This window comes from Ruegeria sp. CDSC042 (assembly GCF_059610745.1).
Genome location: NZ_JBXWOF010000005.1, coordinates 172,737 through 230,407, shown reverse-complemented (window position 1 = coordinate 230,407; position 57,671 = coordinate 172,737). Strand labels below are relative to the sequence as shown.

Below are 57,671 nucleotides of genomic sequence, written 5' to 3'. Positions count from 1 at the left end.
GGCCGAGCAGATCGAAGAGGCCGGAGGGATCGACAAGGTGAATGGTGTCGTTCTGGACCTGCGCAACAATCCCGGTGGTCTGCTGACACAGGCAATCAAGGTTTCGGACGCATTCCTAAACGAGGGTGAGATCGTATCAACCCGTGGCCGCGATCCAAGCGATGGTGAGCGTTTCAACGCAACTGTGGGTGATCTGGCAGAAGGAAAGCCGATTGTGGTGCTGATCAATGGCGGGTCCGCCTCAGCATCCGAGATTGTAGCCGGCGCGCTGCAGGATCATCGCCGCGCAATCGTTGTGGGAACCAAAAGTTTCGGCAAAGGCTCGGTCCAGACTGTCATGCCACTGCGGAGCGATGGCGCGATGCGTTTGACCACGTCGCGCTACTACACGCCGTCGGGCCGGTCTATTCAGGCGCTTGGTGTCAGCCCCGACATCATCGTTGAACAGCCCCGCCCAGCCCCGGAGACCGAGGAAGAAGAGGCCAATGGGAACACCCGTTCCGAGGCTGATCTGCGTGGCAGTCTGAACAATGACAGCCTGAGCGAGGATGAAATCCGCCAGATCGAAGAAGATAGGGCCAAGGCCGAAGCCACCGCCGAATTGCGGGAAGAGGATTACCAGCTGGCCTATGCCATCGACATCCTCAAGGGGCTGTCAGCCTTCAACCCGGACGGGCCATCGCAATAAAGAAACCGGGCCGCCTGACAGGCGGCCCTTTTCCTGATGGGGCCGCTGCCGATCGAGGTAGGGTGGCTGATTAGAGCCCGATGCCACCTATGTTGTCTCCCAACCAACGTCCGCTCTGTGAAAAGCTAGTCAGAAAAACACATCTTGTTTCCATCCAGGTCTCGAACGTATGCAGAGAACTTTGGCCCGCGTTGGTTGGGGGCCCCCTCACAATCACCCCCGAGATCTGTAGCTAAAGCGTGCAGCCTTCTGACTTCTGCGTGGCCACCAACGCAAAATCCAACCATCGTTCCATTACCGTTGGTGGCCGGCAACGTGTCGAAGGGTTTGGCCACGGCGAAGGCAAAATCCTTTCCAAGCCAGTAAGTCATTCTTTCTGAAGGCGACATGCTTTGGAGACCCGATTGCGAAAACAGTGTGTCGTAGAAGGTTCTTGCAGCTGCCATGTCATTCGTTCCGACAACAAAGTAATTCATTTTCATCGATTTAGCTCCTGCAAGTGAGTGGCCTGCGTCAGGCATTGGTTTCAGTGATCCAAGCTATATCGATTAATGTGCCATTTTATGTCTTATTTGATTCATGGCACGGGCTAATACACACAACAGACTGAGGCGATTGGAATTGCTTGCGGTTCAACTCAAGCAAGATGCCCATTGTACGGTTAGAGACTTGGCGCAACAGCATGGTGTCAGTATGCGCACGATAGCCCGCGACCTTGTGCTTATGCGGGACCAAGGCATGCAGATAGACGCTGATCGCGGTCGTGGAGGAGGTGTGCGCCTCGACCGCAACTGGGGCGTTGGTCGCATGAACCTGACATACGCTGAGGCGGTCGACCTGCTAATCAGCATTGCTGTCGCAGAGCAGATGAAATCACCAATGTTGCTTGCGAACTTGGCTTCGGTAAGGCGGCAGCTTGTGGCCTCGTTTTCACCCGAGAAACGCAACAAGGTGAACCAGCTCAAGTCCCGTATTATCATAGGCGTCACGGCTTCGACTTATGTTCAAGCCAGCGCGAGCGCCCCACCAAAAAGGATTGTGCAAGCGGTTCATCAGGCTTTCGTCGATCAGAAGGTCTTGGAGCTGCGATATCAAAGAGAAGACGGTGTTATTTCCAACCGGCAAATTGAGCCTCAGTATCTCTTGTTGAAGTATCCCATTTGGTACGTCGTTGCGATCGACCGTCTGAGAAACGAACCAAGGACATTTCGGTGCGACCGGATGCTTGGGGCCTCAATGGGCGAAATGCGCTTCAAGCTCCTGCCGAAAGAAAAATTTCAACCCTCATTGGTAATTGATGATTCTTCGATGTGATCGGGTCATGGCCAACAGTAAGCGGACAATGACACCTGAATTATAGGCACGCACTTCGTCCGCCCTTCTACCGCCTACTGAGACCGGCGAAAGACTCGTTTTAGCATATCAAGCTCTGCTCGCATCAGGTCCAGTTCGGCGCGCAGGTCATCGGCGGCGGCGTTTCCTGCAATGATCGAGAACCCGCCCAGTTTAAGCCCTGAAACGGAATCTGAGATTACAAAACTGTGGACCCCGTCAGACAGGGCCACATCAGGCACCTGTACACGAAGCTCCCATCCGGTGTCGGCTGGTGACAGGTGAACCTCATCCAGCGCGTCACCACGGTAGGACACGCTGATCTCGGGCTGCGTATCGGCCTGCAGGTGGCCCATCCAGGTACCATTTTCCAGGCCCAGAGATGTGAGTATCAGATCGGTCATGGCAGGGTTCTCATAAATCGGCGCGATGGTGACGACAGACGGTCAGGTCCTGCAACACTATCCGGTTCATCCAAGGATTATCCAGAATGATATCCAGCCAGACTTTGTCCATGCGGCGTTCATTCAGTGGTAAATGTGCAAGATCAAAATCCACGCTGTTTGAAGGACCAGTAGGATCAAGTTTGCGCAGAACCTGTTCGGCGTTTGGGCCGTGTCGAATATTGAGCCGCGCGAACAATTCCTGTGGGCGTTCGGCCTCAATATGGCAATCGACTCGGATCAGATGCTGCCGCGTCAGCTCTTGCACAGCCTCTTGTGGAAGCTCGATAGAGAGAGAGAGAAATGATCCCTCGAACCCGAAAACCTCGACCGCCAAGCTGAACGGTGACAGATCATGCTTGCGCGTGTTCCTGATCTGGCGCGTGCTGATTTCCTGGCGCGGACAGTCGTGAAACAGCGTTGCCTCATCGTTGATACGTGCCTTACGCGGGGCCGAGGCGACACCGGGGCGGGGCTGAGGATAGCGCCACAGCTCGGGCCTCCAGCTCCAGTCGGTGCCCAACGGTTTCGGGAAATGGGTTGATCCCGCCACAGGCCGTGTAAGGCGGCTGTTAGCCTGAAGGATCAGCGCATCCAGCTCGGATCGCAAGCGACGTGCATCATCACGCTGCAGCCGCAATTCAGAAAGCACAGCTTCGGGCGCTGCCCGGGCGTCCCGCTGCCAGCGCGTAAGTGCTTTGCGGTGAATATAGCGATCCAGTAGCTTGCCCATGATCCCAATCTATTGCTCCACACATCTTTTGTCGGATATCCACCCGAGGATAAAGCCGATTTGCATCATAGCGTCGGTAAATTACCGAAAATGTGAACACGCTTTTGGCTAGGCAGCAAAGTTGTGACCTGTTACGGAGGGCGCCGTTCTTGCAATCGACCCGGTCAGTGCGTACCGTCTGACACCTGATTGCAGTGGACCATCCGTTACAACCCTATAGCAATATTTCCGAGGCAAAGACGGGGCATGGAACCCACTCTATTCGCATTCATCTGGAAGCATTCCAAGAAACAGCAACTGGTTTTGTTGCTGCTGACATTGTTTTCTTTTCCCTTCCTCTATGCATCACTGGAGCTGCCCAAGCAGATCATTAACGATGCGATTGGTGCACCAGGCAGCTCGGTAACTTTCTTAGGAGTTACGGTGACGCAGGTGCAGTATTTGTTGATTCTGTGTCTGGCCTTTCTGGCGACGGTCATCGCCAGCGGTCTGATGAAAATGCGGATCAACACCATGAAAGGTGTGTTGGCCGAACGCATGTTACGCCGACTGAGGTACACGCTGATCCACCGAACTCTGCGGTTCCCGAAATCCTATTTTGCCACCACCAGTCAGGGCGAGTTGGTGTCGATGATCACGTCCGAAGCTGAACCGATGGGCGGCCTGATGGGGGATGCGATCGCACAACCCGTATTCCAGTTTGGTCAGATGATGACCATTGTGACGTTTCTGTTCATGCAAAGCGTGTGGTTTGGTCTTGCAAGTATTGCGCTGATCCCGCTGCAGGCTTGGTTGATTCCAAAATTGCAGCGCCAGATCAACCTGTTGAACAAAGACCGAATTCAAGAAGTTAGGCGCTTGAGCTCAGAAATCGGCGAAAGCGCAGCCGGGATCAGTGATCTGCGCACCAACGGAGGCTGGCGGCACAGATTGGCCCAGTTCAGCCATCGTTTGGGAACTTTGTTCGAGATCCGATTCAAGATCTATAACAAAAAGTTCTTCATGAAGTTTCTCAACAATCTGATCACTCAGATGACCCCGTTTCTGTTTTATTCGGTGGGCGGATACCTGGCGATCACGGGCGAGGTAACAGTGGGCGCGCTGGTGGCGGCACTGGGAGCATATAAGGATCTTAGCGGACCTTGGAAGGATCTGCTGACCTATTACAATCAGGTTCAGGACATGTCGTTGCGGTGGGAAATCGTGACCGAACGCTTCGCACCCGACAACATGGTGCCCGAAGAGCTGTTCGAGGGCGAGCCTGATTCCATTCCGCATCTGACTGGCGAGATCAAGCTGCAGAATATTACCGTTCGGGATAACGATGGGAAAACTGTTCTCGAGGATATAGACCTCGTCATACCCAAAGGGGCCCGCGTGGCCATCAAATCCTCGAATGCGGCCGAAAGAGGGGCATTGGCTCAGCTGCTGACCCGCGAATTGCTGCCGGTTCAGGGCGACGTCACGATTGCCGGACATGACATCCAATCTTTGCACCAATCCGTCATCGCGGCGCGGATCGGATATGCCTATTCTCGACCATATCTGTTTGATGGGTCGATTGGGGACAACTTGATGATGCCCCTGAAAACACGCCCTCAGCATGAAGCCGACGCCGCCAGGGCCCCTAGCCGCCGCCAGATCGAGGCCGCGCGAGCGGGGAACTCGGTGGATTCGCTGTCAGATGAATGGATTGATCCCGGTCTGGCCGGGCTCAACAACACTGACGACATCCAGGATTGGTGGTTCAAGCTGGTCGAGGCGATGGGAACGGATGAATTCATGTTCCGCCGCACCCTGCGCAGCCAGTTGAATCCGGATCAGCATCCCGAATTTGTGCAAAATATCATCGACCTCCGTGGCCCCATCCATGACAAGTTGGTGGAAAAAGATCTGGACCGCTTTGTCTACCGGTTCGATCCGGACAGGTTCAACCCAACTGTGCCTTTGGGCGGCAACCTTCTTTATGCAGCACCGTCGCAGGAAATCTCGCCGGACATTCTGGCCGGCGATAATCGGTTCATGCAAATGCTGCGTACACATGAGCTTGATGACGACGCGCTGAGTATCTCAAGCGCTGTTCTGGAAACGCTGAGCCATGCTTTTGGGCGGGACGGAACCGACCATCCGCTGTTCCTGCGCCTGGGCTTGAGCAAGGAAATGTTCCACCGGCTGCTGGCAATCGAAGACAAGCGCAAGGCAAAAGGCGTGGACGAGCTGTCGCAGCGCGAACACGCCTTTCTTCTGACCGTTCCGTTCCTGCTGACCGCCGAACAGATTGGCCCTGATTTCCCGGATGAATACAAACAGAAGATTCTGAAAATCCGCACTGAACAGGGCGAGAGGCTACGCGGAAGCCTGCAAGAGATATTTGTACCGGTCACACCGGACACATACATCGCGCGTATGACAGTTATGGAAAATGCGCTTTTCGGGCGGGTGTCTGTGACGGCGGGTGCTCATGCTGACGAGATAGAGGATGTGGTTGCCGAAGTGATCAATGCCGCAGGTCTGCGCAGACAGGCAGCGGCCATCGTCTATGATCTGTCCGCAGGGCTGGGTGGGAACAATCTGACAACCGTCTTTCAGGAACGAATTGCCTTCTCGCGCGCCGGGATTAAACGGCCGGATTTGCTAATCCTGGATAAAGCGTTGGCCAGCCATGACTCTGAGAGCCGTTTACGCACCCGGTTGAAACTGCGCGAACTGCTGCCCGATTCCATCATGATTTTCATGGAGGACAGTTTCGCCCATCCCGAGGCTTATGATCTGTTTGTTGAAATCAAGGATGGCCGCATTGACGGTGTCTCGAAAACGCAGCTCGAACAAGAATCCGGCACCACCGCTGACCTCAGCCGAAAGCTGAAGATTATCTCGTCAACTCCGCTTTTTGCCAATATCGACGGTCGCAACCAGAGATTGCTGGCGTTTTCGGCGCAGTGGTATTATGCTGCCGCTGGTCAGGTCATTTTCTCTCGTGGGCAGGCGCCGGATGCGGCCTATCTGTGCATTTCGGGTCATGCGAAGCTGATGTGGCACGAAGAAGACGGTTCGACCCGGTCCATATCTGTCATTGAACCCGGGCGCCTGATCGGTGACCTGTCTGTTATCACCGGTGAGACCAGGCAGTTGGATCTTGTGGCAGGCGAAAACTGTTCATTCCTGCGGATTGGTGCAGTGGAACTGCGCGCGGTGATCGAAAGCGATGCAAGCGTTGCGGTTCAGTTGCTTGAAACAGTTGCCGGATACCTGACAACCATTTCGGAAAAGATCAACGCCACCAAAGCATCGACCTTGTTCTTCGATGATGAGGACCAGACCGAAAGTTCCCACCAGAATGTCTGAAATCCGCGCGCCCTCTTACGCCCCGCATGAGCAACTGGTCGCCGACGCACGCGACAAACCACAGCTGTGGCGTCTGCTGGCCGGCCTGGCAACAATTGTGGTCGTTGCAACCGTCTTCAATCTGATCCTGTTTGCAGTCGTAACCGTGGCCGGACCGCAGGAATGGGCCAGCGGGTTGATGAACGGCTCGACCCCGATCTCGATGGTGATCCTGCTGTCAAGCTTTGGGTTTGTCACATTTGGTGTGTGGACCGCAGCGCGACAGTTTCAGAAGCGATCCCTGGGTTCTATTTTAGGGACTCGGGGCAAAGCGGCCAGACAGTTCTGGCTTGTGCTGCGCGCCCTGATGGTGCTTGGCGTGGTTATCGTAACCGTGCCGCACGTCATTATGGGCGCGCAGCTTGTTCAAAACCTGTCCTTTTCGGTTTGGCTGGTATTCCTGCCTCTGTCGCTATTGGCTGTGTTTGTCCAAATCAGTGCGGAGGAGCTGCTTTTCCGCGGATATATGCAGCAAAGCCTGGCGGCGCGATTCCGTTCTCCGATCATCTGGATGGGGGTACCGTCGCTTCTATTCGCGGTGGGGCACTATTCGCCCGATGCGGCGGGCGGCAATGCAGAGTTGCTGGTGCTGTGGACTGGTCTGTTTGGACTTTTGGCTGCGGATTTGACCGCGCGGGCGGGAACCCTGGGCCCGGCCATAGCGCTGCATTTTTTCAACAATGTCATAGCGCTCTTGTTTGTCTCGCTCCCTGACACCCTCAGCGGTCTTGCCTTATTTGTACTGCCCTTTGATATGACCGATACTCTGACATTGCGGCAATGGTTATATGTGGATTTTGCCGTGATGATTGTCAGCTGGTTTATCGCGCGCCTTGCGCTCAGGCGCTGATTGCAATTCTTTCCGTAGCGTCTTATGTGACGTCAACGCCGTACTAGCAAGGTTCCGACATGAACTGGATCACAAACTACGTCCGTCCCCGGATTAATTCGATCTTCTCACGCCGGGAAGTCCCCGAAAACCTTTGGCACAAGTGTGACGAATGCGGCACGATGCTGTTCCACCGCGAATTGGCGGAAAACCAGAATGTCTGCACCCAATGTGATCATCATATGGCGATCACTCCGCGCGACCGGTTCGGGCACCTGTTTGATGGTGGTATATTTACCGAGGTCGATGTTCCCGCTCCCAAAGATGATCCGCTGCAGTTCCGGGACCAGAAGAGATACCCCGACCGAATGAAAGCAGCGCAGAAGAAAACTGGCGAGCAAGAGGCGATGCTGGTCGCCAAAGGTGATATCGGACGTACGCCGATCGTGGCAGCGGCCCAGGATTTCTCGTTCATGGGCGGCTCGATGGGTATGTATGTCGGCAATGCCATCATTGCGGCCGCGCAAGAGGCAGTGAAGTTGAAACGCCCGCTGATCCTGTTCTCGGCAGCGGGTGGCGCGCGAATGCAGGAAGGCATCCTGAGCTTGATGCAGATGCCGCGAACCACCGTGGCGGTTGAGATGCTGAAAGAGGCAAAACTGCCCTATATCGTTGTACTCACCCATCCTACCACCGGAGGCGTGACCGCTTCTTATGCGATGCTGGGCGACGTCCATATCTCGGAACCCAATGCGCTAATCTGCTTTGCAGGCCCGCGCGTGATCGAACAGACCATTCGGGAAAAGCTGCCCGAAGGATTTCAGCGCGCAGAATACTTGCTGGACCACGGAATGCTGGACCGGGTAACGAAGCGTACCGAAATGCGTGACGAATTGATCACGATTACCCGCATGCTGATGAATCAGCCTCCTGCGGTCAAAGGTGATTTGCCCGCGCCCACCCCCGAAGCCCCAGAGAAAGACGCGGATCAGGAATGACTTCGCCATCGTCAGACGTCATCCTTGATCGGATGATGGCGCTGCATCCCAAGATCATTGACCTGACGCTGGATCGGGTGTGGCGTTTGCTTGCCGCACTGGAAAGCCCTCAGACCAAATTGCCTCCGGTCGTTCATATCGCAGGGACAAATGGCAAGGGGTCTACGCAGGCTATGATCCGCGCCGGTATGGAAGGGGCGGGGAAAACGGTTCACGCCTATACCTCTCCGCATCTTGCCCGGTTTCACGAGCGTATTCGGCTGGCAGGTGAGTTGATTTCGGAAGCCGAACTGACAAACGTCCTTGATGAGTGCTATGCCGCCAATGGTGGTGAGAACATCACCTATTTCGAGATTACGACCTGTGCGGCCCTCCTGGCCTTTGCCCGCAAACAGGCTGATTATACCTTGCTTGAGGTCGGCCTTGGCGGGCGCCTGGATGCAACAAACGTGGTGCACGAACCCGCCGTGACGGTTATCACGCCGGTTTCCATCGACCATGAACAGTTTCTAGGCGACACGTTGGGCAAGATCGCTGCCGAAAAAGCCGGGATCATCAAGCCGGGCGTCCCTTGTATCGTCGGCCCACAGCAGGACGAAGCGCTTGAGGTCATCGAATATACAGCGGCCCGTCTGGGTGCCCCATTGCTGGTACACGGTCAGCACTGGCATGTGACCGAGGAAAACGGACGTCTTGTGTATCAGGACGAAATCGGGCTGCGGGATCTGCCGCTGCCCAACTTGCTTGGCGCACATCAAATTCAGAATGCGGGTGCGGCAATAGCGGTATTGCGCCATCTCGAACTTGGTGATCAGGCCTATGAGGCCGCCGTTACCAAGGCCGAGTGGCCAGCACGGATGCAGCGTCTGAAATCCGGCCCGCTTGTTGAACAGGCCGCGCAGGCCGAGCTGTGGCTGGATGGTGGGCACAATGCCGCCGCAGGAATTGCGCTTGCTGAAGTGCTGAGAAAATTACCGCAATCTCCGACACATTTGATCTGCGGAATGCTCAACACCAAAGATGTCGCTGGCTATCTTGCACCGCTTGCCACGCAGGCTCAAAGCCTGACCGCAGTGTCGATACCGGGTGAGGCTGCGACGCTTAGCGCTGAAGATACGGCGCAGGCTGCTGACCAGGTTGGCATGAAAGCCGACACAGCAGAGAGTGTATCCGCGGCCCTGCAGAAAATCACAGACCAAGACCCTCAGGCCCGTATCCTGATTTGCGGATCACTCTATTTGGCGGGCAACATTCTACGCGAAAACGGATAGGTCTTCACCCGGCGGAAATACCTTGGGGAAGGCGCGCAAAACGTGACGGGGCAGCGCCCCTATGCCCCCCAATCTTCGGCTTGCATCTCGCGCAGTCGCGAGGCAGTGCGTTCGAACTCGAACGTCCCTTCACCCTCGACATACAACATCTCGGGCTCTGCGGCCGCCGAACAGATCAGGCGAACCCGCGCCTCATACAAGGCGTCAATCAACGTCACAAAACGCTTGGCCTCATTGAAATTATTCCGGGACAGGCGCGGGATGTCCTCCAGAACCAGAACTTTGACCGCCTCGGCAACGGCCAGATAATCTGCAGGACCCAGCATCCGTCCGCACAGATCATAGAAGCTTGCTCGGGCTATCCCGTTCCGAAAGGCCGGCAATTCGACAGCACGGCCATTTACCTGCAACACCAGCGGTTCCGCCGCACCGCCCGCGAGATCGTTCCAGACGGATCGGATATTCTGTCGAGCCTCGGGGCCGATCGGCGTGAAATAGACTGGCGCACCTTCAAGACGGTTCTGTCGGTAATCAGTGGGCGAGACCAGCTCCCATATCTGAAGCTGTTCCTTGATATGCGCGATGAATGGCAAAAAGAGCTGGCGGTTCAAGCCGTTCTTGTACAATTCGTCCGGGTGCCGGTTGGATGTGGTGATAACCACGACCCCGCCAGCATGCAAAAGATCAAACAGCCGCCCGACGATCATCGCATCGGTGATATCGGTGATCTGCATCTCGTCAAATGCCAGCAGTTTTACGGATTTAACAACCGAGTCCGCGACCGGTGCAAGCGCATCCTCAACTCCGTCCTTACGAGCTTTGTGCATTCCCGCGTGGATTTCCTGCATGAAAGCATGAAAATGGACGCGACGGGCGGGGATGTCGCCAAGCGCGTCGACAAACATATCCATCAACATCGACTTGCCACGACCAACTCCGCCCCACAGATAAAGTCCCTGGGGCGGCGGGGGTGCCTTGCGAAAGAAACCACGCTTGACCGGGGTAGCCAAGGCCGCGCGAATGCGTTCGAAATGCGGAAGGACAGCCTCTTGCGCATCGTCCCGCGTCAAAGTGTCATCGGCGATGCGTGCCTCGTAAATCGATATCAAATCTGACATATCCCGAGGGATACCTTCACCTCAGAGCATTGAAAAGAAGGCATTTGGAAGATGCATCAATTTTGCTTATCCACGGCGTCAAAACTCCTGAATTGACCACGGTACAAATTTGGCTACCGTCGCGGCTCGGACATTCGAGGATCCTATGCCACAGCACGCGCGCCTGCTAAACCCGATCTTGATCGTCGGCTGCATCATTATCGCCGTCAGTTTTGCAGTGCGGGCATCCTTTGGCGTATTCCAGATCCCTATTGCGACTGAATTCGGCTGGCTGCGCACCGATTTTTCGATGGCGATTGCGATCCAGAACCTCGCTTGGGGAATTGGACAACCCATTTTTGCCGCCATCGCCGAGAAGGTGGGGGATCGCCGTGCGATTGTGCTAGGGGCATTGACCTATGCAGCGGGCATGGTGTTGTCGGCGTGGTCCGTTACCCCGTTCGAGCATCAGATGTACGCCTGGCTTGTGGGCTTTGGGGTTGCCGGCACGGGGTTTGGTGTCGTGCTTGCCGTAGTTGGGCGGGCGTCCTCTGATCATAACCGCTCTATGTCTCTGGCCGTCGTGACAGCGGCAGGAAGCTTTGGCCAGGTTTTGGGTGCTCCAACAGCCGAATGGCTTTTGTCTTTTATGCCTTGGCAACAGGTTTTCATCGTGTTTGCCGTTGCCATCCTGGCACTGGTCATGACTCTGCCTTTCATGCGCGCCCCCCAAGCGGCAACCAAAGCTGAAATCGAAGAGAGCATGGGCCAGATTCTGGCTAAGGCCTTCCGGGACCCGTCTTATACCCTGATTTTCCTGGGATTTTTCAGCTGTGGGTACCAGCTTGGCTTTATCACAGCGCATTTTCCCGCTTTCGTTACCGAAATGTGCGGCCCGATTCAGCCGGGTGGAATACTGCATTCCATTGGTATAACGACAACTTCCGCATTAGGGGCTGTGTCGATTTCATTGATCGGGTTGGCCAATATCGGAGGGACATTGCTGGCGGGGTGGGCTGGAATGCACTTTCCCAAGAAATACCTTCTGGCCTCTATTTATACCGCCCGCACGCTTACAGCGGCGGCTTTCATAATCCTGCCGATCACGCCAATCACGGTCGTTGTATTCTCATTGGTCATGGGTTCGCTCTGGCTGGCAACGGTTCCACTGACCTCGGGGCTCGTCGCACATTTGTATGGGTTGCGCTACATGGGTACGCTTTACGGCATCATCTTCTTCAGCCATCAGGTCGGCAGTTTTCTTGGCGTCTGGCTTGGCGGCCGCATGTATGACCAGTACGGAGATTACACCTTTGTCTGGTGGATCGGCGTGGCCATCGGCGCCTTCAGCGCCATCGTTCACCTTCCCATCCGCGAGAACCGGCCGCTACCCGTCGCAGCCTAATCTAGCGGGCCTCTTCGCGGGTCAAAAGCCCCTCTGCCACCAACCGGTCGGCCCATCCTTGCGGGCCCTCAAAATGATGCGTTTGCCAGCCTCGCGCCTGCGCCGTTTCGATATTGTCGATCCGGTCGTCGGTGAACAACAACGCCTCAGGCGCCAGACCACAATCGGCTTCGACCATCTCGTAAATCGGGACATGCGGTTTCACAGTCTGCATGCGACCTGAAACATACAGCCGGTCAAACTCGGTGAGGAATGGATAGACCGTGGTTGCATACTCAAAATTCTGCACCCCGAAATTTGTGAGCGCAAAGACCGAGATGCCTTTGGCGCGCAGCGCACGTTGCAGTCGTACCGAGTGGGGAATTTCGGGCGTGGCCAATTCGATCCACTTGTCGTGCCACATCCGGATTTCATCCCGCCATTGGGGATATTTATCAGCCCAGCCATAGATAGTGTCAGTGAAATGTTGCCCCTGATCAACCAGATCGTTCATTCCATGCAGGTCAACCTCGGCAAACATGGCCCGGCGACGGTCTTCACCAATAACCGCGTCGTAGTAGCGTTCTGGCTGCCATTCTATCAGGACATTCCCGATGTCGAAAACCACCGCTTCTATTGGCATGAACAATCCTTCTTAGAATCTCTGCTGGGGCTGACTGAATCAATCCTTGCCGCGCTTTTCAAGACAGGAACTGCAGCGCGCAGCGCTGCCCGGCCCAACCGGAGGGGACGCATCTCTGATGCGTCTGTGACGGGCGGGAGGGTCACGCCCTTAGTGCCGCCCGCAATTCCCGTTCCAACGCATCCAAAAACCGGGACCTATCGGCCTTGCCAAAAGGCTTGCCACCGCCCCCGGCGCCCAGAGGGTTTGCCGAACGCAGGTCTGCCATCAGGTCGCGCATCGCCAGTTGCTGACCAATATTGGCGGCGGTAAAGGCCTCGCCGTTGTGACGTAATACACGCGCACCTGCTTCAACACATTTCGCGGCTAAAGGAATGTCTGAGGTCACAACCACGTCCCCTGTACCACAACGCTCTGCGATCCATTTATCGGCCTCATCCGCACCTGCGGACACGATCACAACCTGTACCAGAGGATTGGCCGAAGGCCTCAGGCCACCGTTCGAAACCAGAGCCATCGGAATCTTATGTCGGGTCGCTACACGCTCGGCCTCGGCCTTCACTGGACAGGCATCTGCGTCTATGTACAGGGTTGTCACGCTTTCTTTGCCTGTTTCTCGGCAGGCTTCTTCTTGACCTTGAATTCCTCGGGGATGGGCATCCGGTTGAACGCATCCAGACCAGCGATCTTATAAGCCTCGGCCAAGGTCGGGTAGTTGAATGTGTTTTGAACGAAATAATCCACTGTGCCTTTCAGGTTCAATACAGCCTGTGCGATATGGATCAGCTCAGTCGCGCCTTCGCCTACGATCTGCACACCAAGAACCCGGCGGGTTTTCAGCGAAAACAGCATCTTCAACATGCCATGTTCCAACCCCATGATGTGCCCGCGAGAAGTTTCGCGGAATCGCGCGACGCCAACCTCATAAGGGATATCGCGCTCCTGTAGTTCCTCTTCGGACATGCCGCAGGTGGATATCTCGGGCACCGAATAGATGCCGTAAGGGTACCAGGGGCTTTCCGGCAGGGTCGGGGTCTCCAACGCGTGACATGCCGCCACGCGCCCCTGCTGCAGCGAGGTTGATGCCAGCGAGGGATGTCCGATTACATCTCCGGTCGCATAGATATGCGGTACCGCTGTCTGATAGGTCTTGCGATCGACCTCAATCCGGTTGCGGTGATCGGTTGTCAGCCCGACCGCATCCAGATTCAAGGCCGAGGTCGCGCCCATCCGCCCGGCGGCAAACAGCAACATCTCGGCCCGGACATGCCGTCCATTCTCGAGCGTCACTTCTACGTGGCTACCTCCATCTTCGATCTTTTCAACGGCAGAGCCCAGCCGCAAATCCACGCCGTTTTCGCGGATTTGGTGGGTAAAGTCGTGGATCAGCCGGCTGTCGATGAAATCCAGAAACGTCTCGCGGGGTTCAATCAGGGTGACACGTACATCAAGCGCTGAAAACATCGTGGCATATTCAACACCGATTACACCGGCCCCTATCACGCATAGCGAGCGCGGTATCTCGGCCATCTCCAGAAAATCATCGCCATCGACGATGGTCTTCCCGTTGAAGGGCACATAATCGGGACGATAGGTCTTGGTTCCGGTGGCGATCAGGAACTTTGCGGCGGACAGACGTGTGGTTTCGCCTGCGTCGGTTGCAACCTCAATCTCGTGGGGACCGACAAATCTTGCCAGACCATTTAAGGTTTCCACGTGGTTCCGGTTGAACTGATGTTCCAGCACATCGACCTCATGGTCCAGCGTCATGTGCAGCCGAGCCTTGAGGTCTTCGGCCCGGATCTGATCCTTTACCCGGTACGAGCGCCCGTAAAAGCTGCGCTCGCGCCAGCCAGACAGGTTCAGCACTGTCTCGCGGAGAGTTTTTGACGGGATGGTCCCGGTATGGACCGAGACCCCACCCAACCGATCCTTGCGGTCGATAACCAGCACCCGGCGTTTCAACTTGCCTGCCTGAATCGCCGCCGAACGACCGGAAGGGCCGGACCCGACAATGATCAGGTCATAGTCGTATTTGCTCATGCCTCAGTCTCCATACAGTGCTTCGGCGTGGAAAGTGATGTGGTCTTCCATGAAGGTCGACACAAAGAAGTAAGAATGGTCATAGCCGGGCTGCAGACGGAAAACTGCCTGTTGGCGACGTTCGGCTATCGCCTGGGCCAGCGCCTGGGGGCGCAACAGGTCGATGAACTGGTCATTGTCGCCGGTGTCGATCAGGACAGGGCCGTCGAAACCGGTGTTCTTCATCATCAGCGATGCGTCGTGCTTGGCCCATTGGGCCGCGTCATCGCCCAGATATGCCTTCAGTTGTTTGCGGCCCCAATCGGCGCTTGTTGGGTTTGAAATCGGTGCAAATGCCGAAACCGATCGGAACCGGCCCGGTAGGTTCATTGCCAATGTCAGGGCGCCATGGCCGCCCATGGAATGGCCGGTAACGGCCTGGCGGTCTGCGTCGATTGCAAAGGTTTCAACCAGCAGAGCGGGCAATTCCTCGGCCACATAGTCCCACATGTTGAAGTGCGGTGCCCAGGGTGATTGCGTGGCATTCACATAAAACCCCGCGCCCTGGCCCAGATCGTAGTCCTCGTGATCGGCAACGCCTTCGCCGCGCGGGGATGTGTCAGGGAAAACAAGGGCGATACCCTGTTCCGCGGCCCAGGCCTGCGCCCCGGCCTTGGTCATGGCGTTTTCATGGGTACAGGTCAGACCAGACAGATACCATAGAACCGGAACCGGGCCGTCCTTTGCCTCGGCGGGCAGGAACAGTCCAAAAGTCATGTCGCATTGGCAGGCAGCCGAGGCGTGGCGGTAGACGCCCTGGACGCCTCCGAAACAAGCGTTTTCCGAAAGGGTTTCCATTTGGTTCCGTCCTTACGTTAGGTTCGCGCCATGGCTATCGTTACTCGGTCCGTGCGTAAAGTCTGTGTTCCTGCGGCCAGCGAGTATTTTCCCTATCTGTGGCTTAGAATGTTCCGGCTATGGCAATCACCAGTGGCAGTGTCAGGATGCTGACCACGGTAGACAAGAGAATTGCGGCCGAAGCCCGATGGGGTGCGACCCCGTAATAGGCCGCCAGCATATAGACATTCCCAGCGACCGGCAGTGCTGCCGCTGCAATGGCAACCGAAGCCGAGAAGCTTTCCGCCGGGATCAGCCAGATTACGAAGACAGCAACGCAGAGCGGATGAATGATCAGCTTGCAAAAACTCAGCCAGGCAGCGATCTGAACACGCTCGGCGGATTTGCTGGCGAGCGATGCCCCTATCGCAAACAAGGCTCCCGGAGTGGCTGCCCCGCCCAGGATTGTCAGAAAATCGTTCAGTGGAACGGGCACGGGAATTTGGAAGGCTGACCACAATAGCCCCGCTGAAATAGATACGATCATCGGGTTTTTGAGCAAACCGAGGCCAATCAACCGAAATGTTGCCGGCGTCAGCCGCCCATCGCGTCCGGCATTGATCAAAATCACAATCAGCGAGGAAAACACCACAAGGTCGACAGTCAATACCAGCATGACCGGGCCGATTGCTGCTTCGGTGAACAAAAGCGCAAGCATCGGCAGCCCCAGAAAGCCCACATTGCCGATCGCAGCGCATTGGGCTTCGACGGCAGAAGTTGGTATGTCAAGGCCGCGCATCCACGCGATCAGACTGGCCAGAGCATAAACCGTAAGCGTTCCCAGCAGATAGCCCGCGACCAATCTGCCGTCGAATATCTCGGCAAAGGGCAGGGTGGCGGCAAAGCGGAACAACATTGCCGAAAGTGCAAAATAGAACACGAATTTCGTCAGATAGGCCGTGGCTTCTTCCGAAAAGAACCGACTGCGCCCAGCCCAATACCCCAGGCCGATAATCGCAAAGAACGGCAGCGTACGCAGAAAAATATCAGCCATGGCCAGAGTGTTAGCACGGTTTTCTCTGGCGGCAACCCCTGGCCAATCAGGCCCCGTCGAACGACCTTCGCGGACTGGCCTAACGGAAAAATTACCATAATCCCGCCTGCCCATGGACGAAATCCTATGCGAATCGTTGTATCTGAACTGATCAGTTTATAGATTCGACGAATTCACCCCTGAAGGAGAGCGCATGTCCGAAGCAACTGCCATTTTGCGAACAGGCCGAAAATTTGATCAGGTCCTGCAAGGAGCCCGATCGGTGTTCATGGCAGATGGTTTCGAAGGAGCTAGCGTAGATGACATTGCGCGCGCGGCGGGTGTTTCCAAGGCGACTTTGTACAGCTATTTCCCGGATAAGCGTCTTCTTTTCATGGAGGTCGCTCAGAACGAATGCTGCCGTATGGCCGAGAATGTCGTTTCGATGGTTGACGATACAAAACCCGCGCGCGAGGTGCTGACCATCGCTGCGACCCAGCTGGCCGCATTTCTGGTGTCGGATTTTGCGCAGCAGGTGTTCCGCATCTGCGTGGCCGAGCAAGATCGATTCCCCGAACTTGGCCGCGCCTTCTATGAGGCGGGGCCGCAAAATGGCACCCGGCAACTTGCAGAATATCTGCAAAAAGCGGTGAATAAAGGCGAATTGGTTATCGAGGACCTTCAATTTGCCGCTGAACAGTTTTCGGAATTGTGCAAGGTCCGCCTTTGGCCCCGATCCACATTCGGCATTCAAAGCAGCTTTTCAGAGGCTGAGATTGAAGAGGTCGCGCTGCAGGCTGTCGACATGTTCATGGCCCGTTACGGCGCCTGACATTTGGGTCGGATCGACTCGATTCAAGATATGGATGTGGAGGTCGATCCCTGAAGCCCGCGGCATTTAGGATTGATGGCATTCAAGAGTTCGGACGCTCCTGCCCGGTGGCTTCGCCACTGCTTGGCTCTAATCGCCAAAGAACCGAAATCAGTTAGAAAACAGGCCCGACCAGGCAAATCATAACGCTGTACCTGCCCTCTTTTTTACTTCCTGATCGCTGGGCGGTGAACTCAGTTGACAATGGATTTTGTATTTTGGATACATTGGGCAGGGATTTCGCGGCGGTGACAGTCATCAAAGATTGTTCTGACTAGAAATTAGAACAACGCGAAAATCTGAAGAAAAAACATTTCTGGGAGAAACTCATGAAACTTAGATTGATGGCCGCAACTGCAGCGATTGCGTTGTCCAGTGCTGCGGCCCAAGCAAATACTTTGGTATATTGCTCGGAAGGATCACCCGAAGGCTTTGACCCGGCGCTATTTACCGCAGGGACAACCTTTGATGCCTCGTCACACCCGATTTACAACCGTCTGCTCGAGTTTGAGACCGGTACTACCAATGTTATCCCCGGTCTGGCGGAAAGCGTTGAGGCCAGCGATGATGGTCTGGAATATACCTTCAAATTGCGTCAGGGCGTCAAATTCCATTCGAATGACGAATTCACGCCGACGCGTGATTTCAATGCTGATGACGTGATCTTCTCGTTCATGCGCCAGAAGGATGAAGGCCATGCCTATAATCAGGTATCTGGTGGTACCTGGGAATATTTCCAGGGCATGGGTATGCCGGACCTGGTCGAGTCGATTGAAAAAGTCGACGACTACACAGTGAAGTTCACCCTGTCCAAGCCTGAAGCGCCTTTTGTGGCCAACATGGCGATGGACTTCGCCTCGATCCTGTCTGCGGAATATGCGGATGCGATGATGGCCGCGGGTACGCCTGAGAATCTGAACACAGCACCGATCGGGACTGGTCCGTTCTCGTTTGTAGCCTACCAGAAAGACGCGGTGATCCGCTATGCGCAGAATGCCGACTACTGGAAGGCCCCTGCGGATGTGGAGAACCTGATCTTCGCTATCACGCCGGATGCATCGGTTCGCTATCAAAAGCTGAAAGCGGGCGAATGTCATATCATGCCTTATCCGAACCCGGCCGACATTCAGGCGATGCAGGACGATGCAGATATCAACATGTTGGAGCAGGAAGGTCTGAACGTCGGCTACCTCGCCTACAACACCACCATGGCACCGTTCGACAATCCGAAGGTCCGCAAGGCGCTGAACATGGCGATCGACAAGAATGCGATCATCGACGTCGTGTTCCAGGGCTCGGGCCAAGTTGCCAAGAACCCGATCCCGCCAACCATGTGGGGCTATAACGACGCCATCACCGATGACGCGTATGATCCCGAAGCGGCCAAGGCGATGCTGGAAGCCGAAGGCGTATCCGACCTGTCGATGAAGGTTTGGGCTATGCCGGTACAGCGTCCCTATAACCCGAATGCACGCCGTATGGCCGAGCTGATCCAAGCGGATTTTGCCAAGGTTGGTGTCGACGTCGAAATCGTGTCCTATGAATGGGGTGAATACCTGTCGCGTTCGAAAGATCTGGACCGTGACGGAGCCGTTCTGCTGGGTTGGACCGGTGACAATGGCGATCCAGACAACTTCTTGGCGGTTCTGCTGGGTTGTGACGGACGCGAAGCCTCGAACCGGGCGCAGTGGTGCCACGAGCCCTTCGAAGAGCTGATCCTCAAGGCCAAGCAGTCCACCGATCAGGCCGAACGCACCAAGCTGTACGAAGACGCTCAGGTGGTATTCAAAGAGCAGGCGCCTTGGGCAACGATCGCACACTCGGTGGTCTTTATGCCGATGCGCAACGAAGTGCAGGGCTATAAAGTGCACCCGCTGGGCGGCCACATCTTCTACGGTGTGAGCGTCGAATAATTCATCACTTACCGACCGGAGCCGCCCGCGTGGCGGCTCCGGTTTCTTATTGGAGGTCGGCCCTGATGCCGAATTTGTCCGAGTACCGTCAACTGGCAAAGGACATGTCAGTTGATGCCGTGGCCCTTGTGCCCGGCCCAAATTTCACCCGTGCATTGGGAAAACCTTTCATGAGCCACGAGCGGCCCTTTGTGGTCGTGGTCCCCGGCGAAGGTTCTCCTGCGGCCATCGTTCCCAACCTTGAGCTCGGCAGTTGGGACCTGGTTGAATTTGAAGGCGCCGTTTTCGACTGGTTCGACCAGACCGGATATGATGACGCCTTTGCAGCCCTCGCCAAGCATATGCCGCTGACATCGCTGGCTGTGGAAGGGCAGGTGATGCGAGTCTTTGTGTCGAAAGCGTTTACCAACGCGTTACCGGACCTGCGGATTGTCGATGCCGAGCGTGAAATTTCTGGCTTGCGCATTATCAAGACAGAAGACGATATCGCAGCGCTTCAAGCCGCGATCGACATCTCTGAAAGCGCGTTAGAGCGCGTGATTGCGGATGTGCGCGTCGGTCAGACCGAATTGCAGATTGAACAGGCCTTGATTCAGGCACTGTTTGCGGAAGGCGCCGCCTCGCTGGCATTTTCGCCGATTGTTGCCGCCGGGGACAACTCGGCGCGGCCCCATGGCAAGGCGCGGGCGGATTACCAGATCAAACCGGGCGATGCGCTTTTGTTTGATTTCGGAGCCCGCAAACATGGGTTTGCCGCCGACATCACCCGCACGTTCTTTGTCGAAGAGGTCTCGGACGAGGGCAGGGCGGTCTATGACACCGTTCTGCGCGCCAATCTGGCAGGGTTCAAAGCCTGCCGTCCCGGTGTCACGGCGCATGATATCGACGATGCCGTGATCAGCGTGCTCGAAGCGTCACCCTATGCCGATCGGATCCGCACTAAAACGGGCCACGGGCTGGGCCGCGACGTTCACGAAGCGCCGTATATCATGCGTGGAAACGACCAGAAAATCCTTCCGGGCATGGTTTGGACAAACGAGCCGGGCCTATACGCGCTGGACAATTTCGGCGTGCGCATAGAAGATGACGTGCTTGTTACAGGGGATGGCTGTCGGTCGCTGACCCACTTTCCCAAAGATCTCACAATCATAGGTCGCTGATGTTTGGCTACTTTCTTTCTCGTCTCGGTATGTTCATTCCGACATTCCTGGGTGTAACGCTTATCTCCTTCATGTTCATTCGGGTTTTGCCCGGTGATCCGATCATCGTCATGGCCGGTGAACGCGGAATGTCCGAGGAACGCTATCAGGAAATGGTGGTCAAACTGGGCTTCGACAAGCCGGTCCTCCAACAATATTGGGACTATCTGACCGGCGTTATGCAGGGCGATCTGGGCGAAAGCTTTGTCACCAAGAAACCGGTCTGGGACGAGTTTTTTGCCCTGTTCCCAGCGACGCTGGAATTGTCGATCTGCGCGATGATCTTCGCGGTGGCCCTTGGGTTGCCCGCCGGTGTCATTGCCGCAGTCAACCGGGGCAAATTCTTTGATCGGGCGCTGATGTCATCTGCGCTGGTGGGATATTCGATGCCGATCTTCTGGTGGGCGCTGCTGCTGATCATCGTGTTCTCGGGCAACCTGGGCTGGACGCCTGTTTCGGGTCGGATCGACCTTCTGTATTACTTCCCCAGCGTGACCGGCTTTATGCTGATCGACAGTCTTTTGTCGGGGCAACCCGGGGCATTCACGTCGGCTGTTCGGCATTTGATTCTGCCAACGATTGTTCTGGGGACGATCCCGCTGGCTGTCATTGCGCGTCAGACGCGCTCGGCGATGCTTGAGGTTTTGGGCGAGGACTACATTCGTACCGCGCGGGCAAAAGGCCTGTCACCCACTCGGATCAACGGGCTGCATGCTCTGCGTAATGCGTTGATCCCCGTGATTACGGTGATCGGCCTGTCGGTTGGAACTTTGCTGGCTGGTGCAATTCTGACCGAGACGATCTTTAGCTGGCCGGGCATCGGCAAGTGGATGGTCGACAGCATCTTCCGGCGCGATTACCCGGTGGTGCAGGGCGGTCTTCTGATGATCGCCGTGATCGTGATGCTGGTGAACCTACTGGTCGATGTCCTTTATGGCATCATCAATCCAAAAATCCGGAGGCGGTGATGGCTGAACTATCCGCAAACGCACCCAAAACCGAAGACCGCCCAAGCGCCTTGCGCGAATTCTGGTTTTATTTCAGTGAAAACCGCGGCGCGGTGATTGGCCTGTGGGTATTCGCCGCCTTTGTCTTTTGCGCTGCCTTCGCACCTTTGCTGGCCCCCTACGATCCAACCGAACAGTTCCGCGAGCATATCCTGCAGCCTCCGGCATGGCAGGAAGGCGGCAGTTGGGCCTTCCCGCTGGGGACTGATCCACTGGGCCGGGATATGCTGTCGCGGCTGATTATGGGATCTCGCTATTCCTTCTTTGTCGGGATCGTCGTGGTTTGTGTGGCCGTGTCAGGCGGTGTGGTTCTTGGCCTGCTATCCGGGTTTGCACCCAAATGGGTCGATACGATGATCATGCGCGTGATGGATATTATCTTGTCCTTTCCGTCGCTGCTGCTGGCACTGGTTCTGGTCGCCATTCTGGGCCCGTCTCTGACCAATGCAATGATCGCCATCGCCATTGTGTTTCAACCACATTACGTGCGCCTCACCCGCGCCTCGGTTCTGGCCGAACGGCAAAAAGATTATGTGACCTCGGCCCGTGTGGCCGGTGCAAGCAAGGCACGCCTGATGTTCAAAACCGTGCTGCCGAACTGTCTGGCGCCGATCATTGTCCAGGCGGCGCTGTCCTTCTCGACCGCGATTCTGGATGCTGCGGCACTTGGCTTTCTGGGCATGGGGGCGCAGCCGCCAACGCCTGAATGGGGCACGATGCTGGCCGAAGCGCGCGAATTCATTCTGCGCGCCTGGTGGGTGGTAACTTTCCCGGGCCTGGCCATTCTGGTCACGGTGCTGGCAATCAACCTGATGGGCGACGGTCTGCGCGACGCGCTGGACCCCAAGCTGAAACGGAGCTGACGACATGAGCCTGTTGGAAATCCGAAATCTTTCGGTCGAGTTTGCTACTGCGTCGGGTGAGTTCCGCGCTGTGGATGGCGTTGATCTGTCTGTCAACAAGGGCGAGTTGATGGCCATTGTCGGGGAAAGCGGCTCGGGGAAATCCGTTTCAATGCTGGCGCTGATGGGGTTGCTGCCATGGACGGCGACAATCACTGCAGATGAAATGAGCTTTGAGGGTCGCGACCTGACTAAAATCTCGGCACGGGATCGGCGCAAGATCATCGGCAAAGATATTGCCATGATCTTTCAAGAGCCGATGTCTTCGCTAAACCCCTGTTTCACGGTCGGTTTCCAGATCAAGGAAGCACTGCGTATCCATTTGGGGCTAAACCGCAAAGACCGTCATCACCGCGCGATTGAGCTGTTTGACCTGGTGGGTATCCCGGCACCTGAGAGCCGTCTGAATACGTTCCCTCATCAGATGTCGGGCGGCATGAATCAACGGGTCATGATCGCGATGGCGATTGCCTGCACCCCGAAACTTCTGATCGCGGACGAACCCACTACCGCGCTTGATGTAACAATTCAGGCGCAGATTCTGGATCTGTTGGTCCGATTGCGCGATGAGCAGGGGATGGGCCTTGTTCTGATTACCCATGACATGGGTGTTGTGGCAGAAACCGCCGAGCGGGTTCAGGTCCAATATGCCGGTCAAAAGGTCGAGGAACAGCCGGTACGCGATCTATTCCGCACACCGCGCCATCCTTATACCTCAGCTTTGCTGAACGCTTTGCCTGAACGGGCAACTTCGAAATTGCTGCCGACGATTCCAGGTGTTGTTCCTGGTCAATTTGACCGTCCCAAAGGTTGCTTGTTCAGCCCGCGATGCCAATTCGCCGATGACCTGTGCCGGAACACACCACCCGCTCCGCATGGAGCAGATTTCGGCAAGGCCCGCTGTCACCACGTCAAGGAAATCACCGCTGGAGAATTGGCATGACCGCCCCGATCGTTCAGGCAAACGCGTTGGCCCGGCACTATGAGGTCAAAGGGGGATTGCTGTCGAAATCGGCAACGGTCAAAGCCCTTTCCGGTGTGGATTTTGCCCTAGAGCCTGGCAAGACGCTGGCCATTGTAGGAGAGTCCGGGTGCGGTAAATCCACCCTCGCTCGCGTCGTAACGATGATTGAAGAGCCCACTTCTGGAACACTGACCATCGACGGCGTCGATATCACCCCGTCAAAATGGGCTGAGATGCGCGAAAACGTGCAGATCGTGTTTCAGGATCCCTATGGTTCGCTTAATCCGCGACAACGGATCGGTCAGATCCTTCAGGAACCTCTGATCATCAACCGGCCCGATATGACCGCTGCGGAACGGGAAACTCGCGCACGCGAAATGATTGATCTTGTCGGTCTGCGCCCCGAGCATTATGATCGCTACCCCCACATGTTTTCGGGCGGCCAACGGCAGCGGATTGCGATTGCCCGAGCCCTGATGCTGAACCCCAAGGTTCTGGTTTTGGATGAACCGGTATCGGCGCTGGATGTTTCGATCCAGTCACAAATCCTGAACCTGCTGGTTGAACTGCAAGAGCGTCTGAACCTGGCCTACCTGTTCATCTCGCATGACCTGTCTGTGGTGAAGCATTTCGCTGATGACGTAATTGTCATGTATCTGGGACGCGCAGTCGAGAAAGCTCCGAAAGAACAGTTGTTCGCGGCGCCCCGGCATCCTTACTCCAAAGCGTTGTTGTCGACGACACCGCGTGCCGACCCCGAGGCGCGTAAGGAACGGATCAAGCTGGAAGGTGAGTTGCCCTCACCGATGAATATCCCCAAGGGATGTGCCTTTGCTCAGCGATGCTGGCTGGCAACTGACGAATGCCGTGCGGCACCACCCGATCTGCAAGGAACAACCCATCAGGCTGCATGCCTGCATCCGCTGGGTTAGGTTAGCTCTCGGAACTGCGCGTTGCGGTGACCATCGCAAGCAAATGGTCTTTTGTACGCCCAATATGTTGGGTCAACAGCGCGCAGGCTTCCTCAACTTGCCCATTCTCGGCCAGCGTCAGCAGTTGGCGATGGTCCTTTTTCGCGGGCTCGCGTTGTTCCATAACGCTCAGGTGCATACGGACATAGCGATCGGACTGTAGATTGATCCGTTGTAGTATATCATTGGTGATCCCACGGCCTGCTGCAGCGTAAAGCGCATTGTGGTATTCGTAGTTCAAACCACCCCACCGCCCGACATCATAGGCTTCGTAGGACGTTTCCATTTCTTCCAGAAACCTTTCGCATTCGGCAAAATTTGCTTCGGTCATCTGTGGAATTGCACGCCTGAACAGGTCGACCTCCAACATTATCCGCAGGTCAAATATCTCACCGATTTCTGACAGCGAATGTCTTGTCACCGCAGCGCCGCGATTGTTGGTCAGCTGCACAAGACCCTCTGCATCAAGCCGTTTTAACGCTTCTCGTATGGGCATGCGTGACACGTCATAGTCTTCTGCCAAGGCTTCTTGACGGATGGCTTCACCTTCTGCCATCTCACCGCTTAGAATACGCTCGCGCAGGTCATTTGTGATGACATCGGGCAAACTTTGCCTGGGAATTGCGCGGGTTCTTGGCATTGTTACAGTCTCTGCTGGTGTAATTTTGTATCCAAAATACAAAATAGACACCGATTTTCCAAGAGCCTTGCATTCACTAATGAATATAAAGTGTTGATTGATTTCAAGCCGCCTCGGCTGCCACAATAAAAATGGTCACGTTCTATAAGGATTAAACATGAAAGAGGATCGTATGGATAATCCGCGCTTTTTGCCAAAAGGCGCAATTTCCGTGGACGTTTCCTATGACGGGCCGCCCAAGGCCTTCTATTTTCTGCTTTTACCCAACACGACGATGCTGGCTTTCAGTGCCGCGATTGAGCCTCTGCGCATATCAAATCAACTGTCCAGAAAGCAGCTGTTCGAATGGTACGTGCTCTCCACCGACGGAGAACCCGTGACCTGTTCCAACGGCATACGTGTTCAGGCGGATCACTCGGTTCATGACCTGGAGAAGGGAGCGTTTGTCTTTGTGTGTTCCGGAACGCAACCGATGAGGTCTTTCAACACAAATGTCCTGAACTGGATTCGGCGCCAAAAGGCGCATGGATGTGAGTTCGGTGGGATTTGTACCGGTGCATTTGCCTTAGCAAAGGCGGGCGTGATCGGAACCAGAAACTTTACCGTCCATTGGGAAAACCGGCCTGGCTTTTGTGAGAACTTCCCAACAATGGAGCCGACCCAGAACCTCTATGAAATTGACGGGAAACTTAGAACATGCGGGGGCGGGCACGCCAGCACTGACATGATGCTTGAAGTTATCGAGGAATTGTTTGGAAACGCCTTGGCAAACAATGTTTCGGAAATGTGCCTGCACAGAAGGCTGGGAGAAGGCGGCAGCAAACAGGTATCGCCGGTTTCGGCGCTTTTGGGCACGCGAAATGCCAAATTGATCGAAGCGGTGCAAATCATGCGCGAAAATATTGAAACGCAGCTTAGCCTCGAGGCAATAGCGGATCAGGCGTCCCTGTCCCGGCGGCATATGGAGCGGCTGTTCAGGCAGCACACTAACATGTCGCCGGGACGGTTCTACAATGAACTCAGGCTGGACCGGGCTTTTGCCCTGTTGAATGAAACAAACCTGAGCGTTTCTGAGATAGCCTTTGCATCCGGGTTTTCCAGTACGGATAGGCTTTCTGTGCATTTCCGGAACCGATTCAGAATATCACCGCATAATTTCCGGCGATCCTGGTCCGAGGAAACCCACCCAGAATGACTGGATGAGCACCACTTGATAGGTCCCAGGGGCTATCCCTGTATGACGTTCTGACGTTGAACCCCCAGACCTTCGATCCCCAGTTCCATCTTGTCACCAGGTTTGAGGTAAACCTGCGGATTTTGCCCCAGACCCACACCGGGGGGTGTACCGGTCGAGATCACGTCGCCGGGTTGCAGTGACATGAACTGCGACAGGTGCGAGATCACCGCTGTGACACTGAAATGCATCGTTCTGGTCGAGCCATCCTGATACCGATGCCCGTTCACCTCAAGATACATTGGCAGGTCTTGGGGATCAGGGATTTCGTCCCGTGTTACCAGCCAGGGACCGATTGGGCCGAACGTATCTGCGGATTTACCTTTGACCCACTGACCTGAACGGTGCAGTTGAAAATCCCGTTCTGACAGGTCATTGATCACACAATATCCTGCCACATGGGCCAGTGCTTCATCCTCCGAGATGTATTTTGCTTCTTTTCCGATGACGACGCCCAGTTCCACCTCCCAGTCGGTCTTGACTGACCCGCGGGGGATTTCAACCGTGTCATCGGGGCCTATGATGGCGGATGTCGCTTTGAAAAAGACCACCGGCTCAGCAGGTAGGTCCATGCCGCTTTCGGCCGCGTGATCGGCAAAGTTTAAACCGATGCAGATGAACTTTCCGACACGTCCAACACAGGCGCCGATACGGCTGTCGGCATCGACAGGTGGCAGCGTTTCAAGATCCAGCGCGCGCAGCCGTACAAGGGTTTCATCGCTAAGCGCTTCCCCAGCAATATCGGCGACGATCCCCGACAGGTCCCGGATAGTGCCGTCTTTATCAACTATGCCCGGCTTTTCCGCGCCTGCTGGGCCGTATCGTAGCAATTTCATTTCACATTCCTCATTTGCTTCAGATCGTCCAGCCGCCATCAATGGCAAAGGGCTGTCCGGTTGTGTATTTGCTGGCATCGCTGGCCAGATAGAGCGCAAGTTCCGCGATCTCATCTGCGGTTCCGATGCGGCCCATGGGTTGCCGCGCAATAAAATCAGTCATTGCTTTCTCGTAATCCCCAGTTGCGCGCAACCGGTCGTGCAAGCTGGGGCTGTCGACAGTGCCGGGGCAGATCGCATTGCACCGGATGCCTTGTGTGACGAAATCGGCTGCGATCGATTTCGTCAGTCCGATTACGGCGGCTTTCGAGGCGCAGTATGCAAACCTGTTTGGAACGCCCTTCAACGAAGAGGCGACCGAAGACATGTTGATGATAGACCCGCCACCATGTTCCAGCATGGTTGGCAGGGCACATTGGATCAGCTGGTACATCGATTTGACGTTCAGCTCAAAACTGAAATCCCAGTCACGTTCATCACATTCCAGAATGGACCCGCCAGCCACATATCCTGCGCAGTTGAACAAAACATCCAACGGGGGCGTGTCCGCGACGAAGGCCTGCAATGCCGCCGCATCGGTTACGTCAAGTTTTACCGACGTAACGCCTTGGATATTCTGCAACTCTGCCAGAGAGGTATCATTGATGTCGCTGGCAAAAACCTGTGCACCTTCGGCGGCGAACAATTCGGCTGTTGCACGCCCTATGCCCTGTCCCGCAGCGGTGATCAGAGCAGTTTTTCCAGCCAGACGGCCAAGGTTTTCGGATGATGTCATCATCTATTTCACTCTCCTTCTAAAATCCAAGCTTCGGGGAACCACGACGGCAAAATCCCATCGGCATACAGCCTCGGAAAGATCAATCTAGTTCCTGAGGTCATAGGCCTGGGCAGCATTACCGCCCCGTATCGCCTGATGCTCGTGTGGTGACAGACCGGTTAACAGCGTATCGGTCGCCTCGAGCCATCGTTCATAACTGCTGTTTAATGTGCAAACCGGCCAGTCGCTGCCCCAGATCAGGCGATAGGGCCCGAATGTGTTCAGCAGGTGATCCACATAAGGCTTCAAGTCTTCTACCGTCCAATTCGCCCCGGCCTCGGTCACCAACCCGGAAAGTTTGCACCAGGCATTTGTATTTCGGGCCAATGTCGACATGTCTTCTTGCCAACCCTCCATGACTCCCTCCCGGATCAGGGGCTTGGCACCGTGATCAATTACCGTACGCATATGTGGGTGCCGTTCCAGCAGCTGTTGAAGCGGCCCCAGATGTCGCGGCAGGGTCAGCGCATCAAAGGTAAGGTTTGCCTGTTGCAGAGAGTCAAAAGCCGGTGTCAGCCCATCCCTGAGCATCCATAATGGGTCGGGAATGTCCTGAACCATGGGGCGCAAACCGACAAAAACCGGGTGGGCAGCCAGTCGTGCGATTTGTTCCGGTGCGTCGGCGGCCTCAAAATCAACCCATCCGACAACGCCTTTTATGAACGGGGCCTGCTCGGCGAGTGACAGCAGATACTCGGTCTCAGCAGCTGTCGGCGCAGCCTGTACTAAGACCGTACCGTCAATTCCCGCTCCTTTCAGCAATGGGGCCAGATCCGCGGGCGCGAAATCCGCGTAAATCGGCCCCAGATCCGGTGTCAGCCAGCCATAGTCTTCGCGCGCCAATGTCCAAAAATGCTGATGGGCGTCGATCTTCATCCAAGAACACCCTTTTTCAGGATGATGTTGCCATACAGCCGACGTTCGCCGGTTTGCACGATCGAAAAAGCTGTGGCCGCCCGGTCGTAAAAGGCGAAACGTTCAAGGCCCTGTATCGTGGCCGGGTGGTCCGCTATTTCGCTGATAATGGTCTGAAAATCGGCGATGGCCTCAGGTATAGCATCCGGATCGCCAACAACCTGCATGGTCAGGGCCGGGTCAGGGACAAATGTGTCCAACGGCATGACAGACAAAATAGCTCTTAGGATTTCGCTGGCGCTTGACCCGTCGGCACGTATGCAGCCCGGCCCAGAGCTGGAGCCGGGGAAATTCGCATCCGCAATCACGATTTCATCGCCATGCCCCATAGCGCGCAGGGTGTACAACAGGTCAGGCGACAGGATGGGATCAATATTACGCAGCATAGGCAGCCTCTCCGGGAAGGGGGGCGTCGGAACGGATCAATCCTTCCGAACACAGATCAGACCAAAGCGCAGCGGGGATTTGACGTTCGAGCAGGGCCGCATTGGCCTGCACCTCGGCAGCATTCACCGCGCCGGGGACAACGGTTTTGACGCAGGGATGGCCAAGGACAAATTGTAAGGCAGCAGCGATCAGTGGTGTATCATGGGCTGAGCAAACAGCCTCGATCTGGCGAACTCGGGCAAGGATGTCTTCGGGTGCATCAGCATAATTGTATTTCGCACCGGGAACAGCGCCGGTTGCGAGGATACCCGAGTTGTACGGCCCGCCAAGAATTATGCCCACGTCCCGCTTTTCGCAAAGGGGTAGAAAGCTGTCTAAAGCGTCTTGTTCCAACAGGGTATAACGGCCTGCCAGAAGAAACCCGTCAAAGTCGCCCAAGCCCAATAATCTTTCGCAGACCTGCCATTCATTTACACCGGCTCCAATGGCTGCGATTTCACCGGCGTCACGAAGTTCGACCAGAGCTTTGTATCCGCCGCCATCGAACAGTTCCCGGATCTTGGCATCAGATGCCTCCTGACTACCCTGACTGAACGCACAGACGTCATGCACAAGCAGGATATCGGCGCATGAGACACCCAACCGGTCGCGGCTGGCGTCGTAGGATCGCATGACCCCGTCATAGGTATAGTCGAAAACGATACGTTTCTGCGGCACATCAACAAAGGCTTCGGGTGTGACCTGATGCGGTGCGCAATCCAGCAGCAGACGCCCGATCTTGGTCGAAAGTTGAATCTCTTCGCGTCCGAACCGGGCAATAGCCTGGCCAAATCGTTGCTCGGAGCGGCCCAACCCATATTGCGGTGCGGTGTCAAAAAATCGGATACCCAAATCAAAGGCTGCCTGTAGCGCAGCCTGCGCATCCTCATCTGATACTTTGCGATAGAGATTCCCCAAAGGCGCGCCACCAAAACCCATCCGAGTCAGCGGAACGGGTCGCGCCGTGCGGCCATTTAGAAGCTCTGTTGCGGTAACTGTCATCCTGCCTCGCGTATTGGATGAGGGGAGTCCGTGAAAAGGTGGGACTGTTCCTGCTGCAAGCGTTGAATCCGAGGCATCAACTGCCCAAGATGACGTTGCATGGCGTCCTGTGCAGCTTTTTCATCTCTCTCAAGAATCGCGTTGAAAATGGCGCGGTGTTCGGCCAGCGTTTCCACCACCCGGCCCGGGGTGGGCAGCAGCAGCATTCGCGCTCTGGTCACTTGCAATGAAACGGTTTGCGCGACGTCGCTTAACCTGTTGAATCCTGTGAATTTCATTAGCAAGCCGTGGAATTCTTCATCCGCCTCGTAAAAGCCGGGGACATCTTCATCTTCGATCAGCAGCTCTTGCAGACGCATGTTGCGGCCCAGTATCTTGCGCTGATCCTCGGTCAAATCGCGCGCGACTTTGGCGACCGTCGCAAGTTCAAGTGCTTCACGCAGGAACATGCCCTCGCGAATTTCGGACATCGAGAAATAGGATACGCGCGTGCCGGATTGGGGCACGACATCCACCAGACCCTCGGAAGCAAGTCGGGCAATCGCCTCGGTCACGGGCGCACGCGAAACGCCAAGGCGTTCGCATATCGGCGCCTTCCTGAGGTTGTCGCCCGGCGCGAAGTCCAGCGACAGGATTGCATGCTTGATTGAGAGGTAAACGCGCTGAGACAAAGAGCCCTCAGACGTAGAAATATCGCGCAGGTGCAGAGCGTTTATGTCCTGTGGTTTATTCATATTTAGTGACCTAGCATACTAACATGTTAGTTGACAAGTGCGTGCCCGACGATTAGCAGTCGGGATCAGCAAACAGGAAAATGATGCAACCAGATCAGAAAATAAAGGCTTCTCAGCCCGCAGCGCGCGATACAGTCAGGTTGAACCCGGACGACAATATCGTCATTGCACTCCGAGATCTGAAGATCGGCACGCAGCCTTCCGGGCTGAATGTCCCGCTTCGGGATCAGGTTCTGCGTGGGCACAAGATTGCTATTACCCCAATTTCTGCCGGAAAAAACGTCATTCGCTATGGTCAGATCATTGGTCAGGCAAAGGCAGATATCGCAGCCGGAGATCACGTCCATGTCCACAATCTTGGTATGGGGGCCCATCAGCAGGACTATGCCCATGCGACCGCAAATACTCCTTTGCCGCATATCGACGAAGAGCGGAGTTTTCTTGGGTATCACCGGTCCGATGGGAAGGTTGGCACGCGCAATTATATCGGAATTCTGACGACGGTGAATTGTTCGGGTTCAGTAGCCCGGTTCATCGCCGAAGCGGCCTCAAAAAGCGGGTTGCTTGATCCATATCCCAACGTGGACGGGGTGGTGCCCATCGTGCATGGCACGGGCTGCGGTATGTCGTCCAAGGATGACGGCTATGCTACGTTGATGCGCACCCTGGCCGGGTACGCCCAGCACCCGAACTTTGCCGGCATTCTGCTGATTGGGCTGGGATGTGAGGTCATGCAAGTGGCCAGTCTGGTTGATGGCCGCCCCATCCGCGAGGACGGTGCCTTGCGCTATATGACCATCCAAAACGAAGGCGGTACGCGCCGCACGATCGAGCGCGGGCTTGCCGAGCTGGAGGGGATCGCGCGGCTGGCCAATCATGCGGTGCGCAAGCCCGCTCCGATCAGTGCGATTACGGTCGGGATGCAATGCGGTGGCTCGGATGGTTATTCCGGCATCACTGCCAATCCAGCGCTTGGATATGCCTCTGATCTGCTTGTGCGCCATGGCGGAACGACAATCCTATCGGAAACCTCTGAAATTTATGGCGCCGAGCATCTTTTGACCCGGCGCGCAGAAACGCCGGAAATCGGCAAAAAACTGATCGACCGTATTCATTGGTGGGAAGATTACACCAAGCGCAATGGCGGCGAGATGGACAACAATCCAAGCCCCGGAAACAAGCGCGGTGGACTGACGACCATTCTTGAAAAGTCTCTGGGTGCGGTGGCCAAGGGGGGCACGGCCCCGATGCGCGACGTCTACAGATTTGGTGAAATTATCGACAAAAAGGGCTTTGTCTTCATGGACAGCCCCGGGTTCGATCCTTGCTCAGTCACGGGTCAGGTAGCAGCGGGTGCCAATTTGATCGTGTTCACCACGGGCAGGGGGTCGGTCTCCGGATATCAACCCACGCCCTGCATCAAGCTGGCAACAAATTCGGAAATGTACGCCCGCATGTCCGAAGACATGGATCTGAATTGCGGCGACATCGTCACTGACGGGGTCAGTATCGAGGCCAAGGGCGAAGAGTTGTTCGAAATGTTGATCCGTGTCGCATCGGGCGAACAAACAAAAAGCGAAGAGCTTGGTTTTGGGGGCGTTGAATTTGTCCCCTGGCAAATCGGCGCTGTTATGTAGCCGCAGGTTCGTCTGGGGTAGGGGCAAAATGGGAGGAGAGATGGAAAAACTGGTCGAAATGACGGGGATCGAAAAGTATTTCCCCGGTGTGCACGCGCTGAAATCCGTGCAGTTCGATCTGTTTTCGGGCGAAGTCCACGCGCTTATGGGGGAAAACGGGGCGGGTAAGAGTACGTTGATGAAAATCCTGTCCGGGATCTATCAGCGCGATGGCGGCGACTTGGCCATTCAAGGCAAATCAGCCAGTCCCACATCCCCGCGTGAGGCTCAGAACCTCGGGATCGGGATCATCCATCAGGAACTGAGTCTGATGAACGATCTGACCGTAGCGCAGAACATCTTTATCGGACGCGAGCCCCGGAAACGTTTTGGTCGCCTGGACGAGGCTGCGCTGAACGCTCAAACCGCCGAAATCTTCGGGGCGATGAACCTGAATCTCGATCCCAAAGCGCTGGTCGGCGGGTTGACCATTGCCAAGCAGCAGATGGTCGAAATTGCCAAGGCGCTGTCCTATCGGTCCAAGGTTCTGGTCATGGACGAACCGACCGCGGCCCTGAACGACGCCGAGATTGCCGAGCTGTTCGTCATCATCCGCCGCCTGAGGGCCGAGGGGGTGGGGATTGTCTATATCAGCCACAAAATGGACGAGCTGAAACAAATCGCCGACCGTGTGACTGTCATGCGCGACGGTGAATATGTTGGCACTGTCGGTGCCAGTGACACGCCGATCAGCAAGATCATTGCGATGATGGTTGGGCGCGAAGTATCCGAAGACCCTCTGGATGTGCCGGACCTGAGCGATGCCGAGGTTTCTCTGGACGTCGCAGGACTGTCGCGAGGCACGGATCTGAAAGATGTCAGCTTTTCGGTCCGGAAGGGTGAAATCTTGGGGTTTGCTGGGCTGATGGGGGCAGGGCGGACCGAAGTTGCGCGGGCAATCTTTGGGGCTGACACTATCGATGGCGGTGAAATCCGGGTACATGGGCAGATCGTGTCCATCCGTTCCCCTGTGGATGCCGTGCGGGCCGGGATCGGGTACCTGTCCGAGGATCGCAAGCATTTCGGCCTCGCCACGGGAATGAACGTCCGCGACAATATCGCTCTGGCTTCGATGGATAGGTTTACCAGTGCCACCGGTGTTCTGAACGATAGCAAAATCAGCACTACGGCCAAAGGCTATATCGCCCAGCTTGGCATTCGCACACCCTCGGATGTGCAAGAAGTGCGCCTGTTGTCCGGCGGCAATCAGCAAAAGGTAGTCATCGCAAAATGGCTTTTGCGAGATTGCGACATCCTGATCTTTGACGAACCCACGCGCGGTATTGATGTCGGTGCAAAATCGGAAATCTACAAACTGCTCGAAGAGCTGGCCGCGCAGGGAAAGACGATTATCGTGATCTCATCCGAATTGCCGGAAATCATGCGCCTCAGCCACCGCATCGCCGTCATGTGCGAAGGCCGGCTGACCGGAATTCTGCCCGGCGGAAACAACACCACTCAGGAAGACATCATGCATCTGGCCACCCAACGCACGGCGGCGATGCAGGTCACAGGGACAGCAACATGACCACAGCAACGGAAATAGACAAGAAAAAGCCCCTGGCGGGCCTGTCGGAAAGCGGCGCGTATCAAAAGCTGCTGGCCTTTGCCAGTCTCATCGCCCTGTTGATCGGCTTTTCGATCGCATCGCCGAACTTCATGCAAACCTCGAACATGATTGCCATTCTGCAGGCAACTTCGGTCAACGGCGTACTGGCCGTTGCCGCAACTCTGGTGATCATCACGGGCGGAATCGACCTGTCGGTTGGCACTTTGATGACCTTCTGCGCCGTGATTGCGGGCGTAGCCCTGACTTATCTCGGCATGCCCCTGCTTTTGGGTGCTGCTGCAGCCATTGCAGCGGGTGCGTTTTGTGGTCTGTGTTCGGGCACATTTGTGGCCAAAATGAAAATCCCGCCCTTCATCGCGACGCTGGGCATGATGCTGATCCTCAAGGGTCTATCGCTGGTTATCTCGGGCACACGACCGATCTATTTCAATGACACGCCTGGTTTCGATCAGATCTCGCGCGGGTCTCTGATTGGAGAAATCGTCCCCTCGGTACCTATCCCGAACGGCGTGCTGATCTTGTTTTTGGTCGCGATTGCAGCATCCTATATCCTCAGCCGCACTGTTTTGGGCCGCTATACGTTCGCTTTGGGATCAAACGAAGAGGCGGTCCGCTTGTCGGGTGTCAACACCGACGCCTGGAAGATGCGAATCTACGCGCTGGCCGGGGGAATTTGCGGCATCGGCGGCATCCTGATCGCCTCGCGCCTGAACTCGGCACAACCCGCTTTGGGGCTGGGATACGAACTTGAGGCCATCGCGGCTGTGGTCATTGGCGGAACCTCTCTGTCCGGCGGGCGCGGCACGATCCTGGGAACGCTCATCGGCGCGCTTATCATGGCTGTCCTGACCAATGGGCTGCGCGTTCTGTCTGTCGCGCAGGAATGGCAGACCGTTGTCACCGGCGCGATCATCATTCTGGCCGTCTATGCCGACATGGCGCGGCGCAAAAAGACCGGGTGAACAATTTTTAGGACCAAAGAAGATAACGACCAACTGGAGGAGAATATCATGTTAACACGTCGTTTCGTTCTGGGGGTGCTCAGCGCAGCCACCCTCGCAGCTCCGGCCTCGATGGCCATGGCGGAAGAAATCTATATTCCGCTGGTATCCAAAGGGTTCCAGCACCAATTCTGGCAGGCGGTAAAGCAGGGCGCCGAACAGGCAGCCGAAGAGTTTGACGTCACAATCACATTCGAAGGACCGGACAACGAAACGATGGTCGACCGTCAGATCGACATGCTGGCCGCAGCACTGGCAAACAATCCAAAAGCCATCGGCTTTGCCGCACTCGACAGTCAGGCCGCCATTCCGTTGCTGAAGCAGGCAAATGACAAGGGTATCCCGATCATCGCTTTTGACAGCGGTGTCGACAGTGATATTCCTGTTTCTACTGCCACAACCGACAACCTAGCTGCAGCGGGGCTTGCCGCTGACAAAATGGCCGAAAAGATTGGTGGAAAAGGCAAAGTTGCAGTGGTAGCCCACGACCAGACCAGCCGCACTGGCATTGACCGCCGCGATGGATTTGTGAACCGCATTGCGGAAAAATACCCTGATATCGAGGTTGTCACCGTTCAGTACGGGCAGGGAGACCATCTGAAATCAACCGAGGTGACAAAAGCGATCCTCACTGCAAACCCCGATCTGGATGGTATTTTCGGCACCAATGAAGGCTCTGCCATTGGTGTCGTGAACGGGGTTCAGGAATTGGGCACCGAGGGCCTTGTCATCATTGGCTATGACAGCGGCAAAGCCCAAAAAGACGCGATCAAAAGTGGTCTGATGACCGGGGCAATCACCCAGAACCCGGTTGGTATCGGCTATGAAACGGTCAAGGCGGCCGTCGCGGCGATGAAAGGCGAAGAAGTCCCGGCCTTAATCGACACAGGCTTTTACTATTACGATGCTTCCAATATTGACGATCCGAAGATCGCGGCAGTTCTTTACGACTAAGAGCCTGACAGCTTAATACGGACCGGTTCGCCCGATCGGCGGGCCGGTATTTTTGTTTTACTGGGTTGCAACAATCATCTTTTCTGTTTGTGGCGTTTTCATGCTATCCTCTACGGGTTATTTTTTTGATGTTTATTGAAGGTTGAAATTCCGGTGAAAAAAAAGCCCAGCAACAAGACCTATGTCCTGCGTCCTCTGGAAAAATCCGATCTTGAGACAATTCTGCCCTGGTTTCAAAATGTAGAGGATTTAGCCAAATTCGAACGCGTGTCCCGCATCCCTCTTAATCTTGCACAGACAGAGGAAAGCTGGAGCGACATGTTCACCGGCTCAGCCATCGGCCGCAGGTGTTGGTTCGTTGTTGAGAATTCGGCGGGAAAACTGGTCGGCATGAGCGGCCTCGAGGGGATATCGCCGATCAATCGCGATGCTGTCGTTGCGATGTTCGTCGATCATTCGGTGCGCCGCCATGGGGTTGGTATCAGAGCGACGGCTTTGGTCGCCGATTTCGCCTTTCGACAACTGGGGCTGAACCGGCTGACGTCGTATTATAGGGCGGATAATGTCAGCAGCAGAGACTTGGTTGCCAGACTGGGGTGCCAGATCGAGGGGTCGATGCGTCAGGCCTGGTTTGCAGATGGTCAGTTTCACGATATGGTTGTGGTCGGGTTGCTGAGCAGCGATTGGTTCGAAAACCGAAATTCACTGGCGAAAGAATTGGGCGGTGAAACCATCGTTAAGCTTGGCAATAATGCCTCGGATTGCTGGTGTTGGCCCCCGCAAGAGACTGGGTCGGACTAAGAGACGTTATTACCAATCATTTCAAATCTTTTTTTGTTATACAAAAGTTAGGGTTCGTTCAGAACTCAGGAATCGAGTACCGCCAGTGAATACAGTTAACCCGAATTCATCAATCACTCAGAAGCTGGGTGCAGTCTTATTTGCAGATGTCGTCGGCTATTCTCGCCTGATGAGTGAGAACGAACTCGACACCTACAACGCTTTGAAGACACTTCTATCGCAGATCGAAGCCGCATGTGCCCGTTATCAGGGGCGTGTTGTCGAAGTGCGCGGTGACGGCATCCTGGCCCTGTTTGAAACAGCGACCAGCGCGGTCGAATTTGGTGTTGAGCTGCACCAAATTTCTGCCCAGCACAACGATTCAGGATCAGATCAACAGCAAATCAAGTTTCGCGTTGGCATCCATCTTGGAGAGATCCTGATAGATGAGCGTGGAATTCATGGCGACAACGTCAACATTGCAGCGCGATTGCAAGAAATTGCGGAACCCGAGAGGGTCTATGTCAGCTCTGCGGTGTATGATCAGGTTTGTAACCGGTTGCGGTATGGGTACGAATTTCTCGGTCCGCAGCATCTGAAGAACATTCTTTCGCCGGTTTCTACCTACTGTGTCCGCAGCGAAGTTGCCGGTGCTACTTTGGCGGGCACCATGCGTCCCGACGCTATTGTCGATCTGTTGGAACGCCCGGACACTCCGTCGGTCGCTGTGCTACCGTTCAGCATCAGCGGCGGGGATGAGTCTGACGGCTGGATTGCCGATGGTCTGACCGACGACATCATTCTGAACCTTTCCAAATTCAGAAACCTTTTCGTCATCGCCCGAAACTCATCATTCTTCTTCAGGGCGCAGTCCATGCCACCGAAGGAAGCCGCAAGAAAGCTGAATGTCCGGTATATCGCCCGTGGCAGTGTGCGTCGCTCTTCCAGTCGAATCCGCATTACTGCGGAACTGGTCGATGCAAACACTGAACGCACGATTTGGGGTGAGCGATTTGATCGAAACATTGACGATATATTTGATATTCTGGACGAGGTGACTGAATGTATCGTCGCGGCCACGGCCGTAATGATCGAATCCCATGAGCGCCAAGTTATGGTTCAGGCCGTTCCTTCAGATCTGGAGGCATATGGCTCTGTCCTGCAGGGGCAGCAGCACATCTTCAAATACACGCGCAACGACAACCGCAAGGCACAGAACTTCTATCAATCTGCGCTGGAACGGGATGGCAACTATGCCCGTGCCGCCGCCGCCTTATCCCGAACGTTGAATCTGGATTGGCGATACTCGTGGACCGAAGATCCAGGCAGTGCTTTCGAGCAGGCGCTGTCTTTGGCACAGCGGTCGATCGAATTGGACCCAACAGACGCACGGGGATTTGGCGAGCTGGGATTTGTCCACCTGTATCGCAAGGAACATAGTGCGGCGCTTCAGTCTTACCAACGTGCTTTGGCTCTTAACCCCAATGATGCGGATATGCATTCGGATTTCGCCGATGCGCTTGCACATTCAGGGGAAAATGAGACTGCCATCACGCATCTGCAACAGGCCATGCGTCTGAACCCGTACTTTCCGGATCAGTATCTCTGGCACCTCGGCGGCGCCTATTACAATCTCAGGCGCTATGAAGATGTTATCGAAACCGTCAACAAGATGAACAATCCGACCGAGGGTCAACGGATGCTGGCCGCCAGCCATGCGCAGCTGGGCAACATGGATATGGCACGTATGATTGCTGAAAAGCACCGCGCCGCACACCCGAACTTTTCTTTGTCACGCTGGGCCAAGGTGCTGCCCGACCGTCTGGAAGACGACACGCAGCACTTTGTCGAAGGGCTGAAAAAAGCGGGATTTTAGAACGGAAAAAGGCGCGAGAACCCGCGCCTTCTTTGCTGACTTTGTCCGAAGATCAGTCGCCGCCGCGTACTTTGGCTCCGCTAACCTTGGCGCCACTGACCTTGGCTCCGCTGACTTTCGCGCCACTGACCTTGGCGCCACTTACCTTGGCACCGCTGACCTTTGCACCGCTGATAGCAGGGCTGTCAAAGCCAAAATAGAGGTCTAGAAGAACCTGTTCGAACTGGCCTGTCGTGACATCCATTCGCATGGTCTGATCGGACTTATCATAACTCCAGAACTTGATACCGTCAGCGACCTGATAGTCCGCCGCCGCAACACCGCCGATCGAAGGATCCGTGGGCGCGCGCGAGGCCTGGTTTGGTGGCTCGCCCTTCTTGGCGACGTCTTGACCATTGCCGTGAACCAGGAAAATCACCGGCTCGGGCAGGTCGTAGTAGGTGCCTTCATAGGCAAACCCGTAAATCTTGGCAAATTTTGCTTCGTCATTTCCTGAACTCGCGAGTTGCTCATCAAGATGTTTGTTGTTGCCTTTGCCTCTGCTTTTCTTTTTCGCAGGGTCGTAATCCAAATCGTCGATAACTCTGCCGTAAATCAACACTTCCGAAAAACTGAGCAAGGATTCCGCCATAAACTCATCTCCCAAATATGGGTTCATCACCCGAACCCCCTTCGATTAAATCCCGAGGATGACCGCATCGGTGTCTCCTCAAAAATCACCCCGCCTCTAAATGCCATAAATCTGCCGAAAAAAAAAGAATTTTGCTGTCATCAGTCTGGAACCTGCGTGCGGACGGAGTGTGCGTGACTGTCTTCATCGGGGTCCGGCAGCCGCGGACCGGCAGTTGCCACCCCGATATCACGCATCCGAAAGTTTCCTTCGATGATCCGACGGAAGGCACCCGCGGTAATTTCCTGATCCACCGCCAGCATGGCCTTTTCGACACCGAAATAGCTGAGCATATCGGCGTCCAACATGCTCCAGGCGTCGGCCAGATAGGTGCCCAGGAAATCGCGCGCCTCAAGAAGTGCTACGCGGAATCCATCAGGGTTTTCGGCATATCGCTTGTCAAAAATACCCTGCATGACCGCGCTGTAATCGGGTGAATCCTCTAGCTGATCGGACAGGTCTTCCTCGGCCTGTGTGATAAGGTCATGAACCAACAGGCGCTCATGATAGATGTCCACCAAAATGTCGAACATTGCACCTGTCAGTGGCTCGGAAAGTGCATGTTCACTGGACCATCCGGCAGCGAATTCCGATAGTGACCGGTTGTTTGCGGCCGTTCTGATCTGTGCATTTTCCGAAAGCTCGGCAAAGCGATTCAGTCGGTTGAAGCTGTAGAGATTGCCTTTGGTGTTTTCCAACAGCGCCTCTACCACCGAGCCAAAATGCAAAGAGGCCAGAAGCGCCACCATATCGGCGGCGGATTCATGGAACCCGTAATACTCGCCCGAAACATCTCCGTCGGTGGGCATGCCCACGACGCTGTAAATGATTGAGTGGCCGATTTCATGTGCGACCACGTCGAAATTCAGGCTGTAGGGGCGATATTCGTCCCCGTGTTCGTGGGTGCCCCCGGTTTCAAGGAAACCCCAACCGATATGCGCATTGTCCAAGCTTGGCAGCAGCGACAGTTCCAGCCGGTCAAAATCGCGGGCGAAATGCCATGGGATTGGTCGGTCAAAATAGCCCTGCCAGACGTCCATCGTGAAATGCGCCGAGCCAAACAGATGCGCTGCCTCAAAAGCCGGGTCCGACGGGCCAATATGGATAAAGTTACCGAACTCATCAGGCATTGCAGGGGGATGGATATATCCGTTCCAGGGCGGCAGATACATTCCCGGACCATCCGGTCCGGGCACGATGGCCCCATAGGGTGTAGTCTTTCCGACAGGGTTAACCGTGTACATGCGCGGACCCGATGGACCTGGGCCGATACTGCCCTGCGGGGCCGATATTTCGACTAGCTCAAGCTGTGGGTCCTCTTCCAGAAAAGGGGATTGCGGATACAGCAGAAATCGCGTTCCAGGCTCTTCTTTATCAAGGTGATCTGGTAAGTTCACAATACCCCCCTTTCAGGCCACGCCTCGGTTCCGCCTTGGGCGGCTAGTCAACGGTACTATTTAATCCGGCATCCGCGTGACAAAACAAATACTCTGCTTCTATCAAATCAAAAAATGCTTCCCGCCCGGCCAATCCAAGTGAAACTGCATATGATTCAAGATCATCCGGCACTGGTTGGTCAAGCTGTGTTTCAAAATACCACATAACCATAGGTAGGCGCCCGCTTGCGGGACCGCCTCGGGCAGTCATTGATTCAGCTCCCCTTTGTGCCTTGCGATGGGCACGATCCCGCAATTCGGCATAGCTCCCGTCACGGCGCAACTCGCGCAAAAGCGATGAGTCAAGGACCGAAGCCCGAGAGGTAATGTGGCCATGCACCCGAGCGGCATCGGCCAGCATCGCCTCGTATTCCTCGACACTCAGATCATTCTCGTCCAGCCATGCCATCAAAGCGGCGCGGCGCGACAGGCCGGCTTTTTGCCGGTGCGCATCCATTTGTGCCATCAGGGCAGGGCGGTCAGGCTCTTCATCCCGCCGATCAGCCTCTTCCCGCGCCAGCAGAGTCAGCGCGGCCCGTTCACGCAGCCGCGTATACATGTCCGGGTTCAGCCTGACTTCGTCGATAACCGCCTGATCGGCCTTCTGATCGGCATCCACTCGGGCACGCAGCCCTTTCCACATCAGCGTTTCTTCGGTCGGTTGCTGCGTCGCCGGGAAGGGAAGGTCGTTTGCCAGATCTTCGGCCATACGCCCAAGCATCTCAACGGCATCACGCGCTTTTGCATCGACCTTGCCGTTTGGCAGCCAGTCCACAAAACTCTGGATATCAGAAAGCCCGTTCAACGCGTCAATTATGTTGGGCCAACTGCGCTGACGATAGTTCATGCCTTTGGCAATCCGCAGAACCTCTGCGGCACGTTCAGCGACCAACATGCCTAGATTTTGCGCCTCCTCAACCGTTGCTCGGACCGAGACCATGGGCTCGCTCAATGGCAAATAGCCCAATTCTGCTGGGCTGTGCAGGACCGCAACTTCGTCGTCATCCTGCAGGGTTCGGCTGTAGAAATCCTCAAAGATTCGACCCACGCCGATCATACCGAAATCAGCCAACTCTGCCGCGCGCAAAGCACCCATGCTGGCACTGCCATAAACGGGGATTCCCTGATCCATCGCCCAAAGAATCTCTTTATGCCAGACCGACGGGACGCCCTCAAAAAAGCCGTCTATTATCCCGATCGCACGCGGACGATCACGTGCCACGCGATATACGTCCCCCTGCCGGACCGGGGGCAAGATCACAGGGTCCAAGCATTGGGCCACAGCATCGGCTGTCAACGTCGGGCCCACAAAAATAACGACACTCATCCGTATGTTTCCATTACACGCTGCGCGCGTTCCCCGGCGATATAATCGGCGTCGTCATGAGGCGCTTCAAGCCCAGGTATGACAGCTCGGACAACGGCGATCTCATATTCCGGGCGCGATAGATCGACCGTGATCACCTGCGAAATACCTACAGTTTCGAGGCGGGTAGTCAGCAAGTTCAAATCCTCTTGGAATGATCCGGTGGCATATGTCGGAGCATTCGAAAAATCCTGCGTCGCGTCCGAGCTATCAATCTGATTGCGAATATAGGCACATCTTTCGGTCTGCGCCTGGTCAGTAAACTCTTCTGGGTCCAGATCATCACGCGCGCCAGAGATATAGGTGAGGCGGGTTTGTGCCGCTTCGGTCAGGGCCCGCAACAAAGCAATGGCGCGATCTGGATGGCAGCCATCACCGATACCGATGTGGCCGTTCTGCCCGTCCGGCTCGCAGATCGTACAGCGGAAACAGGCGATTCCGATGTCCGAGGTGGTGTCCCAGATGCCCAGGGTCAGGCCCGCCGCTTCAATCATGCTTATTGCGTCCTTGCACCTGTCATCATCTATAGTGTCTGGGTGGATCCGTGCTGGCGCGGACTGAAATTGCCACAGTGTGGTGGCATCGCGTTCGATGAGTTCAAAGATCGCATGGCAACTGGCTTCAAACAGGTTGTTGCCGGATGCCAAACCGTTTGTCGTTCTGGGAAAAGCAACCTGCCCACCCATCGGCAAAGACGTATAATCGGTATCGACCATCTCCATTGGAACCCAACGGGCGCAAGCGGAATTCAAATCCCGACCCTCTACCCACAATCTGTTCGCATCAGGATCAAATCGGCCACCAGTCACCCGAGGTAGCTTATCAACATCCACCACCGGCGCATCGCGCGCTATATCGGTAAATCGTGCCAGACGCTGAGGCGCCGTTACCCGTTCCGCGTGCCAGCTTTCGATCGCTTCCATAACCCCCGACGCTTGCGCGGCCGGGACTGACAATCCCTTGCCGAGCGACACCGAAACCGATCGGGAATTCGGGCGCGCAACCATGACCGTGGGCAATCCGATACGATCCAGGCCGGTTAAGTTCGCAATTCGCGTAATGCCCATTTCACGCAAATAGGGCGTTACGATTTCCAATGTTTGGCTGGGGCTTCGCAGGCGATGAGTATCAAGCACATATTGCTTTTCCGATACGTCAGACATGATGCAACCTTGCCAAAAACAAAAGAAATTGGCCACCAGGCGAAAATACATGCCGGTGACCGGATCAGCTCAGGATGGGGGATGATTTCATATGGGTCAACTCTGCCGCCCATAATTGTCTCAACACGACAATCTACTTGCTGGACAATGATAAGCGCGGGCTGAACCAACTGTGTCCAGCAGCCAGCACCTAGAATCGAATTGCAGCAACGATATTCAAAGGATGTCGCACTATTTTAACATAATCTTCATTCTGCGATATTTATTGCGCGACCGGAAACCCAAAATGTCTCGAAAAGCTGTCAGAAGCGCGCCTTCTTTCGTGCGAAGGTCTCAGGGCAATCGGGAAAGTTGCTCTATTGAGTCTAATTTATAAAATATAATCAATGCAATACACTGAACTATGGTGCGGGTGGAGGGACTTGAACCCCCACGCCTTGCGGCGCCAGAACCTAAATCTGGTGCGTCTACCAATTTCGCCACACCCGCACGACCAGCAGCAGCTGCCGGAATGCCGCTCAATAGCAAAGCTTTTGAACGAGTGCGAGAGGGAAATTGTAGTTTACACGAAGAATATTGATGCCCGTTTCAGAACAAACCCAACCTCTGCTCAGAGGCACCACACAACCCGAAAACATATGAAAGACCGCACGACCACACCGACCGGAAAGGCCAATGGGCTTGCAGCTGACCAAGCTTTGCCTGACGCCGCCTAAAACAGAAATCTCGTAGACCAGGCAGACCCAAAAAAGACTTTGTGAAACATAGCGTCCTGTTAAAATTCACCATTGATGAACCTGCCAAATTTAAACACCCTCACGTTGTGCCGTGTTGTTGTTGCCTTTCCCGAAAGCGCACTTTGTTTGGGCGATGGATTCTGTCTCATGACAAGATTTTGCCAAATATGGAGCTGACCGCATGTATGTAAAACTATAATTTAATAAATAGTTACACCCCATTTAGGGGTCAGTTATCAAATTCGGCTCGCTGTGAACTTCAGCTGATATGCTCATATTTTTATACGCTTTTTAGTTTAGTAGTGGGCCCGGGCAAGTCCGCAGCCATACTTGCGCCACAATTCAAACGCCAAAAAATCTTATTCGCGTCAAAATAAGACCGCCTTGCCAGTAGTTGATGGGTGGAAAGGAGTTAATGAGTCTTTTGCCTTCGGGCGTCTTACCAGTTCGTTCGCTCAACTCCAGTACAAGGGTCTTTACCGTGACCAACATGATGAACTCTGCATCTGCCGAGCAAGACGCGATTGGTCTTGCACGCGAAAGTTTTCTTGGTGAACTCAAAACCCTGAATCGCGAACACCCGAATACCGGGTTTGGCATCTCGCTGCGCACGCATTCTGGCGGGCATTATTTGCTTGCCAATTCCCGAATGCCCCTGCCCGAGGTCAAATCCCAGGGTTTCCCAACAGGGCGCAGTGTTGCGTGCCTGGAAAATAGCGACTGCTTCAGCTCGATCGAAGTGCTGGCCGATGCCCGCGCATATGAATCGATCACACCAAGCGCCGAAGCCGCAATTTTGGGCAACGCCCTGAACCTGATCGCCCGGATTGATACGCTGACTAGCGCACCTCACGGGCAGATCGAACCTCATATCGCCGCTACAGGAACCGGAGGCTAACCATGGCGCGTAACGATCATCTTTTGTCTGTTGGAAACGAAGCGCTGACCCCAATGACTTCGGCCATGTCGGCATTGACGACACAGATTGACCAACTGACAGAGGTGGCGGACGCGCGCTCCTCGGCACGTCTTGCGACGCTCAAGACACGCATGGAGAATTTTACTGCCAGCGTCACGCTGGTCGGTCAGGTCAAGGCGGGAAAATCTTCGCTTGTGAACATTCTGTCCGCACGCCCTGCCCTGCTGCCTTCGGATGTGAACCCCTGGACCTCTGTGGTTACCACGCTGAACATCAACACCAGAACCCAGGGTGATACAAAATCCCGGTTCACTTTCTTCGAACAAGAGGAATGGGACAATCTGATGGTTGGCGGCGGCCGGCTGGGAGAGCTGGCCAATCGGGCCGGCGCCGACGATGAAATGGACGATATCCGCCGTCAGATCGGCGAAATGAAAGCAAAGTCCGAGGAACGACTGGGTAAGCATTTCGACCTGATTCTGGGGCAAAGCCATCAATACGACTATTTCGATGAGGAACTGATCCAAAGGTATGTGTGTCTGGGTGATGAAGACGACCCGGACATCAACCCCAAGACCGGTCGTTTTGCGGATGTGACAAAGTCGGCTGAGCTGTACATGGACATCCCCCAGTACCCGATTTCCCTCAAGCTGTGCGACACACCGGGTGTAAACGATACATTTATGGTGCGTGAACAGATCACCCTGCGCAGCCTGCGCGGGTCCGAAGTCTGCATTGTGGTTCTGGCAGCCAGTCAGGCTCTGACCACAATGGACATGGCGCTGATGCGGATCATCGCTCAGTTCGAAAATCGTCAGATTATCCTGTTTGTTAACCGAATTGACGAACTTGCAGATCCGGTCACCCAGGTTCCTGAGATTCGGGATCGGATTCTGGACACGCTGAAACAGAACAATATCGACACCAAGGCAAGTGTCGTGTTCGGCAGCGCCCTGTGGGCCGAGGCCGCGATAACTGGCAATCCCGATATTCTGTCTGAGGAATCCCGGAAAGCCCTTAACACGTTCTATCTGGCGGCCGGGTTTGGCGATCAGGCCCCGTCACTGGACAAGATTTGGGCGTTGTCCGGTTTGCCCGACCTATTGCTGGCGATGAATGAACGCATTGCCGAAGGCGCAGGAACTCGACTTCTGGACCGTGTACGCCACCGGGCGCGCAACATCGCCAGTCAGATCCGGGCGACCGCCGTGGCCAAAAAACTATCCGACAGCGAAGGGATCGTGCGAGAGCTGAACGGGGTAGCACCCGAAGACGCCGTGGCCGAGGTCAACGCAGAATATGAAAAGAAGGCCACTGAGCTTACTGCTTCCTTGCGCGCGAAAGTGCTTGAGCGTCTGAACTCGGCCGAAGCCAACTTTGTTAAACGTGCCACCGATTCTCTGATCGCGCATCTTGAGCAAAATGGCGAGCAAGGAACGTGGCAGTACGATCCTGCCGGGCTGCGGACCTTGCAAAAAGCGGCCTATTTTAGCTTTGCCCGGTCGATGCGCAAAGAAGTTGGTGCGTTGTATTCAGCGGCAGCCGCTGACATCGAAGCGTTGTATCAAAGCTTGCTGGGCAACCATCTGGGAGAGTTCAGCATCGAGGCACCAATCGTCCCGCGGGTACCACCTCCACTGGGTATCGGACGCACGATTGCCCTGGACTTGCAAAGCACATGGTGGCGCCGCTGGTGGCAACGCCGCAATGGTTTCGAGGCCTATGCGGCGGATTATACGCGCCTGATCACATCAGAGGCGAATTCGATCACCAAGGATATCGAAGAAAACCAGATTGCAGCAGTTCTTGAAAATGTCCGCGCCGCCCTTTCCGACTTTATGCGCGAGCAAAAGGAGACTCTGTTGAACATTTCGGCCTCAGCCGAAAAGGACCCCGGTCGCAGTGCAGCGCTGATGGAGGGGCTGGCCCCTCAGAAATCCCGCGACGATATCCTCGGCGATATCCTGAAAGATCTTAGTAACGAGGCAGCATAAGTAGCGATATGGCAAAAGATTCACAAACCCGCTTCGTCTCTTCAAAAGCATGGGACCGCATTGAGAAATGGTCCCGCAGGAAACCTGTTTTTGCACTTATGGGGGAATTCAGCGCCGGCAAATCAACCTTGATGAACTTTCTGCTGCGCTCGGAGGCACTGCCTACACAGGTTACAGCCACACAGCTGCCACCAGTTTGGTTCAGTTGGGGTAGAAGGTCGGCCTATGTACAACGCCCTGACGGAACTCGCGAAAACATTGACCTGGACCAGCTGGAACAAGTCGGGGTGAATGATGCCCAGTTTATTCGTATATTTCTGGAATCCGACATTCTTGAAGCCGTCGACCTGATTGACACTCCGGGTATTTCCGACCCCAAGATTTCTACTGATGTCTGGCGACGGGCTGTCGGTCAGGCAAATGGCGTTATTTGGTGTACGCACGCCACGCAGGCATGGCGCGAAACGGAACGGGCAACCTGGGTTTCCCTGCCCGAACGGTTGCAACATAATTCATTGCTGCTGGTCACACGTGCAGACGTTTTGGATGTCAAGGATCGCCAAAAGGTCCTTCGTCGTGTGAACCGCGAAGCAGGTCACCTGTTCAACCGTTCGATCCTGTTTTCAGCCCGTGATGCCATCATGGCCCGCGACAAAAGCGGGGACGCCGAATTGTGGACCCGCAGTGGCGGTGGCAAGATGGTCGACAGCTTCCTGGAAATCACAGAACTGATCATGGACAGCCGCGCTCATCAGCTGGCGCGTTATCAAATTGACACCAGCTTGTCCGATGCTCCTCAGGTACACCCGCTGCGCCCGCGGCGCAATTTCTCGAATGTACAGGGAACCGCTCCGCTGAAGCTAGTAAATCCGCTGCATGAGGGAACAGAGCCCGAGGTGGTGACACAATTCCCCGTGCGCCCTGCCCGGGTCGAACTGCGCCCTGATGAGGTTGAACGTGCCCCGCGCATTGACCCACAAGAGGCCGAACGTCTGCGCGCCGACATGACCTCGGGCGCCGAGATCGTAAAAGAAGAAAAAGAAGACGAATTGCGGGCGTTCTTCCGGGAGACCACTCCCGAGGACTCGGACGTTGCCGATCTGTCCGTTGCTCCTGCCGAGGATGATGAAACAGACCCACAGGCCGTATCCGTCATTGATGAAACTGATATTGTTGAAGTTCAGTCACTTTCTGCGGAAGTCGAAGTTGCTGAAGAAGAAAACCTGTTCAGTGACGAAGACGAAGCTGACACATTCATGGCCTCTTTGGAGGACCAGCTTACAGATGTTCCGGAGCCCGAAGAGACCACTCAGGCAGAGCCGGAAGCAACCCCGGTCGAACTTTCCGTATCCTCGATCACAGCGTTGATGGCTGAACAATCGGATGATGCCGAGGATGAGTTCGAACCAGAGCCGGAAACCAATGGCCTGGTGAACACTCAGGTTGTCGCCCTGCCAGAGAGCAGACCGGAAATCGCGGGCTCGTTTGAAGACATTGTGAACGTGTCCGTCGACACCCCGCTTAGCGCGGCGGCGATGTGGCGCGAGGTCACGGATGGCGAAGACATGCCCACCAACCCAGAAGCGTTGAAGAAGGTATTTCAAGCATTTCTTGAGGAGTTTGACCAAATCACGGCCGAACACAATGCGCGAAAATCAGATAACGCGGTAAGGCCCATGGCCAATACCTCTGAAGACACGGGTGTTGAACGACATGTACTTTAGCGGTGAGAAACCTAGGAGACAGGGCAACTGATGTCTATCGAAACAGCATTAAACGATGCGATGGCGACCATACCCGACTGCATAGCAGCCGGGTATGTCGACATGAAGACAGGTATGTTGCTAGGCACCCATGTCACAGACTCGGAAAGTGCCGAAGCCTTGGATACTCTGGCCATTGCGGTGGCCAACCTTTTTCAGGGGCACGGTGTGATCGCGTTTGAGAATCTGCTGCGTTCGACCGACGCCGACGATACGGAAAATCCTGGGTTTGGCGAAATCGCAGTGTTTTCAAAGGATCGGCTGAATATTTTCCTGCGGACCCCGGACTACCCGGACCATGTGGTCTGCTACATCTGTCGCGACAGTGCCAATGTGGGGCTGGCGCTTACTAAATCGCACATAAGCCTGGGGCCGGTTACGGCCGCTGTATAACGGGACCAGAGGGGGTCACGGCATGATGGATACTGACATACTGGACATGCTCGAAGACATCGGGCGGTTGTCGGTCGCCCGTTTGAATCCGACGGTTACATTAGCTGCTGAGACGACTGAGATTCGTCGTGAAAAGATCCTGCGTACAATTCGCGGAACCATTTTGCCGCGTCGGCTGGAATTTACCGCAGCCAATGGTGATTGTCTGGCAATGGAGGTCAACAGCTCGCGGGTAACTGATGTTTTCCGGGTCCGCTCGGGCATGATACCGGATTTTGAAACTACTCCGCGTGAAGAGCTTGCGACCCGCTTGGCCGAATTGGTGTCCGATATTGCAGCAGCCCCTGCCCCGTTGGAGCTGCTTTCTCTGCAACCGGACACGGCGCTTGAGGTCGATGATGTCGGTGTGACTTTCAGCGAGATTGCAAAGGCTTGCGGCACTATCGAACTGCCGCCCGAGACGGTCGTTTCTTTGGTTCCCGACACGCCTGCCCCGCAAGAAACAGATATTCCAGCGCCCGCCACCGAGGCGACAGCAGGAACCATTGCCAGCGCGTTTTTTGATGGCGCTGAACGGTTCGCATTGGGACGCGCCGAAGTCGCCTTGGACGGTGCAGCCATATCGCGGCTCGAAGGAGTATGCGACGTCGGGCAACCCATGCACGCCGATCAGGATCTGGTTCGTCAGTTTGCACAGGATCTTGTTGGGTGGGACGGTGACGCCGCCATCGCGCTGGATCATCCTCAGCTGATTGTAATGCGGCCTTCAGGGGGCAAAGGGGATGCGCTTGCCGTTCTGCATGACGGGTCTCAATTTGCGCTGGCCATTCATGAAGCGCGCAAACTGGGAGCCGTCGTAAACCTTTGGAAATCAGTTACGGGATCGGAAAAATGATCCGGTGCCAACAGTTCAATTTTTCAACGAATTCGATCCGTGAAATTAAGTAGTCAGGGTATGTGTTATGAGTGAGAATAATCGTCGCGAGTTACTTCGTATAGCCAACGAGATGAAAGGCGTCAGCAATGACGAAACCGGGCAGTTTATCTCTCGGATCATTGGTGATCTTTCGAACCTGAAGCCCTCGATTGCTTTTGTTGGTCAGATCAAGGCCGGCAAATCCCGACTGATCAATGGTTTTACCGGACAGGCCGAATATCTGCCGTCGGATGTGAACCCTTGGACAACCGTAATCACTGATATGCATTTCGGCCACCCGTCGGGCCGGACGCAAGGTGCCGAGTTCCATTTCTTCGACAACCGTCAGTGGCAGTCCCTGATTGCCGAAGGTGAAGAGCTGCGCAACATGTTCCCCGATGACGAGGACAGTTATAAGCGCGAGATGATCGAAGAACAGGTCGACGCAATGAAGACCCGCGCCAAGCTTCGGCTGGGCGATAGCTATGAACAGCTGCTGGGCCAACATCATGATCTGGAAGACCTGAATTCGGATGATTTGGCACGTTATGTTTGCGCAGGCGATGACCCGACCGAGGGTGGGACACATGATCCGGCATCGGACCGGGGCCTTTACAGCGACATCACCCGAAAGGCCGAGGTCTATTTTGACATCGGACATTTCCCATTTCCGCTTACGGTCACCGATACGCCCGGTGTAAATGACCCTCTGCTGATCCGCGAAGAGATCTCTCGTCAATACCTCAAAGAGTCCGACTTTTTTGTGGTTGTCCTGTCGGCGCATCAGGCGCTTTCTCGGGCGGACTTGAAACTGTTCCGCCTAATGCAAGCGCTCGAGCTGGGCCAGATCGTGGTTTTTATCAACCGCGTGGACGAATTGGGAAATGGTGCCGAAGATGCGTTCAAGGTGCGGGCCGATGTTCTGGACGGGCTTGAGAAGGCGCTTGGGAACTCGAACATTGACGTGTTGACCGGCAGTGCCCAATGGGCGCATTACGCCCTGACCGGTGACGAAGCCGGTATCAACCACGACGATGTCCTGGCCTGGCTGCGCGCGCACCCCGATCAGATGAAGCAATATCTGGACGGTGTCGAAGAGATCAAACAAGGCCCCGGCCCGATCAGCCGCGAAGGTGTTTTGCGCTTTGCCGCTATGATCGCCTCCGGGTTGCCCGATCTGCGCCGGCATGTGACCCGAGCGCTGACAGAAGGCCCGCGCGATGAACAACTGCGTATGGCCTGGCAGCATCTCAACAGCTTTGCCCAAGGTGAATTGGACCGGTCCAAAGCGCATCTGCGCGCGATCGAGAACGACACCACAACCTCGGCAGAAGACGCTGGTGAAAACAACAGGATATTGGCCGATCTGCGGAACTCGGTCAGCGACAAGACCACCAAGATCATTGACGAAATGGATGACGTCCTGGCCAACCTGAGGGGCGTAATGGATGACACCGTGGCCGAGGCCGTGTCGGGCGTTGTTCGCGGCCCGAACGGAGATTCTCCGCTGTTGTCGAAAACCGGAGAAACCGAGCTGAATTTCACTCCGCTGCGTGACCGCATGCGCGAACTTGTTCAGGGGGCCACCCAAGTTGTCCGCCAAAGAATGCTGAGCGAGCTCTACGCAATCGACATGCAAAGCAATGCCACGCTGCGGGCTCTGCCCGGCTGGCAGGACGCAACCGACAACCGGATGAATACCAGCGCAGTTCGCTGGTTCCGTCCGGACACGTCCGCTTTGACCCGTGGCATCACTGTCGAACTTCGGGTAAACTGGTTGTCCCGGCTGATTTCGCGTAAAAGTGTCGTGTCCCGTGCCGAACGCATGATCGTTCAGGAGTTTGAGATGATCGGAGATGATCTGGTGGATACCGCCCGCGGTGATTTGACCGAGCGGCTTAATACTGTGCTGGACCATTATCTGGCCCTGCTCGCCACACATCTTGAACATCGTGCCGGAACCGGCGAAACAAATGCCCGGGCCGAGGCGCAAGCCTCCTTCAACCACGCACAACATATTTCTGACGAGCTGGGCACCCTATTCAGCCAGCATCAAACAGATGAAAGACTAGCAGAGGCAGCGGAATGATCGAATTTCCCGGAACCGACAAGGAAGTGAGGCAGCTCGAGCGCTTTCTGACCGCGACCGAAAGCCTGCCGAGCGACGTGGCGCTCGAAGATATGCGCGCCCGTGCTTTGGCGCATGCCGAACGCTTGTCAAACGCGGTCAATATTGGATTCGCCGGAGAATTTGGGGCGGGAAAATCCAGCCTGGCCAACATGCTGGCCGGGGCAGATATTCTGCCTACCGGGCCGCAACATCTGAAACTGCCGCTCGTTATTGTGGCATATTCCGAAACCCCCGAAACAACTGTCGGGTGGTGGGACCGGGAACCTAAGGTCTATTCTGGAATTGCACTTGAAAAAGCCGCCAAAGACGAACCCGACTTTATCTCTGTTGGATTGAACACCCCTGCCCTGCAAGAGATATCGCTCTACGATCTGCCTGGGTCAGGCGCTTTGGATGATACCTATAAACCGACGCTCGATCTGCTCAAATTTGTGGATTGCGCGATCTGGTGCACCAACGGCACAAATGCATGGCGCGAAACGGAACGCCATCTTTGGGCTAAGGTTCCGGAAGAGTTGCGAGCAAACAGCATATTGGCTGTGACACATACAGATTTGCCTCCGGTACGCGACGCGCTTGACCGGGTGTTGGCCCGCTTGAACAAAGAAAAGCGCAATATGTTCCGCTCGGTTGTGCCGATCGGCACCCCAGTGGCTGTCCGTGCCATGGCGCAAGAGCCAGAACCGGATTTCGCCCTTTGGGAAACCTGCGGTGGACAGGGGCTGGCCGAGCAGGTGCTTGATATTGCTTCGAACCGGCGACAGGCAGACCTGAGTTCGGCGCGCGAAGATCTGGAACAGCACTTTCTACCCTATCTGAAATCGATTGACGTTCAGGTGCCGGACATAGCCGCCCTCGACGCGCCCTCTATGCAGGCTACGCTGGAAAACGTGCTACCCCCTATCGACAATCCGATCCTGGAAGACTGGCTTGCCGCAATTGCCAGTATCTATGAAGACCTGCGGGAAACCTCAAATATGGAGCCTGCGGCTTTCCTGCAAAGCTGTCAGGAAATCGTTGAGGATTTCGCCGAGCGCCTGGAAAACGATGGCGAGATTGACCCGACGGCGGATTGGATTCCGGGTGAGTTCGAAAAGGCCACGGACTTGTTGCTTTTGCTTCAGTTCGAAAGCGGCGTTGCGCCACTGAAGGATGCGATTAGCATCCTGGCACAGCTGAGTGACAACCTTGCTTGGGCCGGCAGCCGGGTTGAATCGGCACAACCAAAGACCGGAACCTGAAATTTCCGCTCAAGGCTGAGCGGCAATTCCGCGAATCGTAAAGGCGATTCCTACGAATCTATTGTTTCGAATTTGTAGACCAATCCTTAAGAATTTGTTTTTAGCTTTCGATTTTATCACAATATATTTCTATATGTAGTATAAACCGTCAAACAAACACTACATATAGATCAATCGCAAAAACGATCCTTAGTGAAGCCATCAGGCGGCCCCAATAAAGTCAAATTTGAATCGTCTAACCGACTTGAGTGTCCTGCGGTTGTTTTTGGTTGTGTGTTTGCGGGCTATTTGCCCAGGTTTTTTGCCGCAAAACGATTAGAACGGGCGGAATGAAATGAGCCATAACCAGGCTGTCGGTGCAACGCACGACGAACCTAAGATTGAAGGACTTGAACCTGGCGCAAAGCTGTTGCGCGGGCAGTATGAGATTCTTCGTTTCCTCAGCAATGGCGGGTTTGGGATTACCTACCTGGCCCGCGACAGCCTAGAACGCGATGTCGTGATCAAAGAGTGCTATCCGGGCGCTCTGTGCCGTCGGAATGGTGACGCGGTTGAACCCATCAATCCCGACCACAAAGAAGATCTGCGCGCGATCATCGACCTGTTCATTCAGGAAGCCCGCAATCACGCCCGACTGGTTCATCCCAATATCGTTGACGTACATCAGGTCTTTGAAGACAACGACACGGCGTATATCGCAATGGACCTGATCCGGGGTTGCGATCTTCTGGATTATTCCGAGAACCCCGAAAACGACGCGGGCCCGGATTTCATTGTCCAAGTCACCGAGAAAATGCTGTCGGCCGTTTCGTTCATCCACCAAAGCGGAATGCTGCATCGCGATATCTCACCGGACAATATTCTGATTGACCAAAACGGAGACCCGGTCCTCATCGACTTTGGTGCCGCGCGCGAACAGGCAGCCAATCAATCTGCTGCCCTGTTGACTTTGCGCGTTATCAAAGACGGCTATTCCCCGCACGAATTCTATGTACGCGGCGCAGATCAGGGACCCAGCAGCGACCTCTATGTTCTCGCGGCGACGCTTTATCACGCCATCAGTGGCGAACGTCCGATCGACGGGCAAACCCGACTGAATGCCTTCAACAATGGCCAGGATGATCCCTATACGCCCCTCGCAGGTCAGTACAGCGGCTATCCCGATGGGTTCCTTGAAGCGGTCGACAAAGCGATGGAAGTTCACGCAACAGATCGTCTGCAAACGGCCCTGGATTGGCTGCGGATGTTCCGTGGTCCCGGCGTCATGTTTGACTCCTTCGCCTATCGTCCGGTCTCGGTCATCGTGGCGATGGACCGTAAGGACGAAGTCGAAGAGCAAGCCCGGATCAAAGCCGAAAGTGAAAATGCCGAGGCGGTGGTGACTGCCTTGTTGGCTGGGAACCCTGACATTGCCCTGGGTAATGAGGATAAGTCAGAGGGCGATCTGGCCAAGTTTGCACAAAAAGAAGAGGCCGCGGTTGCGGTCGACACGATCGTCAAGAACGGATCAGGCGGCAGCGGTAAAGTCATCGCAGGCGCTGCTGCGGTGGTGGTTGCCTTGGCTGCAGGCGGATTCGTTTTGTTCAGTGGCAGCGAAGAAACCCCCGAACCGACAGCAGCGCCGGTCCAGGTGACCGAGACAGAGGCACCAGCCTCGGAACAGCCGGAAGAAGTCGTGGAAACGGCGGCACCGGCCGCTGCGGAAGAGGCCGTGGAAACGGCAGGACCGGCCGCTGCGGAAGCTGAAGCACCAGAACAAGAAGTCGCAAGCACAGAACCTGTTGAGCAGACGGATACCCTCACGGCGCAAAACGCCGAAGCGCAACCTGTCGAGGCAGCCCCTGTTGCTGCCGACCCGGTAGAAATCAGCGCTGCTGCTGGCCAACCGGCAGAAACGCAGATTGCGTATTCTCATTGGGATGTGGAAATACCGTTCCAGACCTCGAAACGCCGCGCCTCGACTGGCAGCGTCGTTGTCGTGACCGGCATTGACCCCACGCTGGATACTTCCGTGATCGGAGAATGGGTGCAGCATGGGGCGTCAATTTATACTGTAAATGGAGTGCCGGTCCAGGCAGATGCAAGTTTTGCCGCCCAGATTTTGGATGACCTGAAGGTCGATCCGGATGGGTATATCCGCATCACTGCCCGTTATCGGGAACTCGGAAAAACCCGTGCGCAGAACGGATTGCTGGCCCTGCCCGCCATTCGCATGTTGGGTCTCGAGAATGGTTATGTGTTCACTATCAGGAACAGCAATGGAAACGGCTGGGCAACTGTTGTTGACACTGCACCAGACGCACCCGCAGCAGGCAGCCTGCGCAAAGGCGATGTACTGATCTCGGAAAATCATACCGGTCAGAACATTACCAACCCTGAAGGGCTGGACGCGCTTTTGCAGCTCCTTGTTTCTGAAAACCAGCCCGAAGCCCGCTTTACAGTTCTGCGTAACGGTACTGAAACGGGTGCGGTTATGCCCCTGGTACAGGAGTAATGATCCGGTCTGATTGTGATCTGCCTGTGTGTGTTTGCTGAGAGTGAAGCGAAAGCCATCACTCTGACGGGGACCGGCCCGTCGCAGAAGGTAAATGAGTTTTTTTGTTCCCAATCATCAGTGCCTGTGTACCGAACGTGCAGAGGTGAGTAGCAGCCCCATGGGACGTAGTTCCTGTGCCAAGAAACAAAGGTGTCGACACCATGTTTAAATATAAAAGCCCCCTTAGCCGGCTTCTCGAAGGTGCCGGCAAACCTCAAGAGACCGAAACCGAGGAGGTCGCGTCACCTGAGTCTGATAACGCTGAACCGATTGCGGATTTCAACGCACTTCGTAATGCACTGGCAGGCGGCAACATTGCTGCTGATAGCTACGATGAAAGCGAAGAACTATTACCCGAAGGCAGGATGCCGGTGTTCTCCGAAGCTGAACAAGCCACTGCCGATGAGATTATCGTCGAGGAAGTGGTCGCCGAAGTGCAAAGCGCCACCGAGGTTACAGTTGATGCCGACCCAAAGGACGACGAACCGGTTGTGACACTGCATGTGTCAACCGAAGAACTGACAGCCACGATTGAAGATCCCGCGCCTGAAATGGCGATGGAAGAACCGGTCGTAGACGTGGTCGTCGAGACAGTTGATCCGGAACCAGAAGCGCCTTCTGCCCCGGAGGTCGAGGCACAACCTCAGCCTGCTCCTGCGGCAAAAGAAGACAGACGCAGCCGTGTGAAAACCACCTTCCTGGGCTTCGAGCGCGCGGATACGCATGTTCAGGACCTGATGGAAACAGCCGAGCCGGTGGCTATGGCCAAGACCGAGACCGCGCAGGCGACATTCCCGGTAGGATGGCTTGTTGTAACTTCCGGCCCCGGCCGCGGTTCCAGCGTTACGCTGACAGAAGGCCTGATGCAGATTGGGCGTAATGATGACCAGGCGATCCAGCTGGACTTTGGCGACACTGGGATTTCCCGCAGCAACCATGCGGTAATTGCCTATGACCCGGAAGACCGCAAATGCTATCTGGGCCACGGCGGCAAGGCCAATCTGGTGCGCCTGAACGGCAAACCCGTTCTCAGCACGGTTCCACTCTCCACAGGCGATCTTATCCGGATCAGTGAAACCTCAATCCGTTTTGCAGCCTTCTGCGATGACGGCTTTGATTGGCGGGATGTTTAATTGATGCTGGCGACCCCGGCATATGATCTTGCGCTGATCCTGGATCAGGGTCAGCGCGACACGCAGGAAGACGCGGTCGCGTCGCGTATGTTCGACGCGGCGGATGCGGGCTATGTCATCGTCGCGGACGGAATGGGTGGGCATGCGGCAGGAGAAGTGGCATCTGAACTGGTAGTCAAAGCCTGGCGCGATGCACTGGATACCGAACTTGAAGCAGACGCTCCGGCTGAGACTGCGCTGATCGACGCCTTACCCTTGGCAGCCATGCAGGCAAATGCCGCGATTTCGACT

General features: G+C 55.5%; 51 protein-coding genes and 1 tRNA gene (2 of these 52 cut by a window edge). 31 read left to right on the top strand and 21 right to left on the bottom strand.

What is annotated here, in order from left to right:
- Nucleotides 1-688: the 3' portion of a S41 family peptidase gene (locus AC2FHX_RS12830; RefSeq protein ID WP_142636359.1), read on the top strand. Its footprint begins 653 nt before the window's first position; only the last 688 of its 1,341 coding nucleotides appear in the window; its start codon lies off the left edge, out of view; its stop codon occupies nucleotides 686-688.
- 125 nt (nucleotides 689-813) lie between these two features.
- Here AC2FHX_RS12830 and AC2FHX_RS12825 read toward each other — a convergent pair whose 3' ends face one another.
- Complete coding sequence (locus tag AC2FHX_RS12825; RefSeq protein ID WP_271948890.1) at nucleotides 814-1,170, bottom strand: VOC family protein; 357 nt, start codon at nucleotides 1,168-1,170, stop codon at nucleotides 814-816.
- Between the two features lie 133 nt (nucleotides 1,171-1,303).
- Between AC2FHX_RS12825 and AC2FHX_RS12820 the strand changes: the two genes are divergently transcribed.
- Entirely contained in the window at nucleotides 1,304-2,002 is a 699-nt protein-coding gene (locus AC2FHX_RS12820; RefSeq protein WP_496701850.1) for a helix-turn-helix transcriptional regulator, read from the top strand.
- Nucleotides 2,003-2,076: 74 nt separating this feature from the next.
- On the opposite strand, the gene AC2FHX_RS12815 is transcribed toward AC2FHX_RS12820, so the two are convergent.
- Together AC2FHX_RS12815 and AC2FHX_RS12810 are read right to left on the bottom strand one after the other, a co-directional pair.
- Entirely contained in the window at nucleotides 2,077-2,424 is a 348-nt protein-coding gene (locus AC2FHX_RS12815) for a hypothetical protein (protein WP_496689313.1), read from the bottom strand.
- Nucleotides 2,425-2,434: 10 nt separating this feature from the next.
- Nucleotides 2,435-3,196 carry a DUF6478 family protein gene (locus AC2FHX_RS12810; protein ID WP_496701852.1) on the bottom strand — a complete coding sequence of 254 codons (762 nt, stop codon included), beginning with the start codon at nucleotides 3,194-3,196 and terminating at the stop codon, nucleotides 2,435-2,437.
- A 246-nt stretch (nucleotides 3,197-3,442) separates the two neighbouring features.
- Here AC2FHX_RS12810 and AC2FHX_RS12805 point away from each other — a divergent pair, with 246 nt between their 5' ends.
- The 4 genes from AC2FHX_RS12805 to AC2FHX_RS12790 are packed head-to-tail and all read left to right on the top strand — an operon-like array spanning nucleotide 3,443 to nucleotide 9,678.
- Nucleotides 3,443-6,541, top strand: coding sequence for an ABC transporter transmembrane domain-containing protein (locus AC2FHX_RS12805; RefSeq protein WP_496701854.1), 3,099 nt, complete (start codon nucleotides 3,443-3,445; stop codon nucleotides 6,539-6,541).
- Nucleotides 6,534-7,430, top strand: a complete 897-nt coding sequence (locus tag AC2FHX_RS12800) for a CPBP family intramembrane glutamic endopeptidase (RefSeq protein WP_496701856.1) — start codon at nucleotides 6,534-6,536, stop codon at nucleotides 7,428-7,430. Before AC2FHX_RS12805 ends, AC2FHX_RS12800 begins: the two co-directional genes overlap by 8 nt.
- 59 nt (nucleotides 7,431-7,489) lie before the next feature.
- On the top strand, nucleotides 7,490-8,407 hold the full coding sequence (gene accD, locus AC2FHX_RS12795; RefSeq protein ID WP_142636339.1) for an acetyl-CoA carboxylase, carboxyltransferase subunit beta: 918 nt from the start codon (nucleotides 7,490-7,492) through the stop codon (nucleotides 8,405-8,407).
- Nucleotides 8,404-9,678: a bifunctional folylpolyglutamate synthase/dihydrofolate synthase gene (locus AC2FHX_RS12790; protein WP_142636338.1), complete on the top strand. Its 1,275-nt coding sequence runs from the start codon at nucleotides 8,404-8,406 to the stop codon at nucleotides 9,676-9,678. Before accD ends, AC2FHX_RS12790 begins: the two co-directional genes overlap by 4 nt.
- Nucleotides 9,679-9,737: 59 nt before the next feature.
- Here AC2FHX_RS12790 and zapE read toward each other — a convergent pair whose 3' ends face one another.
- On the bottom strand, nucleotides 9,738-10,796 hold the full coding sequence (gene zapE, locus AC2FHX_RS12785; protein ID WP_281995098.1) for a cell division protein ZapE: 1,059 nt from the start codon (nucleotides 10,794-10,796) through the stop codon (nucleotides 9,738-9,740).
- Between the two features lie 145 nt (nucleotides 10,797-10,941).
- Here zapE and AC2FHX_RS12780 point away from each other — a divergent pair, with 145 nt between their 5' ends.
- Nucleotides 10,942-12,180 carry an MFS transporter gene (locus AC2FHX_RS12780; protein WP_496701858.1) on the top strand — a complete coding sequence of 413 codons (1,239 nt, stop codon included), beginning with the start codon at nucleotides 10,942-10,944 and terminating at the stop codon, nucleotides 12,178-12,180.
- Between the two features lies 1 nt (nucleotide 12,181).
- On the opposite strand, the gene AC2FHX_RS12775 is transcribed toward AC2FHX_RS12780, so the two are convergent.
- From AC2FHX_RS12775 to AC2FHX_RS12755, 5 genes are all read right to left on the bottom strand, one after another.
- A complete protein-coding gene (locus AC2FHX_RS12775) occupies nucleotides 12,182-12,802 on the bottom strand; it encodes an HAD family hydrolase (protein ID WP_496691594.1) in 621 nt (206 codons plus the stop codon).
- Between the two features lie 142 nt (nucleotides 12,803-12,944).
- Nucleotides 12,945-13,400 (bottom strand): YaiI/YqxD family protein, encoded by a 456-nt coding sequence (locus AC2FHX_RS12770; RefSeq protein ID WP_281972917.1) that lies wholly within the window; start codon nucleotides 13,398-13,400, stop codon nucleotides 12,945-12,947.
- On the bottom strand, nucleotides 13,397-14,845 hold the full coding sequence (sthA, locus tag AC2FHX_RS12765) for a Si-specific NAD(P)(+) transhydrogenase (protein WP_142636327.1): 1,449 nt from the start codon (nucleotides 14,843-14,845) through the stop codon (nucleotides 13,397-13,399). Before sthA ends, AC2FHX_RS12770 begins: the two co-directional genes overlap by 4 nt.
- 3 nt (nucleotides 14,846-14,848) lie before the next feature.
- Nucleotides 14,849-15,682 (bottom strand): S-formylglutathione hydrolase, encoded by an 834-nt coding sequence (gene fghA / locus AC2FHX_RS12760; RefSeq protein ID WP_496701860.1) that lies wholly within the window; start codon nucleotides 15,680-15,682, stop codon nucleotides 14,849-14,851.
- 103 nt (nucleotides 15,683-15,785) lie between these two features.
- Nucleotides 15,786-16,715, bottom strand: a complete 930-nt coding sequence (locus tag AC2FHX_RS12755; RefSeq protein ID WP_142636323.1) for an AEC family transporter — start codon at nucleotides 16,713-16,715, stop codon at nucleotides 15,786-15,788.
- A gap of 193 nt (nucleotides 16,716-16,908) precedes the next feature.
- On the opposite strand from AC2FHX_RS12755, the gene AC2FHX_RS12750 reads away from it, so the two are divergent.
- From AC2FHX_RS12750 to AC2FHX_RS12720, 7 genes are all read left to right on the top strand, one after another.
- Nucleotides 16,909-17,526 (top strand): TetR/AcrR family transcriptional regulator, encoded by a 618-nt coding sequence (locus AC2FHX_RS12750; RefSeq protein ID WP_142636321.1) that lies wholly within the window; start codon nucleotides 16,909-16,911, stop codon nucleotides 17,524-17,526.
- Nucleotides 17,527-17,894: 368 nt separating this feature from the next.
- Nucleotides 17,895-19,478 carry an ABC transporter substrate-binding protein gene (locus tag AC2FHX_RS12745; protein ID WP_496691598.1) on the top strand — a complete coding sequence of 528 codons (1,584 nt, stop codon included), beginning with the start codon at nucleotides 17,895-17,897 and terminating at the stop codon, nucleotides 19,476-19,478.
- Nucleotides 19,479-19,543: 65 nt separating this feature from the next.
- Nucleotides 19,544-20,638, top strand: coding sequence for a M24 family metallopeptidase (locus AC2FHX_RS12740; protein ID WP_496701862.1), 1,095 nt, complete (start codon nucleotides 19,544-19,546; stop codon nucleotides 20,636-20,638).
- On the top strand, nucleotides 20,638-21,645 hold the full coding sequence (locus AC2FHX_RS12735) for an ABC transporter permease subunit (RefSeq protein ID WP_142636316.1): 1,008 nt from the start codon (nucleotides 20,638-20,640) through the stop codon (nucleotides 21,643-21,645). Before AC2FHX_RS12740 ends, AC2FHX_RS12735 begins: the two co-directional genes overlap by 1 nt.
- Nucleotides 21,645-22,547 carry an ABC transporter permease subunit gene (locus tag AC2FHX_RS12730; protein WP_185956667.1) on the top strand — a complete coding sequence of 301 codons (903 nt, stop codon included), beginning with the start codon at nucleotides 21,645-21,647 and terminating at the stop codon, nucleotides 22,545-22,547. The genes AC2FHX_RS12735 and AC2FHX_RS12730 overlap by 1 nt, the downstream gene beginning before the upstream one ends.
- A gap of 4 nt (nucleotides 22,548-22,551) precedes the next feature.
- On the top strand, nucleotides 22,552-23,529 hold the full coding sequence (locus AC2FHX_RS12725) for an ABC transporter ATP-binding protein (RefSeq protein WP_496701864.1): 978 nt from the start codon (nucleotides 22,552-22,554) through the stop codon (nucleotides 23,527-23,529).
- Complete coding sequence (locus AC2FHX_RS12720) at nucleotides 23,526-24,482, top strand: ABC transporter ATP-binding protein (RefSeq protein ID WP_281972919.1); 957 nt, start codon at nucleotides 23,526-23,528, stop codon at nucleotides 24,480-24,482. The genes AC2FHX_RS12725 and AC2FHX_RS12720 overlap by 4 nt, the downstream gene beginning before the upstream one ends.
- Before the next feature lies 1 nt (nucleotide 24,483).
- Here AC2FHX_RS12720 and AC2FHX_RS12715 read toward each other — a convergent pair whose 3' ends face one another.
- A complete protein-coding gene (locus tag AC2FHX_RS12715) occupies nucleotides 24,484-25,161 on the bottom strand; it encodes a GntR family transcriptional regulator (protein ID WP_496701866.1) in 678 nt (225 codons plus the stop codon).
- 157 nt (nucleotides 25,162-25,318) lie between these two features.
- Here AC2FHX_RS12715 and AC2FHX_RS12710 point away from each other — a divergent pair, with 157 nt between their 5' ends.
- Nucleotides 25,319-26,356 (top strand): GlxA family transcriptional regulator, encoded by a 1,038-nt coding sequence (locus tag AC2FHX_RS12710; protein ID WP_246097212.1) that lies wholly within the window; start codon nucleotides 25,319-25,321, stop codon nucleotides 26,354-26,356.
- 32 nt (nucleotides 26,357-26,388) lie between these two features.
- On the opposite strand, the gene AC2FHX_RS12705 is transcribed toward AC2FHX_RS12710, so the two are convergent.
- The 6 genes from AC2FHX_RS12705 to AC2FHX_RS12680 all read right to left on the bottom strand — a co-directional run bounded on the left by AC2FHX_RS12705 (nucleotide 26,389) and on the right by AC2FHX_RS12680 (nucleotide 31,125).
- The gene (locus AC2FHX_RS12705) at nucleotides 26,389-27,231 is read right to left on the bottom strand and encodes a fumarylacetoacetate hydrolase family protein (RefSeq protein WP_496701868.1); all 843 of its coding nucleotides are present in this window, start codon (nucleotides 27,229-27,231) and stop codon (nucleotides 26,389-26,391) included.
- Between the two features lie 19 nt (nucleotides 27,232-27,250).
- Nucleotides 27,251-28,009 (bottom strand): SDR family oxidoreductase, encoded by a 759-nt coding sequence (locus tag AC2FHX_RS12700; protein WP_496701870.1) that lies wholly within the window; start codon nucleotides 28,007-28,009, stop codon nucleotides 27,251-27,253.
- Nucleotides 28,010-28,093: 84 nt separating this feature from the next.
- Nucleotides 28,094-28,924 (bottom strand): amidohydrolase family protein, encoded by an 831-nt coding sequence (locus AC2FHX_RS12695; protein ID WP_496701871.1) that lies wholly within the window; start codon nucleotides 28,922-28,924, stop codon nucleotides 28,094-28,096.
- Nucleotides 28,921-29,349, bottom strand: a complete 429-nt coding sequence (locus AC2FHX_RS12690) for an RbsD/FucU family protein (protein WP_496697009.1) — start codon at nucleotides 29,347-29,349, stop codon at nucleotides 28,921-28,923. Before AC2FHX_RS12690 ends, AC2FHX_RS12695 begins: the two co-directional genes overlap by 4 nt.
- Nucleotides 29,339-30,391, bottom strand: a complete 1,053-nt coding sequence (locus AC2FHX_RS12685) for an aldo/keto reductase (protein WP_496701872.1) — start codon at nucleotides 30,389-30,391, stop codon at nucleotides 29,339-29,341. The genes AC2FHX_RS12690 and AC2FHX_RS12685 overlap by 11 nt, the downstream gene beginning before the upstream one ends.
- Complete coding sequence (locus tag AC2FHX_RS12680; protein WP_496697013.1) at nucleotides 30,388-31,125, bottom strand: GntR family transcriptional regulator; 738 nt, start codon at nucleotides 31,123-31,125, stop codon at nucleotides 30,388-30,390. The genes AC2FHX_RS12685 and AC2FHX_RS12680 overlap by 4 nt, the downstream gene beginning before the upstream one ends.
- 83 nt (nucleotides 31,126-31,208) lie before the next feature.
- On the opposite strand from AC2FHX_RS12680, the gene AC2FHX_RS12675 reads away from it, so the two are divergent.
- From AC2FHX_RS12675 to AC2FHX_RS12650, 6 genes are all read left to right on the top strand, one after another.
- Complete coding sequence (locus AC2FHX_RS12675) at nucleotides 31,209-32,762, top strand: UxaA family hydrolase (protein ID WP_496702088.1); 1,554 nt, start codon at nucleotides 31,209-31,211, stop codon at nucleotides 32,760-32,762.
- A gap of 40 nt (nucleotides 32,763-32,802) precedes the next feature.
- Nucleotides 32,803-34,329, top strand: coding sequence for a sugar ABC transporter ATP-binding protein (locus tag AC2FHX_RS12670; protein ID WP_496701873.1), 1,527 nt, complete (start codon nucleotides 32,803-32,805; stop codon nucleotides 34,327-34,329).
- A complete protein-coding gene (locus tag AC2FHX_RS12665; RefSeq protein WP_496701874.1) occupies nucleotides 34,326-35,333 on the top strand; it encodes an ABC transporter permease in 1,008 nt (335 codons plus the stop codon). Before AC2FHX_RS12670 ends, AC2FHX_RS12665 begins: the two co-directional genes overlap by 4 nt.
- A 48-nt stretch (nucleotides 35,334-35,381) precedes the next feature.
- Nucleotides 35,382-36,326, top strand: a complete 945-nt coding sequence (locus AC2FHX_RS12660; RefSeq protein ID WP_271948847.1) for an ABC transporter substrate-binding protein — start codon at nucleotides 35,382-35,384, stop codon at nucleotides 36,324-36,326.
- Nucleotides 36,327-36,479: 153 nt separating this feature from the next.
- On the top strand, nucleotides 36,480-37,127 hold the full coding sequence (locus tag AC2FHX_RS12655) for a GNAT family N-acetyltransferase (protein ID WP_246097210.1): 648 nt from the start codon (nucleotides 36,480-36,482) through the stop codon (nucleotides 37,125-37,127).
- Nucleotides 37,128-37,212: 85 nt separating this feature from the next.
- Nucleotides 37,213-38,982 (top strand): adenylate/guanylate cyclase domain-containing protein, encoded by a 1,770-nt coding sequence (locus AC2FHX_RS12650; RefSeq protein ID WP_281286267.1) that lies wholly within the window; start codon nucleotides 37,213-37,215, stop codon nucleotides 38,980-38,982.
- A gap of 52 nt (nucleotides 38,983-39,034) precedes the next feature.
- Here the strand turns inward: AC2FHX_RS12650 and AC2FHX_RS12645 are convergent, their stop codons facing one another.
- The 5 genes from AC2FHX_RS12645 to AC2FHX_RS12625 all read right to left on the bottom strand — a co-directional run bounded on the left by AC2FHX_RS12645 (nucleotide 39,035) and on the right by AC2FHX_RS12625 (nucleotide 44,106).
- Nucleotides 39,035-39,640: a hypothetical protein gene (locus tag AC2FHX_RS12645; RefSeq protein WP_496691609.1), complete on the bottom strand. Its 606-nt coding sequence runs from the start codon at nucleotides 39,638-39,640 to the stop codon at nucleotides 39,035-39,037.
- Nucleotides 39,641-39,753: 113 nt separating this feature from the next.
- Nucleotides 39,754-41,049 carry a gluzincin family metallopeptidase gene (locus tag AC2FHX_RS12640; RefSeq protein WP_496701875.1) on the bottom strand — a complete coding sequence of 432 codons (1,296 nt, stop codon included), beginning with the start codon at nucleotides 41,047-41,049 and terminating at the stop codon, nucleotides 39,754-39,756.
- A gap of 43 nt (nucleotides 41,050-41,092) precedes the next feature.
- Nucleotides 41,093-42,415 carry a TfuA-like protein gene (locus AC2FHX_RS12635; RefSeq protein ID WP_496701876.1) on the bottom strand — a complete coding sequence of 441 codons (1,323 nt, stop codon included), beginning with the start codon at nucleotides 42,413-42,415 and terminating at the stop codon, nucleotides 41,093-41,095.
- On the bottom strand, nucleotides 42,412-43,617 hold the full coding sequence (locus tag AC2FHX_RS12630) for a YcaO-like family protein (RefSeq protein WP_496701878.1): 1,206 nt from the start codon (nucleotides 43,615-43,617) through the stop codon (nucleotides 42,412-42,414). Before AC2FHX_RS12630 ends, AC2FHX_RS12635 begins: the two co-directional genes overlap by 4 nt.
- A gap of 404 nt (nucleotides 43,618-44,021) precedes the next feature.
- Nucleotides 44,022-44,106 (bottom strand) — tRNA-Leu (locus AC2FHX_RS12625).
- A 741-nt stretch (nucleotides 44,107-44,847) separates the two neighbouring features.
- Between AC2FHX_RS12625 and AC2FHX_RS12620 the strand changes: the two genes are divergently transcribed.
- The 10 genes from AC2FHX_RS12620 to AC2FHX_RS12575 all read left to right on the top strand — a co-directional run.
- Complete coding sequence (locus tag AC2FHX_RS12620) at nucleotides 44,848-45,252, top strand: hypothetical protein (protein WP_496677113.1); 405 nt, start codon at nucleotides 44,848-44,850, stop codon at nucleotides 45,250-45,252.
- A 2-nt stretch (nucleotides 45,253-45,254) separates the two neighbouring features.
- Nucleotides 45,255-47,267 carry a dynamin family protein gene (locus AC2FHX_RS12615; RefSeq protein WP_496701880.1) on the top strand — a complete coding sequence of 671 codons (2,013 nt, stop codon included), beginning with the start codon at nucleotides 45,255-45,257 and terminating at the stop codon, nucleotides 47,265-47,267.
- Between the two features lie 8 nt (nucleotides 47,268-47,275).
- Nucleotides 47,276-48,991, top strand: coding sequence for a dynamin family protein (locus AC2FHX_RS12610; RefSeq protein ID WP_496701882.1), 1,716 nt, complete (start codon nucleotides 47,276-47,278; stop codon nucleotides 48,989-48,991).
- Nucleotides 48,992-49,021: 30 nt separating this feature from the next.
- Complete coding sequence (locus AC2FHX_RS12605) at nucleotides 49,022-49,423, top strand: hypothetical protein (protein ID WP_496691615.1); 402 nt, start codon at nucleotides 49,022-49,024, stop codon at nucleotides 49,421-49,423.
- A gap of 22 nt (nucleotides 49,424-49,445) precedes the next feature.
- Nucleotides 49,446-50,318: a hypothetical protein gene (locus AC2FHX_RS12600; RefSeq protein ID WP_496701884.1), complete on the top strand. Its 873-nt coding sequence runs from the start codon at nucleotides 49,446-49,448 to the stop codon at nucleotides 50,316-50,318.
- Nucleotides 50,319-50,385: 67 nt separating this feature from the next.
- Nucleotides 50,386-52,428 carry a dynamin family protein gene (locus tag AC2FHX_RS12595; RefSeq protein ID WP_496701886.1) on the top strand — a complete coding sequence of 681 codons (2,043 nt, stop codon included), beginning with the start codon at nucleotides 50,386-50,388 and terminating at the stop codon, nucleotides 52,426-52,428.
- On the top strand, nucleotides 52,425-53,711 hold the full coding sequence (locus AC2FHX_RS12590; protein WP_271948831.1) for a dynamin family protein: 1,287 nt from the start codon (nucleotides 52,425-52,427) through the stop codon (nucleotides 53,709-53,711). Before AC2FHX_RS12595 ends, AC2FHX_RS12590 begins: the two co-directional genes overlap by 4 nt.
- A gap of 334 nt (nucleotides 53,712-54,045) precedes the next feature.
- The gene (locus AC2FHX_RS12585; RefSeq protein WP_496697035.1) at nucleotides 54,046-56,205 is read left to right on the top strand and encodes a serine/threonine protein kinase; all 2,160 of its coding nucleotides are present in this window, start codon (nucleotides 54,046-54,048) and stop codon (nucleotides 56,203-56,205) included.
- A gap of 203 nt (nucleotides 56,206-56,408) precedes the next feature.
- Nucleotides 56,409-57,380: an FHA domain-containing protein gene (locus AC2FHX_RS12580; RefSeq protein WP_496697037.1), complete on the top strand. Its 972-nt coding sequence runs from the start codon at nucleotides 56,409-56,411 to the stop codon at nucleotides 57,378-57,380.
- 3 nt (nucleotides 57,381-57,383) lie between these two features.
- A protein-coding gene (locus tag AC2FHX_RS12575; RefSeq protein WP_281995081.1) for a PP2C family protein-serine/threonine phosphatase crosses the window boundary here: on the top strand, nucleotides 57,384-57,671 show its start. 501 nt of this gene lie beyond the right edge of the window; only the first 288 of its 789 coding nucleotides appear in the window; it begins with the start codon at nucleotides 57,384-57,386; the stop codon falls past the right edge of the window.

Coding starts and splice junctions, on each gene's coding strand:
- AC2FHX_RS12825 (WP_271948890.1), bottom strand. CDS start 1,170: ATGAAAATGAATTACTTTGTTGTCGGAACGAATGACATGGCAGCTGCA.
- AC2FHX_RS12815 (WP_496689313.1), bottom strand. CDS start 2,424: ATGACCGATCTGATACTCACATCTCTGGGCCTGGAAAATGGTACCTGG.
- AC2FHX_RS12810 (WP_496701852.1), bottom strand. CDS start 3,196: ATGGGCAAGCTACTGGATCGCTATATTCACCGCAAAGCACTTACGCGC.
- AC2FHX_RS12805 (WP_496701854.1), top strand. CDS start 3,443: ATGGAACCCACTCTATTCGCATTCATCTGGAAGCATTCCAAGAAACAG.
- AC2FHX_RS12800 (WP_496701856.1), top strand. CDS start 6,534: ATGTCTGAAATCCGCGCGCCCTCTTACGCCCCGCATGAGCAACTGGTC.
- accD (WP_142636339.1), top strand. CDS start 7,490: ATGAACTGGATCACAAACTACGTCCGTCCCCGGATTAATTCGATCTTC.
- AC2FHX_RS12790 (WP_142636338.1), top strand. CDS start 8,404: ATGACTTCGCCATCGTCAGACGTCATCCTTGATCGGATGATGGCGCTG.
- zapE (WP_281995098.1), bottom strand. CDS start 10,796: ATGTCAGATTTGATATCGATTTACGAGGCACGCATCGCCGATGACACT.
- AC2FHX_RS12780 (WP_496701858.1), top strand. CDS start 10,942: ATGCCACAGCACGCGCGCCTGCTAAACCCGATCTTGATCGTCGGCTGC.
- AC2FHX_RS12775 (WP_496691594.1), bottom strand. CDS start 12,802: ATGCCAATAGAAGCGGTGGTTTTCGACATCGGGAATGTCCTGATAGAA.
- sthA (WP_142636327.1), bottom strand. CDS start 14,845: ATGAGCAAATACGACTATGACCTGATCATTGTCGGGTCCGGCCCTTCC.
- fghA (WP_496701860.1), bottom strand. CDS start 15,682: ATGGAAACCCTTTCGGAAAACGCTTGTTTCGGAGGCGTCCAGGGCGTC.
- AC2FHX_RS12755 (WP_142636323.1), bottom strand. CDS start 16,715: ATGGCTGATATTTTTCTGCGTACGCTGCCGTTCTTTGCGATTATCGGC.
- AC2FHX_RS12750 (WP_142636321.1), top strand. CDS start 16,909: ATGTCCGAAGCAACTGCCATTTTGCGAACAGGCCGAAAATTTGATCAG.
- AC2FHX_RS12745 (WP_496691598.1), top strand. CDS start 17,895: ATGAAACTTAGATTGATGGCCGCAACTGCAGCGATTGCGTTGTCCAGT.
- AC2FHX_RS12740 (WP_496701862.1), top strand. CDS start 19,544: ATGCCGAATTTGTCCGAGTACCGTCAACTGGCAAAGGACATGTCAGTT.
- AC2FHX_RS12735 (WP_142636316.1), top strand. CDS start 20,638: ATGTTTGGCTACTTTCTTTCTCGTCTCGGTATGTTCATTCCGACATTC.
- AC2FHX_RS12730 (WP_185956667.1), top strand. CDS start 21,645: ATGGCTGAACTATCCGCAAACGCACCCAAAACCGAAGACCGCCCAAGC.
- AC2FHX_RS12725 (WP_496701864.1), top strand. CDS start 22,552: ATGAGCCTGTTGGAAATCCGAAATCTTTCGGTCGAGTTTGCTACTGCG.
- AC2FHX_RS12720 (WP_281972919.1), top strand. CDS start 23,526: ATGACCGCCCCGATCGTTCAGGCAAACGCGTTGGCCCGGCACTATGAG.
- AC2FHX_RS12715 (WP_496701866.1), bottom strand. CDS start 25,161: ATGCCAAGAACCCGCGCAATTCCCAGGCAAAGTTTGCCCGATGTCATC.
- AC2FHX_RS12710 (WP_246097212.1), top strand. CDS start 25,319: ATGAAAGAGGATCGTATGGATAATCCGCGCTTTTTGCCAAAAGGCGCA.
- AC2FHX_RS12705 (WP_496701868.1), bottom strand. CDS start 27,231: ATGAAATTGCTACGATACGGCCCAGCAGGCGCGGAAAAGCCGGGCATA.
- AC2FHX_RS12700 (WP_496701870.1), bottom strand. CDS start 28,009: ATGATGACATCATCCGAAAACCTTGGCCGTCTGGCTGGAAAAACTGCT.
- AC2FHX_RS12695 (WP_496701871.1), bottom strand. CDS start 28,924: ATGAAGATCGACGCCCATCAGCATTTTTGGACATTGGCGCGCGAAGAC.
- AC2FHX_RS12690 (WP_496697009.1), bottom strand. CDS start 29,349: ATGCTGCGTAATATTGATCCCATCCTGTCGCCTGACCTGTTGTACACC.
- AC2FHX_RS12685 (WP_496701872.1), bottom strand. CDS start 30,391: ATGACAGTTACCGCAACAGAGCTTCTAAATGGCCGCACGGCGCGACCC.
- AC2FHX_RS12680 (WP_496697013.1), bottom strand. CDS start 31,125: ATGAATAAACCACAGGACATAAACGCTCTGCACCTGCGCGATATTTCT.
- AC2FHX_RS12675 (WP_496702088.1), top strand. CDS start 31,209: ATGCAACCAGATCAGAAAATAAAGGCTTCTCAGCCCGCAGCGCGCGAT.
- AC2FHX_RS12670 (WP_496701873.1), top strand. CDS start 32,803: ATGGAAAAACTGGTCGAAATGACGGGGATCGAAAAGTATTTCCCCGGT.
- AC2FHX_RS12665 (WP_496701874.1), top strand. CDS start 34,326: ATGACCACAGCAACGGAAATAGACAAGAAAAAGCCCCTGGCGGGCCTG.
- AC2FHX_RS12660 (WP_271948847.1), top strand. CDS start 35,382: ATGTTAACACGTCGTTTCGTTCTGGGGGTGCTCAGCGCAGCCACCCTC.
- AC2FHX_RS12645 (WP_496691609.1), bottom strand. CDS start 39,640: ATGAACCCATATTTGGGAGATGAGTTTATGGCGGAATCCTTGCTCAGT.
- AC2FHX_RS12635 (WP_496701876.1), bottom strand. CDS start 42,415: ATGAGTGTCGTTATTTTTGTGGGCCCGACGTTGACAGCCGATGCTGTG.
- AC2FHX_RS12630 (WP_496701878.1), bottom strand. CDS start 43,617: ATGTCTGACGTATCGGAAAAGCAATATGTGCTTGATACTCATCGCCTG.
- AC2FHX_RS12620 (WP_496677113.1), top strand. CDS start 44,848: ATGAACTCTGCATCTGCCGAGCAAGACGCGATTGGTCTTGCACGCGAA.
- AC2FHX_RS12615 (WP_496701880.1), top strand. CDS start 45,255: ATGGCGCGTAACGATCATCTTTTGTCTGTTGGAAACGAAGCGCTGACC.
- AC2FHX_RS12610 (WP_496701882.1), top strand. CDS start 47,276: ATGGCAAAAGATTCACAAACCCGCTTCGTCTCTTCAAAAGCATGGGAC.
- AC2FHX_RS12605 (WP_496691615.1), top strand. CDS start 49,022: ATGTCTATCGAAACAGCATTAAACGATGCGATGGCGACCATACCCGAC.
- AC2FHX_RS12600 (WP_496701884.1), top strand. CDS start 49,446: ATGATGGATACTGACATACTGGACATGCTCGAAGACATCGGGCGGTTG.
- AC2FHX_RS12595 (WP_496701886.1), top strand. CDS start 50,386: ATGAGTGAGAATAATCGTCGCGAGTTACTTCGTATAGCCAACGAGATG.
- AC2FHX_RS12590 (WP_271948831.1), top strand. CDS start 52,425: ATGATCGAATTTCCCGGAACCGACAAGGAAGTGAGGCAGCTCGAGCGC.
- AC2FHX_RS12585 (WP_496697035.1), top strand. CDS start 54,046: ATGAGCCATAACCAGGCTGTCGGTGCAACGCACGACGAACCTAAGATT.
- AC2FHX_RS12580 (WP_496697037.1), top strand. CDS start 56,409: ATGTTTAAATATAAAAGCCCCCTTAGCCGGCTTCTCGAAGGTGCCGGC.